Genomic DNA, 57671 nt, shown 5'->3' with positions numbered 1-57671 from the left:
GTCGCGATCTGCAGCGGGCTGACATTCAGGCCGTAGCCGTAGGACATGGTGGTCTTGGAGGGACCACTCCAGCGCGCCGGGCGCGGCAGCACGCCGGCCGATTCGCCCGGGAAGCCGCTGTGCGGGGCAACGCCATAACCGAAGCTGTGAATGTGGTCGTAGAAGACCTGGTCCGGCATCTTGGCGGCGATCTTGGCCGCCCCGATGTTCGAGCTGCGGGTGATCACGCCGGTGACGTTGAGCACGCCATTGTTCCGCGGCACGTCCTTGATCGTGTAGCGGCCCAGCGCCATGTAGCCCGGGTTGGTGTCCACCGTGGTGTCTTTGGTGACCACGCCGGACTGCAACGCCGAGGCGATGGTCAGCGGCTTCATGGTCGAACCCGGCTCGACCAGATCGGTCACCGCGCGGTTGCGGCGGGTGTCCGGCGCAGCGCCACCGACGGCATTGGGGTTGTAGGTCGGCAGGTTGACCATGGCCAGGATCTCGCCGGTGGCCACATCCATGATCACCATCGAGCCGCCCGCGGCCTTGTTCTCGATCAGCGCGTTGCGCAGCTCCTTGAAGGCCAGGAACTGGATGCGGCGGTCGATGCTGAGAGTGAGGTCCTTGCCCGGCTCGGCGGCGCGCAGCAGATCGCTCTCCACCGTATCGCCCTTGCGGTTGCGGATCACGCGCTTGGCGCCGGCCTTGCCGCGCAGCCATTCGTCGAAGGCCAGCTCCAGCCCTTCCTGGCCGCGGTCGTCGATGTTGGTGAAGCCGAGCACGTGCGCCATCGCCTCACCCTGCGGGTAGAAACGACGGAACTCGCGCTGCGAGGCCACGCCCGGGATCTTCATCGCGACCACTTTTTCCGCGTCGTCCGGATTGATCCGGCGGCGCAGGTACATGAATTCCTTATCGGCCTTCTGCGAGAGCTTGGAGGTCAGCTCATCCAGCGGCATGCCCAGCGCGGTTGCCAGCTCGGGGATACGGTCCGGCGAACGCAGCAGTTCCTGCGGGTTGACCCAGATCGAGGCGACCGGGGTGGACACCGCGACCGGCTCGCCATTGCGGTCGGTGATCATGCCGCGCGAGGTGTTGATCGGCAGTTCGCGCAGGTAACGGGCTTCGCCCTGGCGTTGGTAGAACTCGCTGTTGATGATCTGCACGTAGGCGGCACGGCCGACCAGCGAGACCGAGCACAGGCCGAGCGCCAGCCCCACCCACTTCAGGCGCTGGCGGAGGTTGAAGCTGTTGCGCGCACGGTTGCGGCCGGACTTGTTCATGGCCGGATCACCACGACATCGGCCGCTTCGGGAAACTTCATGCCCAGGCGCTCGCGGGCGACGCGGTCGACCCGGGTGGCCTCGGCCAGGGTGGCCTGCTCAAGCTGCAGGCGACCGAACTCGATGTTGATCTCATCGCGCGCACGCTCGACCCGGGACAGCTCCACGAAGGTCTGGCGGTGGCGATGGCGCATGAACACCACACCGATCGCCGAGGCGACGGTGCAGGCCAGCAGCACGATCAACAGCAGGCGGCTCATCCAGCCACCTCGCGCTTTTCGGCGACACGCAGTACGGCGCTGCGCGAGCGCGGATTGACTGCCAGCTCGTCGTCTTCGGCCTTGATGGCGCCACCGTGCAGGTCCAGCGTCGGCACGAACGCAGCCAGCTCCGGCAACCGGCGGTTGCTCGGCGGTGCCTTGGCGTAGCGGTTCATGAACTGCTTGACGATGCGGTCTTCCAGCGAATGGAAGCTGATCACCGCCAGCCGGCCACCGGGCTTGAGGCGTGCCAGTGCCGCGTCCAGGCCGGCCTCAAGGTCGGCCAGTTCGCGGTTGATATGGATGCGGATCGCCTGGAAGCTGCGCGTGGCCGGGTGGATCTTGTCCTTGCCACGCGGCATCACCGAGGCGATCAACTCCGCCAGCTCGGCGGTGCGGGTGAAGGGTTGCTTGTCGCGGCGGGCGACGATGGCCTTGGCGATGCGGCGACCCTGGCGCTCTTCGCCGTAGGTCCACAGCACGTCCATCAGCTCGCGCTCTTCAACACGGTTGAGCCACTGCGCCGCGCTTTCACCGCTGTCCGGATCCATGCGCATGTCCAGCGGGCCGTCCTTGCCGAAGCTGAAACCGCGCTCGGCGACATCCAGCTGGGGCGAGGACACGCCCAGGTCGAACAGCACGCCATCCAGGCCCTGCGCGGTGGCCTCCCAGTGCAGCAGATCAGCAAAGCTGCCACGGAAGATCGAGACGCGCGGGTCCGGCGCGAAATCACGCTCGGCTACCGCAATCGCCTCCGGATCCTTGTCCATGACCAGCAGCCGGCCTCCAGGACCGAGTTGCTCGAGCACGCCGCGGGCGTGACCGCCACGACCAAACGTGCCATCGAGATACACTCCGTTTTCGATCACCTTCAGGCCGTCCAGGACCTGCGTGTACAGGACCGGCAGGTGGCCTGCCGGCGGCTGCGACACCGGAAGGTGACCGGTCTGCGCTGCTCCGCGCATCCGGGCACCCCGGCTCACAACTTCAGGTCGAGCAACCCATCGCCGAGATCCTCGTCAGACAACGTCTGCTGGATCAACGCGCGATGAGCCTGCTCGCTCCACAATTCGAATTTGTCGCCCATACCGAGCAGCACCGCCTTCTTTTCAATGCCAACGGCACCACGGTGGCTGGCGGGAATACTGATGCGGCCGTTGCCGTCCAACTCCAGATGCGCGGCCGAACCGACCAGCTTCTGTTGCAGGAGGCGCACGACGCGCTGTGTGTTGGGCTTGGACATGACGTCATCACGGACGCGTTCCCATTCCTGTTCGGCGTACAACCAGAGGCAGCCGGACTCGAACGGGTTGTAGGTCAGGACCAGACGGTTGTTGCTCACACGCGCGACAAGGTCGCGATGCGCGGTCGGAACCGCCATGCGCCCTTTGTCGTCAACAGTGATGGCCGTCTCGCCTTGAAACACGACGTTTTCACCTTTCCTTCGCCCGGTGAAACATTGAACCACGAAAAACCACAAAAAACCCGGTTTCCCCTCTGATGCCCACCTTAGCAGTGCCGATTGGGTTGTCAACAACTTTGCGAAGGGGAAATCACTTTGAACATCAAGGGCTTGCAGCAATGTTTAGAGACTTGTTCAAGGCTTATCCACAAGTTGCTGTTTCGTCTCATTTTTTGAGATTTCGCCGAAGTTCAGGCCTGTGGAGACCGCGTGAAACATCCGCCCGTATTCATCCCTGACGGGGTCGCCATCGCCCCGGCGCTGCGCAGAACCGGCACACTGTGAGGCATGTGTCTGCTCGCGCTTGCCTGGAAAACCCACCCCCGCTGGCCGTTGGTGATGGCCGGTAACCGCGATGAGTTCCACGCGCGGCCGACCGCCGCCCTGCGCCTATGGCCCGCACCGGATGACGGAGTGGCCGCCGGCCGCGACCTGCGCTCGGGAGGGACCTGGGCCGGGATCGGCCCGGCGGGGCGGATGGCGGTGGTGACCAACGTCCGCGATCCGCAAGCCCGGCAGACCGGCCCCTCCCGCGGCGCACTGGTGGCCGACTATCTGCGTGATGCCGCGCCGGCCGCACTGTTCGCGGACGAGCTCGCGCGGCGGGCAGTCGAATTCGCCCCCTTCAATCTGTTACTGGCCGATCGCGACAGCTGCCAGTTCCTGGGCAACCACCCCCTGCACCGCCAGTCGCTGGCGCCGGGCATCCATGGCATGTCCAACGGGCCGCTGGATGCGCCGTGGCCGAAAACCGTGACATTGAACGCAGCGCTGCGCGCGTGGGTGGACCACGGCGACGATGATCTGGCCCCCCTGTGGAAGGCCCTGCGTGATGAAACCCGCGCTGAGGACAGCACCCTGCCGGATACCGGCATCGGCCTGGAGCGCGAGCGCTGGCTGTCGTCCCCCTTCATCCGCAGCCCCGAGTACGGCACCCGCGCCAGCACGATCATCGTGCTGGACGCCACCGGCCACGGCTTCATCACCGAGCGGCGGTTCGATGCAGAGGGTGTCTGTGTGGGTGAAACGACGCTGGCAACGCACGGCTAAGCCGGTAGGGACAGCGCCGTGATCAACAGGTACTCAACGCCCAGGACAATCAAGCCGAGTAACAGCCCCCTTTAGTAAAGGGGGCGCGCCGTCAGGCGCGGGGAATTGGAGGCTGGTAGCCCGGGGCCCAAGGTTTGCGCTGCAAACCTTGGGGCTTTTTTCGCGAGTCCGCGAAAAAAGCGGCGGAGCCGGCCGATAAGCCGGGTTTTGTCGTGGACAGTCATTCTTCTAGGCGCTGCGTCACCGCAGCGCTCAAGCAACCTACCCGGACCCGACGCGGGCCACGCCATTAGGTCCCTATTTGGTCTTGCTCCAGGTGGGGTTTGCCGTGCCGGTCTGTTACCAGACTCGCGGTGCGCTCTTACCGCACCATTTCACCCTTACCGGCTCCCCGAAGGGAACGTAGGCGGTATCTTTCTGTTGCACTTTCCGTCGGCTCGCGCCGCCCAGGCGTTACCTGGCACCTTGCCCTGTGGAGCCCGGACTTTCCTCGGCATCCGCAAGGGATGACGCGACTGTCTGGCCGACTCCGCCGCGCGCATTGTCCCACAAAACAAGGACGATCGCGGTTACCCGCCGTACAACGCCTTGCGCGGGGCACCGGTGATTTCCGCCGCCAGCTTGGCTGCGGTCGAGGGCGGCAGGTGCTCGCTCAGCTTGGCGTACAGGCGCCGGCCCTGAACCAGCTGAGCCTCCTCATCGTCGGCCGCGCCCTGCACCATCACCACGAACTCGCCCTTGCGCTGGTTGTCGTCCGCCTCGACCTGCTGCAGCAGCGAGGCCAGATCGCCATCCAGCACGGTCTCGAACAGCTTGGTCAGCTCACGCGCCAGCACCGCGGGCCGCTCGGGCCCGAACGCGGCGACCATGTCCGCCAGCGATTCGGTGATCCGGTGCGAGGATTCGTAGAACACCAGCGTGCGGGTTTCACCGGCCAGCGCATGCAGCCGCTCGCGGCGGCCGGACGCCTTGGCCGGCAGAAAGCCTTCGAACGTGAAGCGGTCGCTGGGCAGGCCGGCCACGCTGAGCGCGGCGATCGCCGCACAGGCGCCGGGAATCGGGCTGACCTTGATCCCGGCTTCGCGCGCGGCGCGGACCAGGCGGTAGCCCGGGTCGCTGACCAGCGGGGTGCCGGCATCACTGACCAGCGCCAGCGACTCGCCCGCCAGCAGGCGCGCCACGATCCGCTGCGACAACGCCTCTTCATTGTGGTCATGCAGGGCCACCAGCGGCTGCTGGATGCCGAAGTGGGCCAACAGCTGGCCGCTGCGGCGGGTGTCCTCGGCGCAGATCGCGGCCACCGAACGCAGCACGTCCTGCGCGCGCGGGGTCAGATCGGCGAGGTTGCCGATCGGGGTGGCAACGACATACAGCGTGGGGACAGCACTCATCAGCGGCTCTTCCGTGGTCAAGGGTAGAATCGTACCGTTCCCCGGCCACGGCCGCTGCCCCCATCGAATGGACCTGATCATGAACAAGCCCGTCGTACGGATCTCCGCCCTTTCGTTGTCGCTGATGCTGCTTGCCGGCTGCGCCACGACCAGCTTCACCAGTGCGCCGGATTCGCCGGCCCAGAGCCAGGCCCTGGCGCTGATCGAGCAGGGCAAGCCGCGCGATGCGGCGGTCCAGCTGGAAGCGCTGGCCAACACCCTGCGCGGCAGTGCCCGCAGCGCCGCCCTGGCCGATGCCGCCTTTGCCTGGCACGAAGCCGGCGATGCCACCCGCGCCCGCACCCTGCTGGCCCAGCTCACCGCGCGCCAGCTCAGCGGCGCCAGCCTCCAGCGCTACCAGCTGACCACCGCCGAACTCGCGCTGGCCGACAAGCAGCCGGCGCAGGCGCTGGCCGCGCTGAAAGAACCGGCCGACGCGGTCACCCCCTCGCTGCAAACCCGCTGGCACCTGGCCCGCGCCAACGCACTGCAGGCCACCGGCGACAACCTCGGTGCCGCGCTCGAGCGCGCCCGTGCGCACGCCGCACTGACCGGCAAAGCGCGCAGCGACAACCAGCAGGCCATCGCCGGCCTGCTCGGCACGCTGGACGATGCCACCCTGCGCGCGCGCGCGGCGGCGCTGCCGGCCAATGAACCGCTGTACAACTTCGCCGGCCGTGCGCTGATCGCCCGTGGCCTGCCGCTGCCGCGTCCGTTCGATCGCGAAGGCGCCTCGCAGTTCGATACCAGCAAGCGCCCGCCGGCGATGAGCGATGGCTACCGCCCGCCGGTGAAGATGGCGGTGCTGTTGCCGCTCAGCGGCCGCCTGGCCACCGCCGCGCAGCCGGTCCGCGATGGCCTGCTCAGCGGCTACTACGGCGAAACCCGCCGTCGCCCGGACATCCAGTTCATCGACACCGCCGGTACCGCCGCCGGTGCCTTGGCCGCCTACGACAAGGCCGTGACCGCCGGTGCCGATTTCATCGTCGGCCCGCTGGGGCGCGACGAAGTGGATGCCGTGTTCGGCCGCCGCGAGCTGCCCGTACCGGTGCTCGCCCTGAACCGCGGCAAGGACACCCCGCCGGCCGGCAGCGCCGGTTTCTCCCTGGCCCCGGAAGACGACGGCATCATCGCCGCCGAATACCTGCGCGGCCGCGAGCGCAGCAAGGTGCTGGTGATCCACAGCAACGACGACAACGGCCGCCGTGCCGCGGCCGCGTTCCGCGAGCGCTTCGCGCAGCGTGGCGGGCAGGTGGTGGCCACCATCGGCGTGAGCGACACCGTCGGCGACATCGGTGCGCAGGTGCGCGCGGCAGGCGCCATCGACGGCGTGCTGCTGGCGGTGAAGGCGCCGCAGGCGCGTGCACTGACCCCGCAGCTGGCGCTGGCCGGTGCCGGTGGCGCGAGCCGCGTCGGCACCTCGCAGCTGACCGTCGGTGCCGGCAAGCCGGAAGAAGACATGGCGCTGGACGGCATCGTCTACCCCAACGAAGCCTGGAACGTGCGCGGCGTGGCCGGCCTGCCGGCCGCCTCCACCGCCGGGCAGATCCTGCCCTCGGCGCGTGGCGCCTCCGGTCGCCTGTTCGCGTTCGGTTTCGATGCGTGGAAGATCAGCGCCTACCTGGACAAGGTCGCCACCGAAGGCGGCCTGGCCGGCGCCACCGGCACCCTGTTCCTGGACAGCAACGGCAACGTACTGCGGGTGCCGGCATGGTCGACCTTCAGCGGTGGCCGGCCGATGCCGATCGCCAGCAGCAACTGAGCCACGTGCCCACCGGGCGCGCGGTACGCGGTGCGGCGGTGGAAGCTGCCGCGCAGCACCATCTCCGTGAGGCCGGGATGCGCCCGGTCACCACCAACGCGCGGTATCGCCGCGGTGAGATCGACCTGGTCATGCGCGACGGTGATGTAGTCGTGTTCGTGGAAGTCCGCTACCGCGCGGACGCCCGCTTCGGCGGCGGCGCGGCCTCGGTGGACCTGCGCAAGCGACGCAAGCTGGTGATCGCCGCGCAGTTGTTTCTGCAGTCGCATCCCTGGCTGGCCGAGCAGCCGTGCCGCTTCGATGTCGTCGAAGCCGCCGGCGAGCCCCCGCAGCTGAACTGGCTGCGCGACGCGTTCCGGCTGGAAGACTGCTGATGCCCTCGATCTTTACCCACGCCGCCATTCCGCTGGCGCTGTGGTGCGCCGCCGATCGCGGCCGCATCTCCACGCCGTTGCTCACCGCCGGCGTGGTCGCGGCCATGCTGCCGGATGCGGACGTGCTCGCCTTCGCGTTGCACATTCCTTACGCCGACAGCTTCGGCCATCGGGGCGCCAGCCATTCGATCCTATTCGCCGCGCTGATGGCCGTGCTCGCCGCGCTGCTGCACCGGCGCCTGCGCGCCACGGCGGTGCAGGCGGCTGCGTTCGTCGGCCTGTGCGCACTGTCGCATCCATTGCTGGATGCATTCACCTCCGGCGGGCTTGGCGTCGCGCTGTGGTGGCCATGGAGCGGCGAACGCTTCTTCGCCCCTTGGCGCCCGATCCGCGTCTCGCCCTTCGCGCCGCAGTTCTTCAGCGCGCGCGGGATGGCGACCGTCCTTTCCGAACTGCGTTGGGTGTGGCTGCCACTGGCGCTGGCCGTGATCGGCTGGCGCGCGATCCAACGTGCCCCTGTTGATTCCCGGACCTGATGATGACTCCTGCCCTGCCCACAGCGTTCATTGCCACCCTGCATGCCCTGCTCGGTGAGGACGGCTGGCGAACGGATGACAGCGCACGCAACGCACATGCCCAGGACAACTCGTGGCGGCACACGCTGCCGGCCGGTGTCGCCTTCCCGCGCGATCGCGAGCAGGTCGTCGCGCTGGTCCGCGCCTGCCGCGAACACCGCATCGCCCTGGTCGCGCGCGGCGCAGGCACCGGCACCACCGGCGCTGCCGTGCCGATGGAAGGCAGCATCGTGCTCTCGTTCGCGCGGATGAACCGTATCCTCGCCATCCAGCCCGGCGACCGCTGCGCGGTGGTCGAACCCGGCGTGCTCAACGGCGACCTGCAGCAGGCGCTGATGCCGCACGGCCTGTTCTGGCCGCCGGACCCCTCCAGTGCGGAGATCTGCAGCATCGGCGGCAACCTGGCCTGCAATGCCGGTGGCCCGCGCGCGGTGAAGTACGGCACCAGCCGCGACAACGTGCTTGGCCTGGTGGCGGTGACCGGTGCCGGTGAACTGATCACCTGCGGCGGCCCGTACACCAAGGACGCCACCGGCTACGACCTGACCCATCTGCTGGTCGGCAGCGAAGGCACGCTGGCGCTGATCGTGGAAGCGACCTTGAAGCTGACCCCGCTGCCGGTGACGCAGGCGGGGCTGCGCGTGCTGTACCGCGATGCGGATGCCGCCGCGCAGGCGGTGTCGCGCCTGATGGCGCAACCGGTGGTGCCCACGCGCCTGGAATTCATGGATGCGCGCAGCCTCGAACTGCTGCGTCGCAATGGGGCTGACGTGCCAGAGGCCGGCGCGATGCTGCTGGTGGAGGCCGACGGCGACCACGACACCCTGCCCTACCTGCTGCAGGCCCTCGCGGCGGCCGCCGAAGGCGACGGTCTGATCGCGCTGGATGTGGCGATGGAAGGCAGCGCGCGCGAAACCCTGTGGGCCGCGCGCAAGGCGCTGTCACCGGCGCTGCGCAGCATCGCACCGGGCAAGATCAACGAAGACGTGGTGGTCCCGGTGTCGCGCATTCCCGCGCTGGTCGCCGGGGTGCAGGCACTATCGGCGGAGTTCGATCTGCCGATCGTCACCTTCGGCCATGCCGGCAACGGCAACCTGCACGTCAACATCCTCTACCACCCGGACGATGCCGGCGAGAACGCACGCGCGCATGCGGCGCTGCCGCGCGTGTTCGCGTTGACCCTGGCACTGGGCGGCACGCTCTCCGGCGAACACGGCATCGGCCTGGCCAAGCGCGATTTCATGGCACAGGCGTTCACCCCGGCCACGCTGGCGGCGATGCGCGCGATCAAGGGTGCGCTGGATCCGGAGGGGATTCTCAATCCGGGGAAGGTGCTGCCGCCGGTGTGATGGGCGTCAGCGACGTTAGGAGAAGTGCTGGTAGCCACCGTCGGTGGCGTCGGCATCAGCGCAGTGCACGCCCTGTCCTTCCACGATCCGGCCGATCCGGGTCAGCGGCAAGCCCAGGGACGCCGACAAGGCATGGATCGCATCACGCTGCGACGGCGCGACGGTGAAGCACAGCTCGTAGTCGTCGCCGCCACGCAGCGCGCAGTCGCGGGCACCCTCGCGCCCGAGCTGCTCGCGCAGGGCCGACGAGATCGGCAATGCATCGGCCTCCACCTCCGCGCGCACGCCGCTGCAGGCCGCGATATGGCCCAGATCAGCGAGCAGACCATCGGAGATATCCACGGCCGCATGTGCGTAGGCACGCAGGCGCAGGCCAAGCGTTACGCGCGGGATCGGACGCAGCAGGCGCTCACGCAGCGTTTCGTCATCGCTGAGCAGCGTGGCGACCGCCACCTTCAACCGGTTCTGCTGCCACAGGCGCAGGGCACCGGCGGCATCGCCCAGCGTGCCACTGACCCAGATGTCATCCCCCAACTGGGCACGATCGCGACGCAGCGCCTGGCCGGGCGCGACCTGCCCGATCGCGGTCACCGAGAGTGACAGCGGCCCGCGCGTGGTGTCGCCGCCAACCAGCACGATGTCGTGCTCGTCGGCCAATGCGAAGAAACCATCGGCGAAGGCTTCGATCCAGTCCGCGTCGGCGTCCGGCAAGGACAGCGCCAAGGTGCACCACGCCGGACGGGCGCCCATGGCGGCGAGATCGGAGAGGTTCACCGCGAGGGTTTTCCAGCCGATCTCGTAGGCCGGGGTTTCGACCGGGAAATGCACGCCGCTGTTGAGCGTATCGGTGGTGATCACCAACTGTTCGCCCGCACGCGGCTGCAGCAGCGCGGCGTCATCGCCGATGCCGAGCACGACATCGGCGCGCGCGGTGGTGCGCGCACGGATGCGGTCGATCAGAGCAAATTCGGCAAGGGACACGGGGCGGATCAGTGACCCGATTCGACCTTGCGCCACTCCACCGCGGCCCGGTCGAGCACGCCATTGACGTAGGTGTGGCCATGCTCGGAACCGAAACGCTTGGCCGACTCGATCGCTTCGTTGATCACGACGCGGTACGGCACGTCCAGGCGGAAGCGCATCTCATAGGCGGCCACGCGCAGCGCGGCGCGTTCGATCGCATCCACTTCCTCGATGCCACGATCCAGGTACGGGTCCAGCGCCGCATCCAGATCCTTGCGGTTGTCGAGCACGCCATGCACCAGCGCTTCGAAGTAGGCCAGATCCGCGATTTCGCGGGCCTGTTCATGGGCGAACTGGGCGATCACGCTCTGCGCGTTGCCACCGGAGATCTGCCACGCATAGATCGCCTGCAGGGCACGACGACGCGCGCGCGAACGCAGCACGGGGTCGACGCCATCACGGCGGACGGGCTTACCGGAGGGCTTGCCCTGGTTTGACTTGTTCATGGCAGCTGCTCCAGAAGATTGACCATTTCCAACGCCGTCAGTGCGGCTTCCTCACCCTTGTTGCCGTGGCTGCCACCCGCGCGGGCGTCGGCATCCTCGACACGTTCCACCGCCAGCACGCCATTGAGCACCGGCACGCCGAAATCCAGCTGCACGCGCATCAGGCCTTCGGCGCAGCGGTCGGCCACGTGTTCGTAATGGCGGGTATCGCCCCGGATCACGCAGCCCAGGGTGATGATCGCGGCATGCTGATGGGCGGCCGCCAGACGCGCGGCGACCAGCGGCAGTTCCCATGCGCCGGGCACGCGGATCACGTCGATGGCGGACTCGTCGATCCCGTTGCCGGCCAGGCTCTGCCGCGCACCGGCCACCAGCACGTCGGTGATGCGGGCGTTCCAGCGGCTGGCGAGGATGGCGAAACGGGCCTTTTCCGGAGTACGGAGGTCGCCTTCGTAATGGCTCATGTTCGGCGTGGGGTCCATTTAATAGGTGAATATTCTAGCGCATGGCTGCGTGTAGCCGGGCCGCCGCGCGTTACGGGACGGGCCGGGTGCAAAAGCCCCCTGAGTCAGGGGGCTGCCGCGAAGCGGCGCGACGTCAGCGCGCCTGCGATGACGTGTTCTCCACCGTCTCGACCACTTCCAGGCCATACCCGGCCAGGCCGATCTGGCGGCGGGGGGTGCCCAGCACGCGCAGCTTGCCCAGGCCCAGGTCGGACAGGATCTGCGCCCCGGCGCCGTTGCGGCGCCACTGGCTCACGTCCTTGTCCTTGCCCGGCACGACCGGCACCGGCTGCTGGCGCAGGCGGGCCAGCAGGCTGTTGGTGTCGCGCGGCGCCGACAGCACCACCATCACGCCGCGCTCGGCGGCGGCGATGGCGCGCAGGGCATCGGTGGAGGCCACGCCGAAATCATCGCGGCGCCAGTGCAGCAGATCAGCCAGCGGGTTTTCCACCTGCACGCGGACCAGGGTCGGCTCGGCATCCGGGGTGCCGCGGACCAGCGCGAAGTGCAGGTCGTGGGCGATCCGATCGCGGTAGGTGACCAGCGTGAAGGGGCCGAACTCGGTCTCGATCTCGCGCTCGTCGACGCGCTCGACCGTCTTCTCGGTGGCCAGACGGTACGCGATCAGGTCGGCGATGGAGCCCATCTTCAGGCCGTGCTCGCGGGCGAACACCTCCAACTCCGGGCGGCGCGCCATGCTGCCATCCGGGTTGAGGATCTCCACCAGCACGCCCGCCGGCTCCAGGCCCGCCAGCATGGCCAGATCGACGCCGGCCTCGGTATGCCCGGCGCGGGTCAGCACGCCGCCCGGCTGGGCGATCAGCGGGAAGATGTGGCCCGGCTGGTGCAGGTCGGCCGGCTTGGCATCGGGCTTCACTGCGGTGCGGATGGTGTGCGCACGGTCGTAGGCCGAGATGCCGGTGGTCACGCCTTCGGCGGCCTCGATGCTGACCGTGAAGTTGGTCTGGAACTGCGCGGTATTGGCCTGCACCATCGGGGCCAGGCCCAGGTCGGCCGCACGCTCGCGGGTCAGCGGCAGGCACACCAGGCCACGGCCATGGGTGACCATGAAGTTGATGTCCGAGGGCTTGACCAGCTCGGCGGCCATGATCAGGTCGCCTTCGTTCTCACGGTCTTCGTCATCGACGATGACGACCATGCGGCCGAGGCGGATGTCCTCGAGGATCTCGGGAATGGGGGCGAAATTCATGCGCGTGCTCCTGCACCCAACAAACGTTCGACGTAACGGGCGACCAGATCGATTTCAAGATTGACCGCGCTGCCCACGGCAGTAGCGGCGAAGGCGGTGTTGGCGACGGTGTGCGGGATGAGGGCGACCTCGAAGCCTTGTTCGTCCACTTCGTTGACGGTCAGACTGACCCCGTCCACGCAGATCGAGCCTTTCTTGGCGATGTAGCGCAGCAGCGCGGCCGGCGCGGCGAAGCGCCAGCGCTGGGCACGTGCATCGTCATGCACCGACAGCACCTGGCCCAGGCCATCGACATGGCCGCTGACCAGATGGCCACCCAGGCGATCGGTCGGGCGCATCGCGCGTTCGAGATTGATGACGGCGCCGTCGGCCAGCTGCCCCAGCGTGGTCAGGCCCAGCGTCTCGGTGGAGGCGTCGGCCTGGAAGCGGGTGGCGTCATACGCGATGACGGTGAGGCAGACCCCGTTGATGGCGATGCTCTCGCCCATCTGCACGTTCTCGAACGGCAGGGTGCCTACGTCAAAAGTAAAGCGGACATCGCCGCCAAGGGTCTCGCGCGCGGCCAGACGGCCGACGCCTTCGATGATTCCAGTAAACAAGTAACGTTCTCCGCGGAAAGTGAGCGAAAAACGCCGCAAGGCATATAGGTGCACGCCGAGCACCAAGGCCCGGCCGCACCGTCTTCTTTCATCCGGACTATACCGTCGGCTCCGGCATCGGACCGGATCTGCTGACCTTCCCGGGGACCGGGAAGCGCTCGCGGGCTCGTGCTTGCGCACCTACCGCCGGTGGGGAATCGCACCCCGCCCTGAAGACGTTTGTGTACCGGCGAACCGGCGCGGCTAGTGTAACAGGGCACCCTGACTGGGGGCTTTAAGTTAAATAAGTGTTAAGCTAGCCCGCTGAGTGCTGCGCCCGTGGATATGAGGGCACACACGTTGGTTACTGATCGGGCTGCGGCGTCCGCGCCGCGCCATGATCGAACGGGTCCCGCAAGGGGCCCGTTTTTTATGGGCGCAGCAACAGGCGCAGGTCCTCACCCACCTGGCGCCTGTCCACCACCCGCATCTGCCGCTGCTGGTCCATCGCGTGGATACCCAGACCGGACAGCAGCGGCAGCCCATGCTCGCCGAGCAGCGTGGGCGCCTGGTACAGCAGCAGTTCGTCGACCCAGCCACCGGCCAGCAACGCACCGGCCAAGGTGGCGCCGGCTTCGGTATGCACTTCGTTGATGCCGCGCTCAGCGAGCAGCGCCAGCACCGCGCCCAGATCCAGACGACCGTCATGGCTGGGCACGCTGGCGAACTCCGCATCGGCGGCATCCGGCGGGCTGACCGCGGCATCATGCACGTAGAGCGTCGGCGCCCCGCCCTCGCGCACCCGCGCACATTCCAGCGAGCGCAGACGTGCATCGAGCACCACCCGCAACGGCGGCACTACCTCGGTATCGGCCAGCCGCACGGTCAACATCGGGTCATCGGCCAACACGGTGGCCGCGCCGGTAAGAATCGCGCCCGCCCGCGCCCGCCAGTGCTGCACGTCCTCGCGGGCGGCCGCACCGGTGATCCATTTGGAGCTGCCATCGGCCATCGCGGTACGCCCGTCCAGACTGGCCGCGAGCTTCACCCGCACCCAGGGGCGCCCGCGTTCGATGCGTGACAGGAACCCGTGGTTGAGCTCGCGCGCCTGCGCAGCCATCAACCCTTCCGCGACCTCGATGCCGGCCTCGCGCAGCAGCACGAAACCGCCGCCGTCGACCTTCGGGAAGGGGTCGCGCATCGCCGCGACCACGCGTGTCACCCCTGCCTCGATCAAGGCCAGTGCGCACGGGGGCGTGCGACCGTGGTGCGCGCACGGCTCCAGGGTCACGTAGGCGGTGGCGCCGCGCGCCTGTTCGCCAGCCTGGCGCAGCGCGAATACTTCCGCGTGGGGGCCGCCGGTGCGCTGGTGCCAGCCCTCGCCGACCACCACCTCGTCGCGTGCGATGACGCAACCCACCATCGGATTGGGCCGCGCGGTGTACGCGGCGCGCTCGGCCAGGCGCAGCGCATGCGCCATGTGCTGGTGGTCGAGAGCGGTGAAGTCAGTCATGGCGGTGAGCGTCCGGCGGCAGGCAGCCGCGATGGTAGCTCAGCCGTGGTGGCCGCGATGCGGCGCAGGCTCAGCCTTTCTTTTTCTTGGTCAGCGCGATCACATCGCCGAGCAGCTGCAGCTGTTCGGTGCTGGAGGGCAACTCCCGTTCAAGCTTCTCGATTTCCTCGCGGAAATCGGCCACGTCTTCGAAGCTGCGGTACACCGAGGCAAACCGCACGTAGCCGACATGGTCGAGCTTGCGCAGCTCGTTCATCACGAACTCACCGACCTTGATCGAGGGGATTTCGCGTTCGCCGCAGATACGCGCCTGCTGCATCACCGCGCGCACCGCCAGCTCGATCTTGTCCTCGGGAACCGGGCGCTTCTGCAGCGCGCGGTCGAAACCACTGCGGACCTTGCGGGCATCGAACGCCTCCCGGCTGCCGTCGCTTTTCACGATCGCCGGCAGTTTCAGTTCGATGGTTTCCAGGGTGCTGAAGCGCTCGTTGCAGGCCTCGCACTCGCGGCGACGCCGGATCGTCGCGCCGTCTTCAGAGACGCGCGAGTCGATCACACGGGTATCGGCATGCTGGCAGAACGGACAGTACATGGAACGCCTTACATCGGGAAAACGTCATGCCGTGGTCACGGCAGCGTCGCAACGGTACCTGAGAGGGACCAGCTACAGCAAATAGCGGCCCGGAAAGGCCCGCCCGCCTACCTGGCGCGCCAACGCAGCGATAGCAGGTGCGCCGCGCAGGAGAGCAGGGGGAGGCCCGCCATCAGCAGCAGGGCGGCCGCTGGCGCGGACCCTTCGAACAGATGATGGTGGACGATCGACCGCACCAGACCCGCCCAGGCACTGCCGGTTGCCACGAGGGCGGCCAGCAGGCCAGCCCACCACACCGATGAGGCCGCAAGAAGTTCGCCCGAGCCGCCCTGCCACCAGCGCCGGGCAAGGCCCCACCAGATGATCAGCACCAGACTGGCGGCGACGAACCACGCGGCCGCCCACCCCGGCGCATCGCCTGGCCCACCGTATTGATGGAGCACGTCGCGCACGCACAGCCCAACCACGACAAACGCCGCCACGGCATGCGGGAGTCCAAACAACGCCATATGCAGCAGCAGACCCCACCGCTGCCTGCGCAGGGGTTTCATCCCGTCAGGCGCCTTGCGTGCACCGCAGCCGCACCAGCATGACAGCCGGCAACATCAGCGGCGGCCCTGCCAGCAGCAGAACCAGTGCCATCGGACTCGCGGCGGCCTGCCAGAATGCCATGCCGACCACCGCCAGGGCGGCAAGGACGCCAAGGCCCAATGCAACCCACGGCCAAGGCCCGGCATCGCGCAGGCCGGTGCGTCCCTGTCGGAGATAGCGGCTGCTCAACCACAGCCAGCCCGCCACCCCGCTCAGGCCCGCACTGCCCCAGCCACCGATCAACAGGCGCGAGGCCCGGTCCAGATAGGCCGGCTCGACGAACGCGACCCAGACGCCGATGGCGGCGAAGGTGCCGCCGCCGGCCATCCCCACGATGCCGCAGATCAGGGCCAGCACGGCGTAGATACGCCGTTGCCGGCCCTCGTCCATATCAGCCGTAGACCGGGTACTTGCGGCACTGCGCGCTGACCGCGTCGCGGACGCGGGCGATCACGGCCTCATCTGCCGGGGCGTCGAGCACGTCGGCGATCCAGTTGGCCAGCTCCACGCAGTCCTGCTCCACGTAACCGCGCGTGGTGACCGCCGGCGTACCCAGGCGCAGGCCCGAGGTCACGAACGGCGAACGCGGGTCGTTCGGCACGGAATTCTTGTTGACGGTGATGTGGGCCAGGCCGAGCGCGGCTTCAGCATCCTTGCCCGAGACATCCTTGCCGATCATGTCGACCAGCATCAGGTGGTTCTGGGTACCGCCAGAGACGATCTTGTAGCCGCGCGCGATCAGCGTATCCGCCATCGCCTGGGCGTTCTTGACCACCTGTTGCTGGTAGGCCTTGAAGCCCGGCTCCAGCGCCTCCTTGAAGGCCACGGCCTTGCCGGCGATGACGTGCATCAGCGGACCGCCCTGGATGCCCGGGAACACGATGGACTGCAGCTTCTTCTGCAGTTCTTCGCTTGCCCCCTTGGCGATGATGATGCCGCCACGCGGGCCGCGCAGGGTCTTGTGAGTGGTCGAGGTGACCACGTGGGCGTGCGGCAGCGGGCTCGGGTAGACCCCGGCGGCGACCAGACCGGCCACGTGCGCCATATCCACGAACAGGTAGGCACCGACCTTGTCGGCGATGGCGCGGAAGCGCGCCCAGTCCACCACCTGCGAGTAAGCCGAGAACCCGGCGACGACCATCTTCGGCTTGTGCTCCAGCGCCAGGCGCTCGACCTCGTCATAGTCGATCAGGCCGGCTTCGTCGACACCGTACTGGACGGCGTTGAACAGCTTGCCCGAGGCATTGACCTTGGCACCGTGGGTCAGGTGGCCGCCATGGGCCAGGCTCATGCCCAGGATGGTGTCGCCCGGCTGCAGCAGCGCGAAGTACACCGCCTGGTTGGCCTGCGAACCGCTGTGCGGCTGCACGTTGGCATAGTCGGCATCGAACAGCTGCTTGAGGCGATCGATGGCCAGCTGCTCGGCGATGTCCACGTATTCGCAGCCACCGTAGTAACGCTTGCCCGGATAGCCCTCGGCGTACTTGTTGGTCAGCTGGCTGCCCTGGGCTTCCATCACCGCCGGGCTGGTGTAGTTCTCGCTGGCAATCAGCTCGACATGGTCTTCCTGGCGCTGGGTTTCGGCGGCAATGGCCTTGGCCAGTTCGGGATCGTAGCTTTCGATGCGGACGTCGCGCGGGAACATCGGGTGGTACTCCAGGACAGGGAGGAAAGGCGTCGATTGTAGCCCGTTCCCAGGCTGGGGCTGCCCTGCTTCGGCGCCCTGGCTGCGCGCGGCCGGCCCGGTCAAAGGCGCCCTGCCCCCATTTTTTGAGACATACGCTGGATTCGGTGATGGCGGTCACGCACTTTTGACGGTTAACAGGATCAGCCCTGGTTTTTCCCGTCCTGGGGCCTATCACCGTAAGGAAACGCTCCAATGCGCTGCTCCGGCTTCTCGCCCCCCGCCCTCCGTCAGTGCTGCCTGCCACGGCGGGCAGGCCTGCTCGTCCTGGCCCTGGCCGCGCCCCTCGGCCAGGTCGCCTTGGCCGCCGACACTGCGCCACCGGCCGCCACCGCAAGCGCGACCGTACTGATCGCGCGGGTCACCGTGGAGGGCGTGGGTGATCACCCCGCCAGCGGCATCAGCCGCGCCGCCGTGGAGGCCGTCGCCAACCAGGCACTGCGTGAGATCAGCCCAACGCTGCCCGCCGCGCTGGATTTCGAGCAGATCCAGCAGATCAGCGCGCGGATCACCCAGACGTATCGCGAGGCAGGGTTTCTGGTCTCGGTGGCCTATGTGCCGCCGCAGGACATCGGCGAGCGCCAGATGCTCACCCTGAATGTCCTGGAAGGCCGGGTGGGCCGGGTGCTGGTGCAGGGCAGCCAGCGCTACCGCGACCACCAGCTCAGCGCCAGCAGCCTGGGGCTGATCGGCCGTCCCCTGCGCCGCGCCGAACTGGACCGCGCCCTGCTGTATGCGCGTGACCTGCCCGGGGTGTCGGTTACCTCGGTGCTGCAGCCCGGTCAGCAAGCCGGTGAAACGGACATCGTGCTGGTCGCCCAGGACAGCGCGCATCCGTATGAAATCACCGCCGGGCTGAACAACCATGGCACCGACAGCACGGGCAAGTACCGCGCCGAACTCGGTATCAGTGCCTTCAACGCGCTTGGCGCGGCCGATGTACTGGGCGCCAGTGTCGCCTACGGGCTGGATCCGGCCGACAGCTGGCAGGGGGCGTTATCGCTGAGCATTCCCTCCTCCGCCATCGACGGTCTGAGCCTGACGGCCGGCGTGAGCCGCAGCGAGATCGAGCTCAACAACGGCCCGTTCGCGGCGCTGGAAATCCATGGCCCCACCACGGTCGGGCAAGCCGGGCTGGACTGGAAATTCGTCAACCGTACCGATCTGCTGCTGCAGGTCTCCAGCCGCTGGATCCACCAGGAATCCCGTCTTGATGGCCTCGGCATGCAGCTCTCACGTCATACGTTCGACGTGCTTGAAGCCGGCCTGTCGATGCGGCATACGGACCGCCGGTTGCGCGGCATCAACCTGGTGCAGCTGAGCACGCGCAAGTCGATCAACGACGAGTCAGCGCCGTTCGATTGGCTGTATCCCAACCACGACAGCTACTACTGGGTGACGCGACTGTCGGCGGCTCGCCTGCAGGCCCTGCCCGGCAACCAGCGCCTCTACCTGCGTGGCACTGGCCAGTTCACCGACAACGCGCTCACACCGATGGAGCAGTTCAGCATCGGCGGCCCCAACAGCGTGCGCGCCTTCCCGCTCTCGGCCGCGCTGGGCGATCGTGGCGTGCAGGCCACCTTCGAGTACCAGGTCGATGCGCCCGGCTTCGCCACCCTGCCCTCACCGTTCCAAGGCCGCAACTGGGGAGACGTGTTGTCGCTCCAGCTGTTCTACGACTGGGGCAGGACCTCGCCCGTGGCGCAGAACCGCCGGCTCGGGCTGCAGCCCCTCACGCTTGAAGGCGCGGGGCTGGGCCTGCAGCTGCGGCTGCCGCAGGGCCTGCAGTTCAACCTGACCGCTGCCACCCCGACCGGCCGCACCCAACCTGCCGATCAAGACGATATGCGCGTCTGGGCCGGCATCAGCCTGACGTTCTGAGGACCACAGACCATGAATCGTATCTATCGCCTTGTCTTCAATCGTGCGTTGGGCCGCGTCCAGGTTGCTTCGGAGCTGGCCAGTGGCAGCGTGGCCGGTTCCGGTGCTGCCCTGTCCTCGCAGCGGCAGCCGGCACTGCGCCCACTCTGGCTGCCGCTGCTGCTGGCGCTATGGGCGCCGGCCGGGCTTGCCGCGACCCTGCCCACCGGCGGCATCTGGACCACAGGAGCTGGCAACATCACCCCCTCCGGTGTCGATGCGCTCACCGTCAACCAGACATCGACCAAGGCGCTGATTGACTGGAACAGCTTCGACATCAGCAGTACCGGTACCGTGAACTTCGTGGTGCCCGGTAGCAGCGCGGTCACCGTCAACAAGATCAATTCGGGCACGCCGAGCACCATCGCCGGCCTGCTCAACGGCAACGGCCAGGTGTTCCTGATCAATCCGGCCGGGATCATGTTCAGCTCAGGATCCAGCGCCAACGTCGGCGGCCTGGTGGCCAGCACGATGGCGCTGGACGGAGGCGTGGCCAATGACTTCTACGATTTCCAGGGCAGTGCCCAGACCGGTGCGCAGATCATCAACCTGGGCAACCTGACCGCGACCAACGGATCGATATCGCTGCTGGGCGCGGCGGTCACCAATGGCGGCAGCATCCAGGCCGCGCAGATCAACCTGATGGCGGGCAACCCGGTACGGCTGCAGCTCTACGAGCCCGGCACCGGCATCAGCGTCTACCTGGCCAGCATCAGCAATTCCCCCGCCACTGCGTTCGGCAACAGCGCCATCAACAACACCGGCACCCTGCAGGCCGGGGCGATCAACCTGCAGGCGGCGGTAGCGCCGGGCCTGCTGCCGTCCCTGATCAACCTGGGCGGCGTGGTCAACGCCAGCAGTGTCTTGGGCAACGATGGCAGCCTGGTGGTACAGGCCCACGGCGGGGGCATCGTGCAGACCGGCAACGTCAGTGCCGGTGTCACCACGCTGTACGCCGAAGGTGATGTCACCCAGAACTCCGGAACCCTGTCGGCCGGGACCCTGCAGTTTGCCGGCCCCCTGCGGAACGTGACGCTGGGGTCACCCAGCAACCGCATCGGTAACCTTGGCGGCACCGTGCAGGGCAATCTGGTGGTGGGCAACAGCATCGCGCTGGAGCAGGTCGCACCGCTCAACGTGGGCGGCACCAGCACGATCAACGCCGGCGACAATGCGATCACCCTGACCAACCCGAACAACTGGTTCGGGGGCGCGGTCAGCCTCACCTCGGGTGGCGATGCCCGCATCCACAATCGCGGTGCTCTCACACTGGGGCAGCTGGATGTAGGCAGCCTCGACGCGACCACCTCAGGCCCGGCGGTGTCCAGCGCACTCAGCTTCGGCGGCGGCAGCGTCCGTGGCGCGCTGTCGGCGACGTCGACTGGCGCCATCTTCCAGACGGGCGCGCTGCGTGTGGCAGGCGCGACAACGCTGCAGGCCAACGGCGACATCCGATTCGACACCCCCGGCAATGCCTTCGGCGGCACCGTGTCGCTGGGCGGAAACAACGCGTACATCAGCGACGCCGCGATGCTGCGCTTCGGCACGTTGAACGTCGGCGCCCTGTTTGCGAGGGCGCCGCAACTGCGGCTGTCCGGACCGGTCACCACGGCGGGCTACCAGTTCTACGGTGGCGATCTGCTGCTCGAGCGCGACACGCAGTTGACCAGTACCGTCGGCGCCGTCGACTTCGGCGGTCGCGTGGATGGCGCGTACGCACTCGGCGTCACCGGCCGCTGGTCGACATTCGCGGGCAACATCGGCGGCGCGACTGCGCTGTCGTCGTTCGATACACGTGGTGTCCGCGACCTGACGACGATCGGTGGCAACCTCACCACCGCGGGCGACATCGCATTCGGCGTGACCGGGGTGCGCAGCGGAAACTACACGGTGCGCAGCACGGGCGGCTCGATCGCCGTGACCGGTGTCCTCGACGCGGAAACCGACGCCCGCGGCCAGCTGACACTCGCCGCCCTCAACGGGGTCTTGCTGGGCGCCGATGCCGGTGCGTCCCGTCGTCTGCAGTCGCTGGCGCTCGAGGGCGCGACCGTGTCTGCCCGCGGCATCCGCGTGGCCAATACGCTGACCGTGGACAGCGGCAGCGCGTACACCCAGCAGGGCGCCTACGACATCGGAGGCAACGCCCGCTTCGTGGCGAATGGCAACATCACCCTGGCCAATGCGTCCAACCGCTTCGGCGGCGTGCTGTCGCTCGATGGCGGCGCTGCGATCGTCGATGCCGCCTCGGCGCTGACGCTTGAAGGGATCGACGTGGACAGCCTGCGCGCGACCAGCGTGGCCGGACTGACGCTGGCCGACGCGAGGGTCGCGGGTGATGCCACGCTGACCGGCAGCGCGCTTTCCCTGGGGACCTTCGACATCGACGGCGACCTGGGCGGGCATGCAGGCACCGGCGGCCTCGTGTTCGGTGCCGGCCGCGTCGGCGGCAGCCTCACCGCGGACAGCGGCGCGGCGATCGGCCAGGCCGGCGCACTCGTCGTCGCAGCGGTCGCATCCTTCGATGCCGTCGGCGCGATCGCAGTGGCACATGCCGGCAACCGCTTCGGTGGCGATGTGGGCGCGCGCGCCGGTGCAGGCGTGGTCCTGCGCAGCCAGGACACCCTGCGGGTCGTCGACCTCGCCAGCGGCGCTGGAAGCAATGTCGATCTCGCAGGCGGCACTCTGGAACTCGCCACCGCTGTCAACACGGGCATGGGGCGCTTGACCCTGCGCTCGGAGACCGGCGCATTGGCCCTGGGCCACACACTCGGCGGCGGTGCCGTGTCCCTGTATGGCGCGAACGGTCTGGTGCTCGGAGCCGATGTCTCCGCGGCGGGCGCGCTCGCGCTGTCGAGCGGCGTGGACATCGTGCAGACCGGTGGCCGCATCGATGCAGGCGGCACAACGACCCTCGATGCGGGTCGCGACATGGATCTGCGCGGCGCCGGCAACGACTTCAGTGGTCGGGTCCACATGCGCGGTCGCAACGTCGCGCTCCGCGACAGCAATACCCTGGTGCTCGGCCAGGTGGACGCGGCCAGCCTCGATGCGCAGGCGACGACGATCCACCTGGCGCCCGCCATGACCACCTCGGGTGACCAGACCTATCGGGGCAGCGTTGTGCTCGATGCCGACACCGCGCTGGACAGCGCGTCGGGCGACATTGCGTTCACCGGCACAGTCGACTCGACCGCCAGTGGCCGGCATACCCTGACCGCGCGCGCCGGCGACGGCGACATACGCTTCGGGGGCGCGGTCGGCGGCAGCCATGCGCTCGCCGGGCTGGATGCCGATGCAGCGCGGATCGTGATCGGCGGTGCGCTGACCATCGACGACGGCAACGGCGGTGGCACCCTGTCGCTTGCGAGCGACAGGGATGGCATCACCCAGTCGGCTGCGTTCCAGGTCACGGGCGACACGCGCCTGGCGACGAACGGCGGCGCGATCACCCTGACGCGAACCGACAACGATTTCGGAGGCGAGATCGACCTCGTCGGTGCCGGCGCGGTGGCGATCACGGATCGCAATGCGCTGGCGTTCGGCGGCGTGTCTGCGTCCTCGTTGGCCGCGACCAGCCACGGTGCGCTCAACCTCGGCGCCATGACGCTTGCCGGTGCGTTGGATGCGCGCTCGAATGGGGGCGCGATCACGCAGACGGGCGCGTTGATGGTCGGCGGCGCCAGCACGCTCGCTGCAGGCATCGGCGACATCACGCTGACCCACGCGGGCAACCAGTTGGCCGGCTCAGTCGCACTTGCCGGTCGTGACATCACGATCCGTGCTGCCAACACCCTGCCGCTGGGCACCGTCGATGCACGCAACCTGCGTGCAACGGCGGACACGATCGCCCTGCGCGGCGACGTCACCACCGACGAGGATCAGGAGTACGCCGGCGCGGTGCGGCTGGATCGTGATGTGGCGCTCGCCGCCGGTCGCAGCGTCGCGTTCGGTGGCACGGTCGACGGGACGCACGCGTTGGACATCAACGCCGGCGGGCAGGTGGGTATCGCAGGCGCGGTCGGGGGGGCTGGCGCGTTGAGTCATCTGAACATCGATGCCAACCTCACCGCGCTGGGCTCGAGCCTCCACGTTACCGGAAATCTATCGGTCGACGTGGATACCGGCGGCATTACCCAAGCCGATGCATTCCGGGTAGGCGGCGCGTCTTCGTTCAATGCCAATGGCGCGGATATCGCGTTGAAAGATGCCGGCAACCATTTCACTGGAGCAGTCGATCTGTCTGGCCGCGATATCGCTATCAACGCCGCCAACGCGCTGAGATTGGGCTCCGTCACGACGGGTGCACTGCGCGCCAGCAGCGATGGCGAGCTGCGCCTCACCGGCATGATCCGTGCCGACACAATCGACCTCGCAACAGCGGGTCGCTTCGTCAATGACGTTGGCTCTACCGCACTCGATGTCAGCGGCGGCAATGGCCAGTGGCGCATCTTCCTCGACAGCCCAATGCTGAACCACCAGTTCAATGGCCTCGACAGCGGCAATACCGCACTCTGGAACACCCCGGCATTCGCAACGCCAACGGCCAGCGGCAACCGCTACCTGTTCGCTTACCAGCCTCTTTTGACCGTCACCGGTGCAAACCTGAGCAAGATCTATGGCGATACCGTCGATCTGAGCCAGGCTTACATCGTGAGCGGGGCGATGCAGGGCGTAGCCGGCGCTTATGAAGCGGATCGGATCGGCGGCGTATTGGGTGGCGCTCCGTTGATCACCTCAGCCGGCTCCACTGCGATGGCCAATGTGTCCACCACACCCTATGCGCTGTGGGTCGGAAAGGGATCACTCGACAGCTCGCAGGCCGGCTATGCACTGCGCTTCATCGATGGCACCCTGCAGGTGGATCCACGGGCACTGACGATCACCGCCAACAACGGCGGCAAGACCTATGGCCAGTCCGGTGGCCTCGACGGCTTTGGCAGCCATGGTCTGGTCAACGGCGACACCGTGTCTTCAGTAGATCTGGTATCCACCGGCATGGTGGCGACGGCCAACGTCGGCAACTACCTGATCGCCGCCAGCAACGCGGATGGCACGGGGCTGTCGAACTACGACATCACCTATGTCGACGGGGTCCTGAGCATCGGCAAAGCCGGGCTGACCATCACCGCCGATAGTGGCAGCAAGACCTATGGCCAGAGCCTCGTCCTGGCCGGCTACAGCGTAGATGGCCTGCTCAATAGCGATGCCGTTTCTTCGGTCGCACTGGGCAGCAATGGCGCGTCGGCGACAGCCAACGTCGGCGGCTACGCCATCACCGTCAGCAACGCCGACGGCACCGGTCTGTCCAACTACGACATCACCTATGTCGACGGCGTCCTGAGCATCGGCAAGGCCGGATTGACCATCACCGCCAATGATGGCAGCAGGACGTATGGGCAAACCGGCGGCCTGGCCGGTTACAACGTCGATGGTCTGCTCCATGGTGATACGGTGGGCAAGGTCGATCTGGCGAGCTCCGGAGCCAGCGCTAGTGCCAACGTCGGCAACTACACCATCACCGCCAGCAACGCCGACGGCAACGGCTTGTCCAACTACGACATCACCTACGTCAACGGCGTGCTGTCCATCGGCAAGGCCGGATTGACCATCACCGCCAACGATGCCCGCAGCAACATCGGCCAGATCGCTGTACTGAATGGCCATACCGCCGAAGGGCTGCTCAACGGCGATGCCATCGACAGCGTTGTGTTGCGCATCGAGGGGGATGATGCCGGTGCGCGCCCCGGCCGCTATGCGATCCACGCCGGCGATGCGCAGGGTGCCCGCTTGGGCAACTACGACATCCGCTACCGCCCCGGTACGCTGGACATCGTCGGAGTGTGGCCAGAACAGGCACGGCAGGTGGCGCGCGAGGTCGCGGCCAATCTACCTGCGCTCGCGGTGATCCCATTGGCAGAGCCATCCACCCCGCCGCTGTACCGCCTGAGCGAAGCGGCCATCCGTCCCGTCGAGGATCGCTGCACGTCCCTGCGCGGAGGTTGCCTGCGCCAGCCGCCGGAATGATCGCCGGCGTGCGATAGCAAGAAGGCGCATCCACCGGATGCGCCTTCTTGTCATCCTGCTTACCGGTTGATCACGTAGTCCGCAATGATCCCGGTGGCGATGGCGACCAGCAGCAGGTTGCCGCGGTCGTCGCGGATCCAGTGATGGTCGCGCGGCGGGCGGCGCACCGAATAGCGGCTGTAATCGTTGACCACGTAGACCGGCCCGCCGTAGTACTCACGGTAGCGGTGGCCACGCGCCCAGCCGTAGGAGCCATACCCCGGCGCCGGGCGATAGACCACACGCGGCGGCGGCGGGCCTGGACGGTAGTAACCACGATTGTCGTAGCGATGGTCGTAACGGCGGTCGTGGCGGACCTCGCGACGGTCATGACGATCGTGCCGGTCATGGCGATCGTGGCGGTTGTCACGGCGGTCATCACGCCACTCCCGGCGGTCGTGACCGCGGCCACGATGGTCATCGGCGAAGGCCGGGGCCACGGTGCCCAAGGCCAGCAGCGAGGCAACGGCCCCGACCACAAATCGATTCATGCGCATGATTGGCCTCGCTTGGTGGATTGATGGCTCCATCATGCGCACGCCGTCTGAACGGTCTCCGGCTGGAAACGGTTTCCAATTCAAGGGCTTTGACCCCGCATTCAGGCGGCGGCAAGCCCCGGGGCTCGTGGCTCCCGGCGGCACTGATCGCTTCCGGCTATAATCGGGGCATCCTTTTCTTCCATCTGTTCCTGTTCCGTCCGGAACGGGCGCAGGGTTGCGCCTTCGGAGACCTCATGTCCTCGCAATACATCTACACCATGAACCGCGTCAGCAAGGTGGTCCCGCCCAAGCGGCAGATCATCAAGGACATCTCGCTGTCGTTCTTCCCGGGTGCCAAGATCGGCCTGCTGGGCCTGAACGGCTCCGGCAAGTCGACGGTGCTCAAGATCATGGCCGGCGTGGACACCGATTTCGAGGGCGAAGCCCGCCCGCAGGCCGGCATCAAGGTCGGCTACCTGGCCCAGGAACCGGAACTGGACCCGACCAAGACCGTGCGTGAATCGGTCGAGGAAGGCGTGGGCGAAGTGCTGCAGGCCCAGGCCCAGCTGGACGCCGTCTACCTGGCCTATGCCGAGGAAGGCGCGGACTTCGACAAGCTGGCCAAGGAGCAGGAGCGCCTAGAGGCGATCCTCGCCGCAGGCGATGCACATACCCTGGAAAACCAGCTGGACGTGGCCGCCGATGCGCTGCGCCTGCCGCCGTGGGAAGCCATCGTGGGCACCCTGTCCGGTGGTGAAAAGCGCCGTGTGGCGCTGTGCCGCCTGCTGTTGCAGAAGCCGGACATGCTGCTGCTCGATGAACCGACCAACCATCTGGACGCCGAGTCCGTGGAATGGCTGGAGCAGTTCCTGGCCCGCTACACCGGCACCGTCGTGGCCGTCACCCATGATCGCTACTTCCTGGACAACGCCGCCGAGTGGATCCTGGAACTGGATCGCGGCCGCGGCATTCCGTGGAAGGGCAACTACACCGACTGGCTGACCCAGAAGGACGACCGCCTGCGTCAGGAAGACAACCAGGAGAAGTCCCGCCAGAAGGCGATCCAGAAGGAACTGGAGTGGTCGCGCCAGAACGCCAAGGGCGGCCGCACCAAGGGCAAGGCCCGTCTGGCCCGCCTGGAAGAGCTGCAGTCGGTGGATTACCAGAAGCGCAACGAGACCAATGAAATCTTCATCCCGCCGGGCGAGCGCCTGGGCAATGCGGTGATGGAGTTCAAGAACGTCTCCAAGAAGTTCGGTGACCGCCTGCTGTTCGACAACCTCAACTTCCTGGTTCCGGGTGGCGCGATCGTCGGCATCATCGGCCCCAACGGTGCCGGTAAGTCGACCCTGTTCAAGATGATCACCGGCCAGGAAAAGCCGGATACCGGCGAGATCGTGGTCGGCCCGACCGTCAAGCTGTCCTACGTGGATCAGAGCCGCGACGCGCTGGAAGGCAACCACAACGTCTTCCAGGAAATCGCCGGCGGCCTGGACATCCTCAACATCAACGGTGTGGAGATCCAGTCGCGCGCTTACATCGGCCGCTTCAACTTCAAGGGCCAGGATCAGCAGAAGCTGGTCGGCTCGCTGTCCGGTGGTGAGCGTGGCCGCCTGCACATGGCCAAGACCCTGCTGCAGGGTGGCAACGTGCTGCTGCTCGATGAACCGTCCAACGATCTGGACATCGAAACCCTGCGTGCGCTGGAAGATGCGCTGCTGGAGTTCCCGGGCAACACCTTCGTGATTTCGCATGACCGCTGGTTCCTGGATCGCATCGCGACCCACATCCTGGCGTTCGAAGGCGATTCGCACGTGGAGTTCTTCCAGGGCAACTACCGCGAGTACGAAGAAGACAAGCGCCGCCGCATGGGCGACGACGCCGCGCCGAAGCGCCTGCGCTTCAAGGCGCTGAAATAAGAAAGGAAAAACGGCCGCGCACTGCGCGGCCGTTTGCATTCCGGTAGGTCACGACCGTTGGTCGTGACGCCTTATCGTCGCGAGATAACCACCATGTCCCTCCCCGAGCGCCTGTTCCAGCTGCAGCAGCACGGCACCTCCGTGCGCACCGAACTGCTGGCCGGCCTGACCACCTTCCTGACGATGTCCTACATCGTCTTCGTCAACCCGGACATCCTGGGCACCACCGGCATGGACCCGGGTGCGGTATTCGTCGCCACCTGCCTGGCCGCTGCACTGGGCTCGATGGTGATGGCGTTCGCCGCCAACTTCCCGGTCGGCATGGCCCCGGGCATGGGCTTGAATGCGTTTTTCGCCTTCACCGTGGTCGGCGCCGCCGGCCTGCCCTGGCAGCAGGCGTTGGCCGCCGTCCTCATATCCGGTCTGGTGTTCCTGGTGTTGTCGCTCACTGGCGTACGCGCGTGGTTGGTGGCGGGCATCCCACCCTCGCTGCGTGCGGCGATCGTGGCCGGCATCGGGCTGTTCCTGGCGATCATCGCGCTGCAGAAATCCGGCGTGATCATCGCCAACACCGACACGCTGGTCGCACTCGGTCCGCTCAATACGGCGCCGCCGCTGTTGGCACTGGCCGGCTTCCTGCTGATCGCGATCCTGGAGGCGCGCAAGGTGCGCGGTGCGATTCTGATCGGAATCCTGGCCGTCACCGGTGCCGCCTGGCTGCTGGGTGATGTGCAGTTCCACGGCCTGATCTCGCTGCCACCGAGTCTGGCCCCGACCTTCCTGCAGCTGGACCTGCCCGGCCTGCTGCACCACGACGGCGGTGCGCCGATCCCAGTGTTGCTGCAGGTAGTGCTGGTGTTCGTGCTGGTGGAAGTGTTCGATGCCACCGGCACGCTGTACGGCGTGGTCGGTCGTGCGGGGCTGCTGAAACTACCGGGCGCACAGAAGCGGTTCGGCCGCGCGCTGCTGGCCGACAGCACCGCGATCGTGGCCGGCTCGCTGCTCGGGACCAGCAGCACCACCGCCTTCGCCGAAAGCGCCTCGGGCGTGCAGGCCGGTGGCCGCACCGGGTTGACTGCGTTGGTGGTGGCCGCGCTGTTCCTGGCCGCCCTGTTGTTCTCGCCGTTGGCGGCGATGGTGCCCGGCTATGCCACCGCCCCTGCCCTGCTGTTCGTGGCCGGGCTGATGCTGCGTGAGCTGGTGGATGTGGACTGGGGCGACCTGACCGAATCGGTGCCGGCCGCGCTGTGCGCGTTGGCGATGCCGTTCACCTACTCCATCGCCAATGGCCTGGCCTTCGGCTTCATCGCGTACGCGGTGCTCAAGGCCGGCACCGGGCGCTGGCGCGAGGTGCACCCGGCGGTCTGGCTGGTGGCCGGGTTGTTCGTGCTGCGTTACGCGCTGGAATGAAGGTGTGCCTACCGACCCGCGGTCGGTAGGCGGCGGGTCAGGCCCAGGCCGGCCGCAATTGGCCGTCGGCGGCGAAGCGATAGCGACCTTCGTACCAGCCCAGCGCAAACAGGCTGAGCACCTGCTCGTAATAGCGCGGCGGCGCGGCACGCTGTTGTTCCGGCGTCGGTAGGGCCGCGGCCAGTGCCTTCGCACGATCCGTTTCACCCTGCGCCTGCAGGTACGGTACCAACGCCGCCTCGAAACCGTAGTTGCCGGTGCCCTCGCGCGCGCCGGTGAGCGTGTTGACCTTCTCGGGTATCGGCTGGCCGTCGCGCAACACTGTCAGCGGGCCGTGCAGCGCCTCCAGCACCGGGCGGAAGCTGGGATCGGTGACCGCGGTCATGCCCGCCCACAGGTAACAGCGGATCGCGTCATAACTGCCGAGCGGGCCCTTGTCGGGGTCGGCGATGAAGCTGCCGTCGCGCCATGCGGTCCAGTCCGGCGCGAAGCCGTGCGGTGCGGTGTCGCGCAACAGACGCATGCTGTTGCCGATCACGGTGGTCCACGGCCCGGTCGGGTCCAGTGCGGCGAACCGGCGCAGCAGCGGCAGTGGGACGTAGCTGGGATTGAAGCGCCAGGTATCTTCGGTCGCAAACCCGTTCGGCCCCGGCATCAGCATCGTGCCCAGGCCCGGCACATTCACCACTTCCTGGGCCAGGATCGCGGCCAGCATCGCCTCGGCGGTCTGCCGCAGTGCGGGCCGTTTCCACAACCGGGCCGCTTCGTGCAGGGTGTAGGCCAGCCACACGTCCGAGTCGCTGGCCGGGTTGTCGTCCAGCACCTTCCAGGCGCTGGCGGCGGCATCGCGCCCCCACAGCCAGGCCGGCAGGCGCTGGGCCATGCTGCCACCGGCGAGGTTGTCCTCGGTCCAGCGCAGGATGCGGTCGAACAGCGGCTGATCGTTGTCCACCAGCGCGAAGAACAGCGCATAGGACTGGCCTTCGGAGGTCGAGCGCTGGTCGACGTTGTTGTGGTCGACCATGCGGCCGTCCGGGGTCACGCTGGAGGCGCGCATCACCTGCCACGCCGTCCATGGGCCGGGGCCACGCGCTGGACCGTTGGCCGAACAGGCCAACAACGGGGTCACGGCCAGCGCCTGCAGCAGGCGGCGGCGCATCGGGTGGAACGATGGGGAATCAGTCACGGGACATCAGCCTCTTCGCAGCAGGAACCAGCCAAGCCTGCGGGACGCCCGCGGCCAGGTAAAGCCTGGCAGCGGGCCGGTCATCAGCGCATGACGGCGATCATTCACCCGAGGCGTACGGCGAGCGCAGCGGCTGCGGCTGCTTGCCCAGCCCGGCGCCGAGGCGGTCGAGCAGGAAGCGCAGGTACAGGCTGGTGCCGAACTGCCGGTAGTCACGCGCGTTGTTGAACTCCATCCGCCCGCCCAGGAACAGCTGCGAGGACAGCTGCCATTCGGCGGCGGCGCTGAGGTTGTAGGACACGCCGGTCTTGGTCTGGCCGGTGTAGACCGGATCGACGTACTCGGTGGTCAGGCCCAGCAGCGCGGCCATCGAGGCGGCATCGTAGGCAGCCTGCTGCATGGCCGGATCGGTCGGGAAGTACGGCGCAGCTTCTTCCTTGAAGTGCTGTACGCCGACGCTGGTATCCAGCTGCCACGCCACGCGGCCGCTGGCGGTGCGGCCGTTCCAGTGCACCGGGAAGCCGACATCCACATAACGCTGCGGGCTGAAGTAGCCGCCGTGGCCGTAGGTGAAGCCGCTGAGGTTGCGGTCGTACTGCATCGCGGTCAGGTTCAGGCCGGCGGTCAGCGATTGGTTGTCGGTTTCCAGCGCGTGTACGTACACGCCCACGCCGACTTCCTGGCGATCGTTGTCGGCCACGTTCTCGCCTTCCAGGCGGTGCCACGACGCACTGGCGTAGCCGCCCAACTGACCGTTGTCGACGGTCGCGGCGAGCTTGGCGCCGCTGGCGGTCACCCCGCCCCAGCGCAGCCCGTTGCGCCCGTCTTCCACCCCGGCGAAGGACAGCAGGCTGTCGGTCACGGCGCGGCGCGAGGCTTCGCCGGACCAGGTCAGCGCATCGCCGATCTGGCCGCGGTAGCCGATGCCACCGACGATCTGGGTGTCATCGAAGCCGAGCGGGGTGCTGCCGACATCGGCGCGGAAGCCACCGCGCTCGTAGCCGACCGAGACGCCGGCACCGCTGGCATCCTGCGAGCTCATGCGGCGCGCACCGGCGGCATTGGCCACCATCGCATAGAGCGTGTCCTGGAAGGCCTGCGGGGTCTGCGAACCGCCGCCGCCCTGGGACAGGGTCTTGAGCTGGGCCTGCTCGGCCGCGCTCAGCCCGCGCACCAGGCCGGCATTGCCCAACACCTGCGTGGCGATATCGCTGATCGGCGTATTGGCCAGATCGCGGCTGAGGATGTAGCTGGGCAGCGGATCGGCGAACAGCAGCGCGCGCGCGGCCGCCGCACGTTCGGCCTGCGTCAGCGAACCATCGGTCTGGTTGAACAGTTCCTGGTAACGGCCGTTGTCCAGTGCGCGGTCGTAGATCAGATTGCGGGTGGCGTTGCTCTCGCCACGGGTCAGCAGCGTCTGGTAGAGCGACGAGCCGACCAGATCATCGACCGGCGTGCGATCAGCCGCCAGTGCGCCGGCCAGAGCCGCCTGCGGGCCACCGCCGAAACGGCTGGCACTGGTGTACTCGGGATCCGGGCGACCGGCATCGAGCACGGTCGGGGTGATGGCCACCTTGAGCTTGCCGTCGCCGACCGCGAACTGCCCTTCCAGCGGCACCTGCAGGTCATCGAGCTGGCCCATGCCGGCTTCGCCGGCGCGGGTGCGATACGCCGCGCCCACGGCCAGGCTGCTGCTGTTCTCGGCCTTGAGCGCGCGCAGTTCGTCGAGCACGCCGTTGCCGGTGGTGGCCGGCGGCAGCGGGCCAAGCGCGGTGTTGCGCGAGGCGCGCGGCGCACTCGCCTGGCCGGGCACCTGGCGCGAGCCGGGCACCGGCAACGGCAGGCCGACACCGCCGCTGGCCGCGGCCGTGGCCATGACCGGCTCCGGCAGGCCATCGGCATCGATCACCGGGGTGACGCTTGCCGGGCCCAGACTCATGCCCATCGCCGGACCGGCGTCCATCGGCAGCGGTTCGGCAGCCAGACGGGCAGTCGCGGCCGGCAATGGCAGACCGCCGTCGCGCAGCGCTGCGGTACGGGTGCCACCGCCACGGTTGAGGCCAGCGAAGGGATTGAAGCTGCCACCGCCTGCCAGCATCGCGGTGCTGGCCTGCGGGTAGCCGTTGTCGAGCTGGCCACTGCCCTTCGCGGCAGCCGCCAGCGACGCGCGGAAGTAGCTTTCAGCACGGCGGTTCTTGCCGGCCGCGCGGTACACACGGCCGGCGGCCGCCAACACATCCGGCGATTCCGGCGCCTGCTTCAGCGCGCGCTCCAGATACTGTTCGGCCAGGTCCATGTCGCGCATCGCCGCAGCACTGCCGGCGGCGGCGACCATCGCATCCAGATCGCCCGGGGCCAGCTGCAACTGCTGCTGATACAGCGCCAGGGCCTGGCCGTTGTCGCCCGCAGCGGCATACAGGCGTGCCAGCGCAGCGATGTTGCGCGGATCCTGCGGGCGCTCGGCCAATGCCGGGGCCAGCACCGCGTACGCGCCTTCAAGATTGCCGAGTTCGCGCAGCGCATCGACCTGACGCAACACGTAGCCGCTGCGCAGATCGTTCAAACGGGTCTGCTGACTGGTCGACAGGGGCACATCAGCCAGCTGGCGCAGGATCGCGGCGACTTCGCCGTCGCGACCGGCGCGCAGCAGCACCGAGGCATATTCCAGACGGTTGTCGACGCCGGGCGAACCGCCTTCGATCAGGCGCTGCGCGAGCACGAGGGCGCGCTGCTGGCTGCCGATGTCGGCGTAGGCACCGGCCAACGCGGCCACGATGGACGGATTCTTGACCCGGTCGCCGAGTGCGGCTTCGGCGCGGGCCAGCAACAGCTGCGCTTCGCCACTGCGCTGGCGCTGCATGAGCGAGCGCGCCTGGGCGGCCTGCACCTGCACCCACGCGGTGTCATGCAGCGCAGTCATTTCAGAATCCCGCGAGGCGGTGGGAATGCGTTCGAGCAGCGCATAGGCCCGCGGCCAATCACTGCTTTCCTGGGCGAACAGGGCCTGCGCATACAGCGACGTTGCCGAGCTGTCGTCCAGCGCGCGCAGCCCTTCGATCACACCGTTGGCCTGATCCGGACGGCCCGCGCGCGTATACAGCCGCGCCAATTCCAGCCGCAGCCACGGATCGCGCGGCTGCACCAGCAGCGCGTCTTCCAATTCGATCTGCGCCATCTCGATGCTGCCCTCGGCCAGCGCCTGCTGCGCGCGCGCGCGGGCGAGGTTGGCACGCAGCACGGACTGGCCACCGGCGCTTTCCTGCTGGGCCGGGGTCAGCCGGTCGAACAACGCGGCCGCTTCATCGGCGCGGCCGAGACGGCCGAGCAGGCCGACCAGGCCCTGCAGCGCACCGGCGTTGCCGGCATCCAGTTCCAGTGCCTTGCGGTAGCTGCGCTCGGCCGCGGCCGGATCGCTGCCGCTCTGCAGGTCGGCCAGCGCGACATAGCCGGCGGGCTCCTTGGGCTGCAGCGCGATGACCTGCTGCACACGGGCGATGGCATCGCCGCTGGGCTGGCGACGCACCTCCTGCAAGGTGAGCCAGTAGCGCGCGGCATCGGCCGCGCTGCGCCACTTGCCGTTGATCGCAGCGGCCGGGCGCAGCAGTTCATTGGCCTCACCAAAGCGCTCCTGGCGCAGGCGCACCGAGCCCAGACCGCCGAGTGCCTCGGCATCGCGCGGCCGCACGCGCAGCACCTGCGCGAAACGCGCTTCGGCCTGGGCCAGGTTGTTGCTGTCCAACGCGCGGAAGCCCTCGCCGAGCAGGCGCTGGTTCGGGTCCTGCGGCGCGGGACGGTTGGCGATGGCCTGCTCACGCAGCTGCGCCTGCTTGGCCGCCACTTCACGATCATTCGGCACCACGTCCAGGAAGGCCTGGTACAGCCCGGCATCGGCGGTGGTGGCGTTGAGCCACAGCAGCGCCTGGCGCCAGGCCGCACGCGCGGGGCCGGCGGTGTCGGTGGCCTGGCTGAGCGCACGCAGCTGGGCGATGCCCTCGCGGCGGGTCGGCTCGCGGTAGGTCAGCACCTGGGCCAGTGCGAGCTTGGCCGGGTTGTTGTTGCCGGTGGCGATACGGCGCAAGCCATCGCGCGCGCGGGTCCAGCCTTCCGGCGTACCGGCCAGCACCTGGTAGTACTCCAGCGCCAGATCGTTGGGCGGGCCGCCCGCACCGAAAGCCTCGTCATAGGCGCGTACCGCCTCGACGTATCGACCGGCCGCCGCCGCACGGCGCGCGGTCTGCAGCTGGTTGCCACCGCCGCCGCCACCAAGCGCCATGCGCAGGCGCGTGGTCTGCGCCGAGGACGGGTGGCGTGCCTGCAGCTGCTGCAGCCGCTTCTGTGCCTCGGCACGGCGGCCCTGGTTGAGGTCGATCAGGCCCAGGCCGAGCAGTGCGTCGGCCTGGTTGGGATCGGTCGCCAGCAACTTGCGCCAGGCATCGGCCGCCAGATCTTCACGGCCCTGGTCCTGCCAGTAATTGCCCTGGCTGACCAGCTGCTGCGTCGAGGACGCGTTCTGCGCGAAGGCCGGCACGGTCAACACGCACAGGCCAACCAGGCAAAGGGGGGTCAGGGTCTTGCGGAACATGGCGAACTCCACGCGGGCAGCAGTCGCCCATCGGCAGAAAAACGGTAGCGGCGATCCATCCAGCCCTTGCCGAACAGCACCAGGGCACGATCGTAATAGTTGAGGGTGCCGGCCGGGATCCGCGCCAGCTGTGCCTTGGCCAGTGCAGGCTGGCCAAGCGCACTGAGATACGGCAGCAGTGCGGCGGCAAAGCCCGGCGAGGGTGCGCCGGTGCCGACCCCCAGACGCGTGTCGATCTTCTCGGCAAAGCCGGTCTGCGCGCGCAGCATCGACAGCGGGCCGGACAGGCCATCAAGCAAGCTGCGCCGCAGCGGATCGGCCGGGTCGGTCATCCCGGCCCAGAGATAGCAGCGGATGGCATCGTAGCTGCCGAGCGCGCCCTTGCCGGCGTCGACCACGAAGGCCTTGCCGTTCCAGGCAATCCAGTCCGGCGCGAACCCGACCGGGGCGCTGGCGCGGGTCATCGCCACGCTGCGCTCGGCCAGCCGCGCCCACGGGCCGCGTGCATCGACGGCGGCGAAGCGGCGCAGCACGAACAGCGGCAGGTAACTGGGGTTGAGCGTCCAGCGGTCGGCCTGCACGAAGCCGCGGTTGCCGGGCAGCAGCATCGGCCCGAATCCGGGCAGCTCGACGATTTCGGCCGTGCGCATCAGCGCGAGCGTCTGGCGCCCGGCCTCGACCAGGCCCGGGCGCTTCCACAGGCGGCCGGCTTCAAGCAGCGCATAAGCGATCCACAACTCGCCATCGGAGGCGGTGTTGGGGTCGAGCACGCGGAACTGGCCGTCGGCGGCCCGGCCCCACAGCCACGCCGGCAGATTGAGATCGGCGCGGCCGCGGCAGAGGTGGCGGCGGGTCCAGGCCAGAATGCGGTCGAACAGCACCGGATCGTTGTCGACCAGCGCGAAGAACAACCCGTAGGACTGCGATTCGGAGGTGCTGCGCAGGTCCGTGTTGAGGTGATCGACCACGCGCCCGTCGGGCTCGATGTGCCGATCCACGAACGTGCGCCACTCACGCCACGGCGTGCCACAGGCCTGCGCCCATGCGTTCAGCGGCAACGCGGCGGCAGCACCGGCTGCCGCGAGTGCCTGCAGAAAGCGGCGGCGCGCGAGCGCCGGCGCGGGGACGGACGTGTCGCGCATGCTCAGCCTGACAGCCCGATGCGGGACTTGGCGTTGCGCTTGAGCAGCCAGCGCGCGATCAGGGCCAACAGCAGGCAGGCCAGACCGACGAAGCCAGCCAACAGCAGCGGACTCTGCGAGAAGTACCAGCGCAGCCAGGTCAGCGGCGGCAGGTGGCCGACGTAATACGTCTGGTTGCCGGCCAGGCTGCGCACTTTGTCCTTCTGCAGCAGCACCACGCTGCCCTGGAAGTCACGCAGACGGTCCGGGTCGAACCACGCCTCGAACAGGCGGTTGACCTGCGCCGGATCATCGGCCATCACCGCGATCACGCTGCGCCCCTTGCGCAGGGGCGACTCGAAGCCCATCAGCACGACATCGCCAGCGTCCGGACGCACCGACACTTCGGCGGTGGTCGGCAGATCGGTGCGGCGCGCATCCGGCGACAGGAACGAGGGCATCCGCTCGAACACCCAGTCCGACAGCTGGAAACGGCGCGACTGCCCCGCCTCGCCGATCGGCAGGTGCGCGGCCCACTCGCCGAACAGCGGCTGGCTGCGACGCGACCCCAGCACCACCAGATCCTGGTCGGCGTGCTCGCCTACCTGGCCGGCAGCGATGATGCGGTTGCGCAGCGCCGGGTAACCGGTCGAGGCCCCCATGCGGCCGAGCAGGGTCAGCACATTGCCGACGTCATCGGCGTTGGGGTTGTTGGGCAGCACCAGCACGGTCTCGGAAAGATCGGCCAGACGCGTGAACGGATAACCGGCATTTCCGAATGCGGCCAGGTTGGGCATCGCCATGTAATGGTCGAAGCCGCTCAGATCGATGCTGGTGTCTCCGTCGATCGCCGCGGACACATCCGGGAAGGTGTTCTTGCATTCGGCCGCCTGCGGGCGATCAAAGAAGAAGTGGAAGCGCAGCTGGCTGTTGGACGAGAACGGGCCGGTCGGCAGCATCACCTTCTGCTGGATCGGCATCACGCCCGGTGCCTTCATCTTGTTCCACAGCATCTCCGACACTGAGCGCGGTGCGGGGCGGCCGTTCAAGGGCAGCGTGGTGACGAAAGCATCGTTGATGCTGATGTTCAGCGCCGACTTGTTCGCGCCTTCCGGCAGCGTGTAGCGGTAGCGCAGATCCAGCGGGATGCCATCACGGCGCCACGTGAACAGATCCGGCGGCAGCTGCAGGCCGATCCGGATCAGGTCCGGGTGGTAACCGACCACATTCAACTCGCTGGTCTGCTGGACCAGTTCGGAGACTCGCACCGGGCGATCGCTGGGCACCCACTTTGGCGCGTCGTACGGCTTGCGCGGCGCGATCTCCTTGAAATCGCCGATGCTGGCGGTCGGTCCGGACAACGGCGTGCCCAGGGTCAGCGCGGTGGCCGCGATGCGCAGCTCACCGTCATCGCGGCCGAGCACCAGCAACAACTTGCCGTTGGCATCGTTCGGATTGGCGATCACGGCCAGGGTCGGCCCGCTGATGTCGGGCAGCACCAGGCCGGCCGGCGGGTTGCGCGGGGTGGCCACGACCACCGCATTGCCTTCCAGCGGCACGGTATCGATCGAGGCCGGGAACAGCGCACCACGATAGCCGGCCAGCGCGCCGAACCACGAAGAGACGATACCGGCCGACTGCAGCAGCCCCTGCCCCGGCTGACCGGTGAACACGAACGGCAGTTCAAGCCGGTTGGTGTCACGGGCATCGAAGAACGGCACCGGCAGCAGCGACAGATCATTGGTCAGCTGCAGTGGCGCCCAGCCCAGTTCCAGATAGCTGCCGGCGTCGATGTTGGCCCACAGGCTGGTGTGGTCCGGATCCTCGCATTCGCGGGTGTAGTGGCCGATCAACTGCAGGTTGATGCGGTTGTAATCGATGATCATGCGCGGATCGATATCGATGTCGCGCTCGATCATCCGCCCGGCCTGCTCGACCGGCGTGGGCAACGTCGCCACGGTGACGTCGTTGACGGTGACCTTCAGGTGCGACAGATCCGGCAACAGCGCCGGTGAATAGCTGTATTTCAGATGCAGCGAGGCGCGATCGACCACCTGGTCGTTGCGCACCGAGAACGGCACGCCAGCGGTGCCCTGGATGCCGCGCAGGGTGATCTCGTAATCGATGCCGAGCTGCTTGAGCGTGGAGCGGCTCTGCCGCGAACCAGCCGCTGGCGCGGCAGGCGGCACGGGCACTGCCGGGGCGGCATCGGCGGGTGCAACGACGGGCGTGGCCGTTGCGGGAACCGCAGGATCCTGCGCGTAGACCGCGCCACACAGCAGGGTCAGGGTGAACGCCACCGCTGCGGCGGACGGACGCGGCACGCGCACCGGGCGGAACAGGGAACGGTCACGACGGGTCATGCGGAATCTCCGGTGCGCGGCGGGGTGGGGCCATCCTTGCGGCCTCCCGCAAGAACGAAACTGCCCAGGCGGTGGAAGCCGCGCATGCTGGCCTTGAGGACGTCGGTGGTGGAACGCAGGAACGTATCGCGGTCATGACGACCCCACAGCTTCACCCAGATGTCGGCACGGGCGAAGGTGGAGGTGACCAGCCAGCGTTCCTGCTCCAAGGTCAGCTCGCCGAACTGGATGCTGATGCCCTGGTCGTCGCGATCGTGCCGCACTTCGGCCGGCAGGCGCTCGCTGCGCTGGCGATGGGCCAGTTCAACCTCCACGTACGTACCCGGCTGCACGGGCTGGGACTGATCCAGCCGCAGCGCCATGCCACCGGTGGAGAAGTTCAGCGTGCGGCACGGCAATGCCTGGCCATCGGGCAGGTGCAGGACTGCCCGCATGTTCAGCGGCACGCGGTGCGAGCGTCGGATCTGACGCTGTTCGCTGGAGGTGGCGATGACCGCGCCCAGCATGATCATGTTGTAGACGGTCCAGCCCAGGTTCAACCAGATCGTGTTGACCTCGCCGCTGGTATCGGCCATCACCATCCGCACGATGCCGGCCACCACGCCCAGCAGGTTCAACAACAGCAGCAACAGGTACGGGCGGGCGATCTGCGCATCGAAGTAGCTGCGCTGGACCAGGCCCCCCTTGGCGGTGACGTTGAACTTGCCCAGCTTGGGATTGATCACCGCCATCAGGGTCGGGCGCAGGATGTACCAGGCCAGCGTGGTCTCGTACACCTCGTTCCACAGCAGATGGCGATGCTTGCCCTGCACGCGCAGGTTGGTCAGGTTGGCCATCACGATGTGCGGCAGCGCGTAGGCCAGGATCATCAGCGCCGAGGCGTGGATGACGTGGGCGCCGAAGAACAGGAAGGCCAGCGGCGCGGTCAGGAAGATGATCCGTGGCAGGCCATAGAAGAAGTGCAGCATCGCGTTGGTGTAGCAGATGCGCTGCATCAGGCTCAGCCCCTTGGCGAACATGGGGTTGTCCACCCGCAGGATCTGCGCCATGCCACGGGCCCAGCGGATGCGCTGGCCGACGTGTGCCGACAGGCTCTCGGTAGCCAGGCCGGCCGCCTGCGGCACCGGGATGTAGGCACTGCGGTATCCGGCACGGTGCAGACGGATCGCGGTGTGCGCATCCTCGGTGACGGTTTCGATGGCCACGCCACCCACTTCCTCCAGCGGGCCGCGCTTGATCACTGCGCAGGAGCCACAGAAGAAGGTCGCGTTCCACTGGTCGTTGCCATCCTGCAGCAAGCCGTAGAACAGCTCGCCTTCGTTGGGCACGCGCCCGAAGTTGCCCAGGTTGCGCTCGAACGGATCGGCCGAGAAGAAGTAGTGGGGCGTCTGCACCACGGCCATCTTCTCGTCGAACAGGAACCAGCCCATCGACATCTGCAGGAACGAGCGGGTCGGCATGTGGTCGCAATCGAAGATGGCCACGTATTCGCCCGTGGTCTTCTTCAGCGCCGCATTGATGTTGCCGGCCTTGGCGTGGCTGTTGTTGGTCCGGGTGATGTACTGCACCCCGACCTCCTCGCAGAATTCACGGAATTCCTCGCGGCGGCCGTCATCGAGCAGGTAGATGTTGAGCTTGTCCGCCGGCCAGTCCAGCACGGTGGCCGCCAGCACGGTGGTGCGTACCACCGACAGCGGCTCGTTGTAGGTCGGGATGAGCACATCCACGGTGGGCCACAGCGACTGGTCTTCGGGCAACGGCATCGGCTTGCGATGCAGCGGCCAGGCCACCTGGAAGTAGCCCAGCACCAGCACGATGAACGAGTACACCTCGGCGGCCACCAGGCCCAGGCCCAGAGTGAGATCGACGAAGCTGCTCATGCCCATCGTGTCGGTCAGGCGCCAGTACATGTAGCGCGTGGACATCACCAGCGACAGGCCCATCAACACCAGCGGGATCAACCGGCTCTCGCGATTGCGCAGGCACAGGGCGATCAGGAACACCACGGCCGAGAACAGGAACTGCTGACCGATCTCCATGGGCACGGTGATCACGAAGGCCAGCAGCATGGCGCCGCCGACCACCAGCGCAAGCAGCGCCAAGCGGGCCAGAACGGCATCCCCTCTCGGGGTGGAAGTTTTGCTCATGATGTTCCCCAACACGGCCGCACGCAGCGGCATCCCCTTGCATCAGCCGGCACTCCCGCCCCACCCCGAAGGGCGCGGCGAGCGATCACCGGCTACGTTTCACGCCCCGCGCAGCCGGCTCAGCGGGCTGTGCCCCGGCGTCGCGCTACGCGCACCGGCCAGTCGCTGGAACAGCTGTTCCAGCGGTGTTTTCTGTGCCGGTGCGGCACTGGCCGGCGTCTCCACCGGAGCAGCCTGGGCAGGCGCGATCACCGCTGCGGCATTGGGCACCGGCGGCAGGACCACGGCCGGAATCGGCGGCGGCACCTCGTCGCGCGGCTTGGCTACCGTGCTGACGCGGGACTGGCTATGAGAGAAATCCCGGTAAGCACGCGTGTCATCGCGGTCCCCCAGGCGGTTGAAGAGACCGGCCACGTCGTCGTGGCTCTCTGAATCGGCAGGTTGCTGAAGCTTGCTCATGGCACCATCGAAAGGGGGAGAGATTCAGAACACACGCGACAGCGTGTACGTGGCTACATCGGGATGGTCGCTCTGCAGATAGCGCACATCCAGCACCGACATCATCCCGGCGGCGCGGAACCACTGCCGGTACACACCTTCGAGAAACCCGGTCTCCCACCCGGCGCGGGTGCCGAGCACCGCCGACAACGGCGACGCCGCGTGATGGATGCGCACCTGTTCGGGCGCTTCCTCGAACACGACCTGTCCCCACTCCGTCGACGACCACACGGCGTTGGCCGCATGCTGCAGTTCGTCCAGCGTGGCGACCGCCGGCAGTGCGTGGTCACGGCCGAAGCGCTCACCGATACGCGCCATCAGCCGGGCCAGTTCGGCATCGGGCAACGCGCTGTCGAACTCTTCACAGAGCGCGAGCAGGAAGCCGCGCCACTGAGTAGAGCACGCATGGGCACGGTAGTAATCAAGCAATGCTGATGAATTCATCTGAAAAGCCTAGACGAACCACGATGCAGAGGCGGTATACGGGCAATTACCGGCATCGATGTCGGTCAAAAGTGTGAACTACGCCTCACAATATTGTGGCACATCTGGCTTTCCTGCATAGCAAGCGCGCTGCGTCGTTTCCTGACGCGCCGCGTCACCCGCGGCGGCCGGGCTGAACGGAAACGTGGGATACCCGACGCGCCGGGCGGCCGTGAGGGCAATCACAGGTCTGGGATGCCCCCGGCCGACCCTCCCGAAAAGTGTGACACCACGGCGGGGCGACCGCCGAGCCGCAGCACTCAGCCCTCGGCCGGCAACTCGAACACCTGGCGCAGATACGCCAGATACCCCGGGTCATCACACATGCTCTTGCCCGGCGAATCGCTCAGCTTGGCGACCGGCTGGCCGTTGCAGCGGACCATCTTGATGACGATGTTGAGCGGGGTCGGGCCCAGGTCGTTGGTCAGGTGCGTGCCGACCCCGAAGGCCACCTGGCAGCGGCCGCGGAAGTAATCGAACAGCTGCATCACCTTTTCGATGTTCAGCCCGTCGCTGAAGACCAGCACCTTGCTGCGTGGATCCACCCGGCGGCTTTCAAAGTGGGCCAGCATGCGGTCGCCCCAGGTGAAGGGATCCCCGGAATCGTGGCGGACGCCGTCGAACAGCTTGCAGAAGTACATATCGAAGTCGCGCAGGAAGGCCTCCAGCCCGACCACGTCCGACAACGCGATGCCCAGATCGCCGCGGTACTCGCGTGCCCAGGATTCCAGCGCGGCCACCTGCGAGTCACGCAGGCGCGGGCCGAGTGCCTGGAAGGCCTGCAGGTACTCATGGGCCATCGTGCCGTGCGGGGTCATGCCGTAGAGCCGGGCGAAATGCACGTTGCTGGTGCCCACGAACTGCGCACCGAGCGCGTCGCGCAGCATCGGCAGCATCCGCCCGTGCCACTCACGCGAGTAACGGCGGCGGCTGCCGTAATCGGCGATCCGGCACAGCTCGAAGCCGGGGGTATCGCGCAGCAGCGCGGTCTTGGCCTGCAGGCGGCGCTCGCCCTCGCTGAAATCCGAGTCGGTGGTGTTGCGGAACCAGACCTCGTTGATGATCGCCAGCAGCGGGACTTCGAACAGGATGGTGTGCAGCCAGGGCCCGGTGATGTCCAGATCGATCTCACCGGGCACGGTGGTCGAGGGGCGCAGCGCGATGTACTTGCGGTCCAGGTGGAACAGGCCGAGGAAATCGGCGAAATCCGGTTTGACGAAGCGCAGGCCGCGCACGTAGTCCAGCTCTTCGGCGCTGAAGCGCAGGCTGCACAGGTGGTCGATCTCGGCGTTGATCTGGTCGATGAACTGCGCCAGGTCGATGCCCGGGGTCCGGCACTTGAACCGGTACTGCACCTGCGCGCCGGGGTACTGATGCAGCACCGCCTGCATCATGGTGAACTTGTACAGGTCGGTGTCGAGCAGGGACTGGATGATCATGCTGGAGATTATGCGCCTGCCACCGTGCCCGACCAACGGCCAGTGCCCTCAGCGTGGAATGCGTTCACGGCACGTATCGCCCCGGTGCCGAAGTGGGTGCGCGGATGCTCACCGGCGGCGGAGCAGTCGCGGGACCTGCGCCAGCGCATGCGCCCAGATCGCGCCCCACACCGCGCAGCGCACCGGCCAGGCACGTTGCGGCGCCTCGAATTTCCGGAAGTACCGCCACAGCCCGCGGTGCTTGTGCCATTCCACGAAGAACGGCCGTGAGCGGCTGGAGACACCGCGCACATGGGTGACCTGCAGGTCGTTGGCGATCGCGATCACCGCGCCGGCCTCGCGTGCGCGCCGGCACAGGTCCAGGTCCTCGGCGTGCAGGCGGTAGCCCGCATCCCAGCCGCCGATCCGCTCGAACAGGGCGCGCGGCATCAGCAGCAATGCGCCGGACAGGGCCGGCACCACCTGCAGCGGCTGGCTGCGGTCGACCGGGATCGCCAGCTTGCCGCCCTGCCCGGGGTTGCGCAGCATCGCGGCGAAATCCGGATCACGGCGGCGCACCGCAGCGTCCGGCAGGCCCTCCTCGTCCACCTGCTCGACCCCCAGCAGACAGTCACCCAGCGGCAGCGCGCGTGCGCGCAGTTGGGCCAGGGTCTCCGGGCCGACCATCAGATCCGGGTTGATGAAGGCCAGCCAGGGTGCCTGGCTGTCGGCCACGCCCTGGTTGTTGGCGGCGGCAAAGCCGGGATTGTCCGGATTGGCGATGAAGCGCACCCGCGGATCGGCGCTGGCATGGCGCTGCACGATCTCCAGGGTGCCGTCGGTGGAATCGTTGTCGACCACGCGGATTTCGGCGATGTCGCGCGCCTCGCGCAGGCGCAGCAGGCAGGCGTCCAGCGTACTGGCGCTCTGGTAGCTGACGATGATGGCGGCGATGGCAGGGCTCAAACGGGCGACTCCGGGGCGGCAATGACAGGCGGCGCGAACAGATCGCCCTGCGCCTTGGGCATTATCGCCTGCCGGTGCTGCTGCTGCAGATCGTGGCGTGCCTGCTGCAGTGGATCAGCCATCAGAAAACCGGCCAGCCGCGGCGGCCAGGCCGGCCAGCGCGACGCCAACGCCTCCATGTCGCCCTCGCCGGTTACACCTTCGGCCACGCGGGCGACGAAGGCGGTCTCGCACAGGGCGTTGCGCCAGCCGAGCCCGGCCATGCGCAGGCTGAGGTCGATCAGCGCCGCATTCCACGACGCGTAGCTGTGCATGTCCAGCCCGCCGGCCTTGCGCCGGGCGTTGCCGCGCAACAACACGGCGTGCGTCACCGCCGAGGGCAGCTCGGGATGCAGCGGCGGCATCGCCGCGCAGGCCTGGGCCAGCGGGGCCAGATCCAGATCGTCCGGCAGCGGATTGATCTCGCCCAGACGCGGCCAGGCGGCCGTCTCACCGGCGTTGCACCACGGCGTGGTCGAGCCGATCGAGGCATCGCGGGCCAGGCAGGCTTCCAACTGCTGCAACCAACCCGGTGCCGGGATCGCATCCGGGGCGAGCACCACCACATCGGCGCCGGTACACGCTGCGAGCATTTCATCCAGATGGGCGACTTCGCCGATCGCGCGGGCGCGGCGGGTGTACTCGGCCTGCAGCGGCGTCTGTGCAAGCCAATGTTCGATCACGGCCTGGGCGCGCGGACCGGCCTGGCCATCGCCGGCCAGCCAGATCGCGGTGCCCGCTGCGGTGCCGGCATCGAGCGCGGCCAGGCAGCGGTCCAGCGCGGCATCGTCGACCCCGATCGGCAGCAGGATGACCGTGCTCATGCCGACCTCTGCGTGCTGCCGTCTTCGCCGTGTCGCTGTGTCATCGCAGGCTCCCTTGGGCGCGGCCAGCGTAACAAGATCGGCCCCTGCGATGACAGCAGGGGCCTGGCATCGCTCAGCGCTTGCCCTTGCGCTCGGGGAATGGCTCCATCGCACGGAAGCGGCTGCTGTATTCGTCGGTCAGGTTCCGCGACTCCTGCGCGTTGCGCACGATGGTCGGGGTCAGCAGCACGATCACTTCGGAGCGTTCTGACTTCAACGTCTTCCGGCCAAACAGCGCACCGATCACCGGCAGCTTGCTCAGGCCCGGTACGCCACTGGAGCCGTCTTCGCCGGAATCGGTGATCAGGCCGGCGAGCATGATGGTGTCACCGCTCTGCACCGCCGCTTCGGTGGAGATCTTGCGGGTATTGATCGGCGGGTTGCAGGTGGTGCGGGTCGGGTCGCAGCCGCTCGGGATCGCGCCGGCCGAGCTGACCTCCTGCACGATGTCCAGGAACACCACGCCATCGCGGGTGATGCGCGGGCGCACCTTGAGGATCACGCCGGTATCCAGGTACTGGACCTGGCTGTAAGTGTTGTCGCCGCCCACGCCGGTATTGACCGACACCGAGTTGATCGGAATCTGGGTGCCCACGTTGAGGGTGGCTTCGGCGTTGTTGCGCACGAACAGCGAGGGGGTCTGCAGCAGGCGCAGGTTGCTGACCTTGTCCAGCGCACTGACCACTGCGGCGGCGTTCTTGCCGAGGAAGGTCCAGCCGACCCCATCACTGCCAACCGAGCCGGAGATGCTGCCCCAGATCGAACGGCCAAGCGCGCTGGGCAGGTCGATGCCGCTCTCGGTCTTGCCGGTGGCCACAGCCTGCTCGAAGAACCAGTTCACGCCGTAGCTGAGGTCACCGGTCAGCGCGACCTCGGCCACCTGCGCTTCGATGTGGACCTGCATCGGCATCACGTCGAGCTTTTCGATCACTTCGCGGATCGAGCGCCAGGCCTGCGGGGTGGAGCGCACCAGCAAGGTGTTGGTTTCCTCCACCGCCGACACGCCGACCGTATCGCCCTGCACTTCCAGGCTGAAGCTGGCGTTGCCGGACTGACGCTGCGGCAGGTTCATCGTGCCATCGCCCAACCCGCCGCGGCTGCCGCCGTTGCTGCTGCCGGTGTTGGAGAAATTGCTGTTGCTGTTGCCATCGCGGCTGCCGAGGTCCATCGGCGACGCGCCCGGCGCCAGCGAACTGCTGCCACGGCCGCTGCGGCCGTTCTCGTTGGCGAAGGCCTCGGCCAGGCGCTCGGCCAGGTCCTTGGCCTTGACGTAACGCAGCTCGTAGGAGAACAGCCGCGCGCTGCCACCGGCGGTATCGATGCGGTCCAGCCATTGCTGGATCTGATCGAGATAGCGCGCCTGCGGGGTGATCACCAGTACCGCGTTGGCATTCTCCAGCGGCAGGAAGCGGAACATGCCGGCGCTGGGAGTCTTGCTTTCCTCGCCGAACACCTTCTCCAGATCGGCGGCCACCTGCTCGGCCTTGCCGGACTGGATCGGGAACACGCCCACGGACATGCCCGAGAGCCAGTCCACGTCGAAAATCTCCACCGTGCGCAGGTAGTTTTCCAGCTCGCTGCGGGTGCCACCGAGGGTGATCACGTTGCGGCCGTTGTCGACGTTGACGATCGCGTTCGGGCGCGCGTACGGCTCCAGCACTTTCTTCATCTCGGTGGCGGAGATGTACTGCAGCGGCACCACGCGCACTTCGAAGCCACGCGCATTGGCCGGCGAGGCGGTGCTGGGTGACACGGTGCCCGCCAGCGCCTGATCGGCGGCCACGATGTTGTAGCGGCCTGCGCTGTAGACCATGCGTGCGTTGTTCCAGCCCAGCACCATTTCCAGCAGGTTCAAGGCCTGCGCCGAGGACACCGGCTTGGGCGTGGCCAGGGTCACGGTGCCCTGCACGCCCGGCGCGATCACGTAGTTCTGGCCGAGGAAGTCGCCGAGGATCGCCTTGACCACGGCGTGCACCGATTCGCCTTCGAAGTTGAAGGTCGCATTGCCGGTGGAGGCATTGCCCAGCGATGGCTGCGGCGCGGCGGCGGCGCTGCGGTTGATCATCGTGCCGGTGCCGCGGCGGATCACCGCCTGCGGTGCACTGCTGGTTCCCAGTGGCTCGGCATCGACGCCTGCGTGGGATCCATCACCGGCGACCACCTGGTGGCTGTCGAGGACCGCATCGCGGCGCACCTCCGGCGCAGGCACGGTGGTGCAGCCCACCAGCAGGGCGACAAGGAAAGACACGGGGAAAAGGCGCAGGGTCATGCTGTCACTCTAAGGGTTGTGGCCGGAGCCGCCCGCGGGCGGTTGCTGCGACTGCTGCTGTTGCTGTTGCTGTTGTTGCTGCAATTGCTGGCGGCGCGCCTGGATGCGCTCGCGGATCGCCTTCATCTGGTCTTCGCTGGGGCCCTGCGCGTTCTGCGCGGGGGCCGCCGCATTCGAGGGCGTTCCTGCCTGCGGCGCAGGGGGTGCAGCCGGCGGTGGTGCGGGCACCGGGGCGGCTGCGCCATTGATCGGGCGGGCCCCGGTACCGGCCGGTGGAACCGTGGTGAGCTGTGGGCTGCCCAGTACCGTCGGCGGTTCGCCACCCTGGCCGTTGAACACCGGCAGTTCCAGCGTCTGGGTGCCACCCGGCCCGCTGACCGTGGCGCGGCGTGGTTCCAGCGCCAGCAGCTGCCAGCCGTTCACCGCCTCACCGTTCAAGCGCAACCGCAGCGACTGGCGCTGATCGGTGGTCAGGATTGCCATGGCGAAGTCAGGCGTGAGCAGTACGCCGGTCAACGAGACGCTGCTGGCGGTGCCCTGCTCGGTGCCGCCGAGCAGATACGGGCGCGGCTGCCGGTCTTCGGCGAACAGCGGCCGCGTACCGATCTGCGCATAGGTGCTGGCCGAGGTCATGCGCTCCGGCGCGGCCGGTGCCAGCTGCGGCAACGGCGCGGGGCCGATATCGCCATCCGTGGCCGGCGCGATACGGCTGCCCAGCCCGAACAGCGTGGCGATCCAGATCGCCAGTGCCCACAGCGCGATGCCCCCCAGCCACCAAGTGCGCAGGCCGGCTGCCTCAAGCTTCATGCTCAACCTCCTCCGCAGCGTCCGATACCGGCGCGGGTTCGGCCGCATCGCTGGGCAGGGCCGCACCTGGGTCAGCGTTCTGCCCAGCGTCCTGTCCCGCCGGCAGCGGAAGGGGTGCCGGCGCAGGCGCACCGGGCTCCAGTGCGGCGCCCGGGCGCAGGTAGCCGACCAGCTCGAACGACACATCCAGGCCGGTGCCGGTTTCACTCGGCGATTGCTGGAAGCGCTGCGCCAGCAGATTGAGGTTGTCCACGAACAGGCGCGGTGTCCCCGTCTCCAGCGTGTGCAGCACGGCGGCCATCTCCGGCACGCCGCACCGCAGGCGCACCTGCAGGGCCACGCGCGGGAAGGCCGGTTCGCGACTGGCATCAGGCAGTGGCGTGCGATTGCTGATCGTGCAGCTGCGATTGCCCGGGCTGGCGGAGGCCACCGCATCCTGCAGGCGGCTGGAAAGCGCGGCAGCGGCCGATTCGGCCGTGGCCTCGCGCAGGAAGCCGGGGCGGCCTTCGAGCGCCGCCTGCACCTCGCCCAGCTGGGTGGCGATCTGGCCGCGCTGGGCCAACTGCGCCTCCACGCGCTGCTGGCGCTCCTGCACGGCAGTGATGTCGGCGTTGATCGCCAGCAACGGGCGGGTCAACCACGGATGCACCAGCAGCAGGTAGGCCACGGCGATCACCGCCAACAGCAGCCCCAGTGCCAGCCAGCGATCACGGCGCGTCGGGTGTGCTGCCATCGGCAACCTCCTTGGCAGGCGGTGTCGCACCAGGCAGCGGCTGCAGCTCGGCAGTCAGCGTGAAACGGTCGCGGCCGCTGGTCGCCCCATCGGCCTGCAGCACGCCGGTCAGGTTGACCTTGCGCCATAGCGGCGAGTCCTGCAGCAGCGGCACCAGTTGCGAGGCTTCGCGGCTGAGCCCGATCAACTGCAGCGTGCTGCCTTCGATCGACATCTTTTCCAGATACGTGCCATCGGGCAGCAGGCGGGTAAGCTCATTCCAGATCTCCACCGTGCTCGCATGCTCGGCACGCCTGCCCTCCAGGAACGCGGCGCCTTCGACCAGACGCTGCAGTTGCTGCCGTTCGGCGGCAACCCGACGCGCATCACGCGCGGCGGCATCGACCTGCTCACGCAACTGGTCCGCCGCGGCCTGGCGATTGTCGATCAGCTGATGGCCGGCCAGCGCAAGCAGCACGATCGCGCCCACGGCCAGGAGCCCGTTCCAGCGCGCCATCGGGTCGCGATACGGCTGCCGCTGCGCGACCGGCAGCAGATTGACATCCAGCGGCTGGCCAGTGGCATCCACCGCATCGATGCCGGCCACGGCCTGCGCCCACGGCCCGGCCTGCTGCGCCCACTGCTCCAGCTGCACGCGCGGGATCACCACCAGCTCCACCTGCAACTGGCCATCCGGCAGCGCCCCCAGCTCGCGCACGTCGTAGCTGACCTGGCTGGCATCGAAGGGGGTCTGCCGATCAATTTCAAAACCGACCACATCGCGCAGCCGCTCCGCGGCCGCGGCGGGAAGCCGCAGCGGGCGCCGCAACACGCTGCCGGCAGGCAGCAACCAATGCCGCGGCAAGCTGCGCAGGCGCGCATCCAGCACGGTATCCAGGGTGGCCGGCGAGACCGGCCAAGGCAGCTCGGCGATCGCCTCGATCTGCTCGCCCGTCTGGCGTTGCAGGCGCAGCACCTCACCATCGCGCTGCAACAGCAGCCGCGAGCGCGACCAGCCCATCGCCCATTGCCACCGCACCGGCAGCCAGGCCAGCAAGGACTGCCGCCACCAGCGCAGGCTGCTGCCCACGCCAGGCGACAAGCGCCCGCGGGCCCGCACCAGACTGTCACGCCATGCCGTCATCTTGCTGCCATTCCCTGTTCCCAGCGAAGTACTGTGTATGCCGTTCCCGGCGTGCCTGCCGACCCCGTCCTCACCACGGCGCGCAGTACCGATATCCGGCCGCGTTCGTCCGTGGCGCGACTCTCGATACTATAGGTGCCGCTGCCACCTGCAAGCGGTGCGGCAGGCAATCCGGCCTCATCGGCCGTCGCCGCACGTTCCCGCTCGGCCAGCAGGCGTTCGGCATCCAGCCCCAGCGCGGTCAATACCGGGCCGGCTGCAAAACGCGGGTCGGGCCGCGCCTGGCGGCTGTACAGGGTCAGCATCGGCTCGACCCGCGCATACAGGTCCGCATCCATCCCCAGCACGCGCTGCAGCTCGCCCACGGTCTCGAAGCGCGCGTTGCGTGCGCCATAGGGCAGGCCGGCCGCGACGTAGTCCGGCGTCTCCGCGCCGCCACCGGGCTGTTTGAGGCTGTCGGCATCGCGCCAGTCGACGATGGCGCCGGCCAGCTGCTGGGCCCTCCCCGGCGCCTCTCCCATCGCACGCAGGAAAGCAGCGAGGAAGCTGGCATCGGCCAGATTCAGGTTCACCTTGCCGTTCTCATCGAGGATCGCCAGGTCGATCCGGCGGTCGTCGAAGGTCCAGCGGTAGCGGCGACCGTCAGCCACCCACGCCGGCTGACTGGCGCGGGGCTGCAGACGATGCAGGGCATATTCGAGCCCCGCGCGCGCGTACTCCTGGCCGATGGCGTCGTCGCCGATCACGCGCTGCTGCATGTGCTCCACGCGCGCGCTCAGCGCGAATGCGCCGATCACCGCCGTGAGCAGCGCGATCAACCACAGCACCAGCACCAGCGCGGCACCGCGCGCCGGCCTCATCGGCGATCCCCGCGCGGCGGCGGGAGCGCTGCGATCATCGGTGGCCACGCCGGCCCCTGCAGCGGTGCGATCTCGATCGACACCAGCAGCGGCAGCCGCCGGGTATCGTCCCAGCGGTCCAGCCACGGCGTGAGCTGGCCGGTGCGTGGATCGGTGCCGCGATAGCGGAAGCGCACCTCGCGCAATTGATCGGCCAGCATCTCCGGCGGGCGCGGCGGGTCTTCTTCGATCGCCTCGCCGTTCTGCAGCAGGGTCAGCCCGATCTCCAGCTGTTCCTGCCCACCCGCACGACGGACCTGCAGCTCATGCGCATACGGCCCGCCCCGGCCGAGGTAGCCGGGCAGATCGGAGACGAACAGCATCCGCTGCGGCTCGCCAATGAAGTACACCGGGTCACGGGTGGGATCCGGGGGCGAGGTCGCGATGACCAGCGCGGTGGACAGGCGACGCCGCAGAAAGCCTTCGACCGCGCGCATGCGCTCGTTCTGGGCGGCCATGCGCTCGCCGCGCTGGCTGATTGCCATGGCCGAGCGCACGGTGGCGAAGGCCAGCGCCAGGCCGCCGACCAGCAGCGCGGTCGCCAGCAGGATTTCGATAAGGGTGAAGCCGCGGGCGCGGCGCGCGCGCAGCGTCATCGCGGTGCGCCCGGTACCGGCGGCAACAAGCGCAGGCTGCGCCATTGCAACTGCTCGCCGTTGCCTTCGCCCCAGCGCACCTGCAGGGTGATCTGCGCCAGGGTCGGGCCGCCGACATCGGTGGTCACCGGCGCGGTGGTCGTGCGCGGCTCCGCGTACGGTTCCACCTGCAATCGCCAGCGGTACCTGCCCTGCTCCCACTCGCCCTGCGTGCTGCCTTCCTGAAGCGGCGTCTCCACGCCCGTGCTGGCCAGCAGCGACTGCGCATACAGCGTGGCCCGGCTGCGCACGTCGGCCTGACCGACCTGACGGGCCGCACCGGACAGGCTGCCCAGCAGCAGGGTCAACGCCAACGCCAGCAGCGCAAAGGCGATGATCACCTCCAGCAGTGAATAGCCGCGCTGACGCTTCATCCGCGCTCCCGGCGCGGGCCGGCACGGACTTCGCCGGTGATCCAGCCGACGTGGATCTCCCACACCGCGCCGCGCGTGCTGAGGTCGATGCTGCCGCCACTGGCCGCGCCGTCGGCCAAGAAGGCGATGCTGCCCTGCCCCGGCGCGGTGCTGAGCTGGCTCGCCCCGCGGAAGCGGACGTCCAGCGCGGCGGGAATCTGGCCGTGACGACCATTGGCCGCCTGCCACGTCCGCGCACGTGGGTCGATCACGAAGCGCTGCGTCTGGCCGGTAGCGATGGCCTGCGTGCGGGTGTAGCGCAGCTGTGTGGCGATCTCCTTGCCGGCATTGCGCAGCCGCAGGCCATCGATGCCACCGTTCATCGCGGTGGCGGTGACCACGCCCATGATCGCGATCAGGGCGACCACCAGCAGCATCTCCAGCAGCGACAGACCGCGCGCATGAGTGCCCGCAGGCACGCGATGCGGCGGTCTTCTCAGCACGGGCCACGGCGCTCCCAATGCCGATTACTCGTACCGGATGTCCGCGTCGTAACTGCTGCCACCCACCTTGCCGTCCTTGCCCAGGCTGATCAGGTCGTATGGCTGGCCCTCGCCCGGCACGCGGTACTCCAGTGCATGACCCCATGGGTCATTGAGGTCGGCCGGCTTGGCGTACGGGCCGAGCCAACCCGCGCTGCCGCCGGGCTGGGTGACCAGATCATCCAGTTTGGCCGGCAGCTTGCCGGTATCGAGCTGGTAGTTGTCGATCTTGCCGGCCATGGTCTGCACCTGCGCCTTGGCGATGTTGGCCTTGCCACGATCGGCACCGCCGAGCACGCGGCTGCCGACCAGGGTCAGCACCGCCCCGATCAACACGATCACGATGATGATTTCCAACAGGCTCATGCCGGACTGGTGGCGCGCGGAAGAAAAGCGGGTCAGGCGACGGCGTTGCATATGGCAGGCTCCTTGCATCGAATCGTTGGGGTATTCACCAGCGGCCGGTCAGCCGATGGCATTGGTCAGGTCGTACAACGGCACCAGCACGGCCACGATCACCAGGCCGACCACCGAGGCCAGCACCAGGGTGATCACCGGCACCAGCGCCGACAGCAGCCGGTCGATCGCGCGCGCGCTTTCCTGTTCGAACGTATCGGCGGTCTTGAGCAGCATCGTATCCAGCGCGCCGGATTCCTCGCCGACCTGGATCATCTGCAGCGCCAGGCGCGGGAAACGCTTGCCACGCGACAGCGACGCCGACAGGCCGTTGCCGTTCTTGACCTCGTCACTGGCGGCATCGACATCGGCGGCCAGCGCGCGGTTGCTCAGCACGTTGCGCGCGATGCCCAGGCCGGACAGCAGCGGCACGCCGTTGCGCAGCAACGTGCCCAGGGTACGGGCCAGGCGCGCGGTTTCCAGCTTGGCCAGCAGCGGGCCGATGCCGTTGCGTTGCAGCAGCCAGCCGTCCATGGCCAGGCGCGTGGCCGGTTGCCGCAGCCGCCGCTCCACCACCAGCGCGATCACCGCAGGCACCACGATCATGATGATCCAGCCTTCGCGCACGACCAGGCCGGCAGTGAGCACCCACTGGGTGAACCACGGCAACGCGACATCCAGGCTTTCGTACATCAGCGCGAACTGGGGCACCACGTAGCCCAGCAGGAACAGCAGCGCACCGCCGACCACCGCCAGCAGGATCGCCGGGTAGATCAGCGCATTGATGACGCGGCCTTTCAGTTCAGCACTGCGCTCGAGGTAATCCGCCAGCCGCTGCAGGGTGTCATGCAGGCTGCCACCGGCCTCACCGGCGCGCACCATGTTGATGTACAGCCGCGAGAACAGCCCGTGCTGGCGTTCCAGCGCGGTGGAGAGCGGCGCACCGCCGCGCACGATGTCGCGGATGTCGGTGACCACCCGGCGCGTGCGCTCGTCCTCGGGCAGTTCCAGCAGGATGCTGAGCGCGCGGTCCAGCGGCTGCCCCGCGCCGAGCAGCGTGGCCAGTTGCTGGGTGAACTGCACCAGCCCACCGCCGTCGAACGGTTTGCGGCGCAGCAGCGCCGCCCAGGACGACGCCCCCGCGACACCCTCGCTGGCCAGGCGCGCCTCCATCGGCATGTGGCCCTGGTCCTGCAGGCGCGCGGCAACCTCGGCTTCGCTGGCCGCTTCCATCTGGCCATCGAACAGTTCGCCATGCGCGTTGAGCGCCTTGTAGCGGTACTGGGCCATGCTCAGCCGCTCACCGGGTGCCGGCCGCAGGCGCGCATCAGGATTCCTCCGTCACGCGCAGGACTTCTTCCAGCGTGGTGTGGCCCTGCAGGGCTTTGGACAGGCCATCCTCATACATGGTGCGCATGCCGGCCGCGCGCGCGATCTGTTCGATCTCGCCCATCCCGGCGCGACGCATCACCGCGCTGCGCAGCGCATCGTTCATCACCAGGAACTCGACGATGGTGGTGCGGCCGAGATACCCGGTGGGCGCTATCGCCGAGGGCTGTGCGCGGTAGAGGAAAATCTCCCCCTCCGGCTGCAGCCGGCGCAGGCCGAACTTGTCGATCTCTTCCGGCGAGGCACGGTAGCGCTGCGCATGCTGCGGCTCCAGCCGGCGCACCAGGCGCTGGGCGAGGATGCCGTTGATGGTGGAGGTCAGCAGATAATCTTCCACGCCCATGTCCAGCAGGCGGGTGATGCCACCGGCGGCGTTGTTGGTGTGCAGCGTGGAGAGCACCAGGTGGCCGGTGAGCGCGGACTGGATCGCGATGCGCGCGGTTTCCAGATCGCGCATTTCGCCGATCATGATGATGTCCGGATCCTGGCGCACGATGCTGCGCAGCGCATTGGCGAAATCCAGCCCGATCTGCGGTTTGGCCTGGATCTGGTTGATGCCTTCGATCTGGTACTCGACCGGGTCTTCGACAGTGATGATCTTCACGTCGGCGGTGTTGAGCTGGCTCAGCGCGGTGTATAGCGTGGTGGTCTTGCCCGAGCCGGTGGGGCCGGTCACCAGCAGGATGCCGTGCGGCTGCTCGAGCACCTTGCGGAACTGCGGCAGGAACGCCTCGGTGAAACCCAGCCGATGGAAATCGAACACCACCGTGTCGCGGTCGAGCAGACGCATCACTACGCTTTCGCCATGCGCGGTGGGCACCGTGCTCACGCGCAGGTCCAGCTCCTTGCCCTGCACGCGCAGCATGATGCGGCCGTCCTGCGGCAGGCGGCGTTCGGCGATGTTGAGCCGCGCCATGATCTTGATGCGGCTGATCACCGCGGCGGTAAGATTGACCGGCGGGCTTTCCCCTTCGATCAGCACGCCATCCACGCGGTAACGCACTTTCAGGCGATTCTCGAACGGTTCGATATGGATATCCGAGGCGCGCAGTTCCACCGCCCGCTGGATGACGAGGTTGACCAGCCGGATCACCGGCGCTTCGGAGGCCAGATCGCGCAGGTGTTCGATGTCGTCGACCGCAGCGCCCTCCCCGTCGGCGGTCTCGATGATCGCGCCCATCGCGCTGCGGCCCTGGCCGAACCAGCGCTCGATCAGATCGTCGATCTCCGAGCGCAGGCCCACGTGCCGCCGCACCGGCAGGCCCATCGCCAACTGCACCGCATCGGCCGCATACGGGTCCTGTGGATCGGACAGCCACAGATCGAGCACGCCGTCCTGGAGTACCAGCGGACAGACATGGAATTGTTTGAGGAAACGCAGCGTCAGCGGCAAGCCATCGAGCAGCGTTTCGGGCGGCGCCTCCGGCACGGCCTTGGCATCGAGCAAAGGCAGGCCGAGCACCTCGGCACAGGTCTGTGCATGGTCGCGTTCGGAGACCAGCCCCAGCCGCACCAGCAGACCGAGCAGGCTGCCGCCGGACTCACGGTGCAGCGGACGCGCGCGGGCCAGGTCGCTGTCCTTGAGCCGACCTTTCTCCAGCAATACCCCGACGATGCGAGATTCTGCGGTGGCTTCTGCAGTGGGATCCTGGGCAACCGCGTTCAAGAACATTCTCCTGGCAACCGCTGCGACTTTAGCAGTTCACCGCGATCGTACGCGGGATTGCACGCGGTCCAGATGTAAAAACGGGAGCCCGTCACATGACGGACTCCCGTTGGGCTTTTACCTGTCTTACTGGTTGGCGAGGATGCTCACACCGCTGAACGCGGACTCACCGACCACCTTGATGTAATACGTGCCGGCCACCGGTGCAGTGAAGCGCACCGTTTCACTATTGCCCGGACGCGTGGACTTGGCATCGAACGCCGTCGCGGTCGGCTCCTTGCCTTGGCTCACATACACCGACACATTGCCGCTGCCACCGTAGGTGAGCAGGCTCAACACCTTGCCGGCCTGCGCCTCGAAGCTGTACAGCACTTCGCTGCCACCGGCGCCGCTCAGGCCGCCCACGGCCACTTTGTTGGTCAGCGGCGTGGCCACCGGGCCGCAGTTCTCGGTGCACTCTTCTTCCAGCGCCTTGTCCAGGGCGGCCTTGGCATCGACGATGCCGGTGCCGATCGGGGTGGCGGTGGGGATGGTGACCGGGAAGGCCCGTGCGGTCTGCTTGAGCAGGGCTTCCAGCGCTGCCGGGGTGAGTGGATCCTTGCCGGCCGCCGCGACCGCGCCCTGCACCAGCGCTGCCACCGCCGCGACATGCGGGGAGGCCATCGAGGTGCCGGCCATGCCCATGTAGCTGTAGGCGCCGGAGGTCGGCGTGGTCAGGCCGTTGTAACCGGACTGCCACACGTAGCCGCCCGGATTGCCGTCCACGCTGCCACCGCCGCCCGGGCCGGACAGGTCCACCACGGTGCCGAAGTTGGAGTAGTAGGCGATCCCACCGGTGATGCGGGTGGCGCCGACCGCCACCACGTTGGCGCAGCTGGCCGGCCGGAAATTGGACGCGTTGGAAGCCGAGTTGCCGGCGGCGACCACCACGGTGGTGCCGCGCGACACGGCACCATTGATCGCATCCTGGTACAGCGCATCACACGCGCCGCCGCCGCCCAGGCTCATGTTGATGACTTCGGCCGGATTGGCGTTGGCCGGGATGCCGGCCACCGTGCCACCGGAGGCCCAGGTGATCGCATCGGCGATGTCGGACAGGTAGCCACCGCACTTGCCCAGGACGCGGACCGGCAGCACGCGCGCCTTGTACGCAACGCCAGCCATGCCCACACCGTTGTTGGTGGACTCGGCGATCGTGCCTGCGACGTGGGTGCCGTGCCAGGAGCTGTCATCGGCCAGCGAGCCGGCATAGCACTCGTTGTCGTTCTCGACCCAATCGCCGTAATCCAGCGCACCCGGCACGCGCTCGTCGGTCGGACGGCGCGAGGTTTCCGCATCGCTGATGAAGTCGTAACCGGCCAGCAGATTGCCGGAGAAGTCCGGATGCTGCGGCAGGATGCCGGTATCGAGCACCGCCACCACCACGCCTTCGCCCTGGGCGATGTCCCACGCCGCCGGCGCATTGATGCCGCCGGTGGCGCTGTTCAGATGCCACTGGTACTGCGCGTAGTACGGATCGTTCGGCACGAGCTGCGGGGTCGCGTCGCGCGGGCGCACATCGGTGCGCTGCAGCTTCACGTCCACTTCGGCGTACTGCACCGAGGGATCGGCCTTGATCTCGGCCAGCACCTTCTGCAGTTCGGCCGGGCTCAAGCGGCCCTGCAGGCGGATCAGATCGGCCCCGACACCGAGCTTGCGCACGATCTGCGGGTTCACGGCACTGGCACGG

Annotated in this window: 47 protein-coding genes, 1 other RNA gene and 1 riboswitch (2 of these 49 running past the window's edge); of the genes, 9 read left to right on the top strand and 39 right to left on the bottom strand. The window is 68.0% G+C overall.

The features are described from left to right. The 4 genes in view from AC06E9_RS09845 to mraZ are tightly spaced (at most 14 nt apart) and all read right to left on the bottom strand, a layout consistent with a single transcriptional unit that may run on beyond the window. Window positions 1–1268: the 5' portion of a peptidoglycan D,D-transpeptidase FtsI family protein gene (locus tag AC06E9_RS09845; protein ID WP_121042695.1), read on the bottom strand. Its footprint begins 577 nt before the window's first position; the window shows 1268 of its 1845 coding nt (coding positions 1–1268); the start codon lies at window positions 1266–1268; its stop codon lies off the left edge, out of view. Further along, the gene (gene ftsL, locus AC06E9_RS09840; protein WP_019182492.1) at window positions 1265–1528 is read right to left on the bottom strand and encodes a cell division protein FtsL; all 264 of its coding nucleotides are present in this window, start codon (window positions 1526–1528) and stop codon (window positions 1265–1267) included. The genes AC06E9_RS09845 and ftsL overlap by 4 nt, the downstream gene beginning before the upstream one ends. Further along, window positions 1525–2493, bottom strand: coding sequence for a 16S rRNA (cytosine(1402)-N(4))-methyltransferase RsmH (rsmH, locus tag AC06E9_RS09835; protein ID WP_121042694.1), 969 nt, complete (start codon window positions 2491–2493; stop codon window positions 1525–1527). Before rsmH ends, ftsL begins: the two co-directional genes overlap by 4 nt. 14 nt (window positions 2494–2507) lie before the next feature. Next, a complete protein-coding gene (gene mraZ, locus AC06E9_RS09830) occupies window positions 2508–2954 on the bottom strand; it encodes a division/cell wall cluster transcriptional repressor MraZ (RefSeq protein ID WP_019182494.1) in 447 nt (148 codons plus the stop codon). Between the two features lie 324 nt (window positions 2955–3278). Here mraZ and AC06E9_RS09825 point away from each other — a divergent pair, with 324 nt between their 5' ends. Then, entirely contained in the window at window positions 3279–4040 is a 762-nt protein-coding gene (locus AC06E9_RS09825; RefSeq protein WP_121042692.1) for an NRDE family protein, read from the top strand. Window positions 4041–4220: 180 nt separating this feature from the next. On the opposite strand, the gene rnpB is transcribed toward AC06E9_RS09825, so the two are convergent. Both rnpB and rsmI read right to left on the bottom strand, forming a co-directional pair. Beyond that, window positions 4221–4571, bottom strand: an RNA gene (rnpB, locus tag AC06E9_RS09820) — RNase P RNA component class A. Window positions 4572–4609: 38 nt separating this feature from the next. Then, window positions 4610–5431: a 16S rRNA (cytidine(1402)-2'-O)-methyltransferase gene (rsmI, locus tag AC06E9_RS09815; RefSeq protein ID WP_121042690.1), complete on the bottom strand. Its 822-nt coding sequence runs from the start codon at window positions 5429–5431 to the stop codon at window positions 4610–4612. Window positions 5432–5510: 79 nt separating this feature from the next. On the opposite strand from rsmI, the gene AC06E9_RS09810 reads away from it, so the two are divergent. From AC06E9_RS09810 to AC06E9_RS09795, 4 genes are read left to right on the top strand one after another with little or no spacing between them, the layout of a single operon-like run. Next, window positions 5511–7232, top strand: a complete 1722-nt coding sequence (locus AC06E9_RS09810) for a penicillin-binding protein activator (RefSeq protein WP_478055982.1) — start codon at window positions 5511–5513, stop codon at window positions 7230–7232. Next, on the top strand, window positions 7181–7606 hold the full coding sequence (locus AC06E9_RS09805) for a YraN family protein (protein ID WP_478055981.1): 426 nt from the start codon (window positions 7181–7183) through the stop codon (window positions 7604–7606). Before AC06E9_RS09810 ends, AC06E9_RS09805 begins: the two co-directional genes overlap by 52 nt. Continuing rightward, window positions 7606–8142, top strand: a complete 537-nt coding sequence (locus tag AC06E9_RS09800; RefSeq protein WP_152152386.1) for a metal-dependent hydrolase — start codon at window positions 7606–7608, stop codon at window positions 8140–8142. Before AC06E9_RS09805 ends, AC06E9_RS09800 begins: the two co-directional genes overlap by 1 nt. Before the next feature lie 2 nt (window positions 8143–8144). After that, complete coding sequence (locus tag AC06E9_RS09795; protein ID WP_478055980.1) at window positions 8145–9530, top strand: FAD-binding oxidoreductase; 1386 nt, start codon at window positions 8145–8147, stop codon at window positions 9528–9530. A 15-nt stretch (window positions 9531–9545) separates the two neighbouring features. Here AC06E9_RS09795 and thiL read toward each other — a convergent pair whose 3' ends face one another. From thiL to glyA, 10 genes are all read right to left on the bottom strand, one after another. Then, complete coding sequence (thiL, locus tag AC06E9_RS09790; protein WP_461770641.1) at window positions 9546–10511, bottom strand: thiamine-phosphate kinase; 966 nt, start codon at window positions 10509–10511, stop codon at window positions 9546–9548. A gap of 8 nt (window positions 10512–10519) precedes the next feature. Beyond that, a complete protein-coding gene (gene nusB, locus AC06E9_RS09785; protein WP_123728334.1) occupies window positions 10520–10999 on the bottom strand; it encodes a transcription antitermination factor NusB in 480 nt (159 codons plus the stop codon). Further along, window positions 10996–11463, bottom strand: coding sequence for a 6,7-dimethyl-8-ribityllumazine synthase (ribH, locus tag AC06E9_RS09780; protein ID WP_121042680.1), 468 nt, complete (start codon window positions 11461–11463; stop codon window positions 10996–10998). Before ribH ends, nusB begins: the two co-directional genes overlap by 4 nt. 133 nt (window positions 11464–11596) lie before the next feature. Continuing rightward, complete coding sequence (ribB, locus tag AC06E9_RS09775; protein ID WP_121042678.1) at window positions 11597–12712, bottom strand: 3,4-dihydroxy-2-butanone-4-phosphate synthase; 1116 nt, start codon at window positions 12710–12712, stop codon at window positions 11597–11599. Beyond that, window positions 12709–13311 carry a riboflavin synthase gene (locus AC06E9_RS09770; protein WP_478055979.1) on the bottom strand — a complete coding sequence of 201 codons (603 nt, stop codon included), beginning with the start codon at window positions 13309–13311 and terminating at the stop codon, window positions 12709–12711. The genes ribB and AC06E9_RS09770 overlap by 4 nt, the downstream gene beginning before the upstream one ends. 76 nt (window positions 13312–13387) lie before the next feature. Continuing rightward, window positions 13388–13532, bottom strand: a riboswitch (FMN riboswitch). Window positions 13533–13720: 188 nt separating this feature from the next. Then, the gene (gene ribD / locus AC06E9_RS09765) at window positions 13721–14803 is read right to left on the bottom strand and encodes a bifunctional diaminohydroxyphosphoribosylaminopyrimidine deaminase/5-amino-6-(5-phosphoribosylamino)uracil reductase RibD (protein ID WP_152152392.1); all 1083 of its coding nucleotides are present in this window, start codon (window positions 14801–14803) and stop codon (window positions 13721–13723) included. Between the two features lie 70 nt (window positions 14804–14873). Next, window positions 14874–15395: a transcriptional regulator NrdR gene (gene nrdR / locus AC06E9_RS09760; protein ID WP_019182518.1), complete on the bottom strand. Its 522-nt coding sequence runs from the start codon at window positions 15393–15395 to the stop codon at window positions 14874–14876. A 107-nt stretch (window positions 15396–15502) separates the two neighbouring features. Continuing rightward, window positions 15503–15946 carry a hypothetical protein gene (locus AC06E9_RS09755; RefSeq protein WP_478055978.1) on the bottom strand — a complete coding sequence of 148 codons (444 nt, stop codon included), beginning with the start codon at window positions 15944–15946 and terminating at the stop codon, window positions 15503–15505. Window positions 15947–15950: 4 nt separating this feature from the next. After that, entirely contained in the window at window positions 15951–16343 is a 393-nt protein-coding gene (locus AC06E9_RS09750) for a hypothetical protein (protein ID WP_183073804.1), read from the bottom strand. 34 nt (window positions 16344–16377) lie between these two features. Beyond that, on the bottom strand, window positions 16378–17631 hold the full coding sequence (glyA, locus tag AC06E9_RS09745) for a serine hydroxymethyltransferase (RefSeq protein ID WP_121042670.1): 1254 nt from the start codon (window positions 17629–17631) through the stop codon (window positions 16378–16380). A gap of 234 nt (window positions 17632–17865) precedes the next feature. Here glyA and AC06E9_RS09740 point away from each other — a divergent pair, with 234 nt between their 5' ends. Together AC06E9_RS09740 and AC06E9_RS09735 are read left to right on the top strand one after the other, a co-directional pair. Further along, on the top strand, window positions 17866–19551 hold the full coding sequence (locus tag AC06E9_RS09740; protein WP_152152398.1) for a ShlB/FhaC/HecB family hemolysin secretion/activation protein: 1686 nt from the start codon (window positions 17866–17868) through the stop codon (window positions 19549–19551). Between the two features lie 12 nt (window positions 19552–19563). Next, window positions 19564–25614 (top strand): MBG domain-containing protein, encoded by a 6051-nt coding sequence (locus AC06E9_RS09735; protein ID WP_478055977.1) that lies wholly within the window; start codon window positions 19564–19566, stop codon window positions 25612–25614. A 59-nt stretch (window positions 25615–25673) separates the two neighbouring features. On the opposite strand, the gene AC06E9_RS09730 is transcribed toward AC06E9_RS09735, so the two are convergent. Then, window positions 25674–26150, bottom strand: coding sequence for an RcnB family protein (locus AC06E9_RS09730; protein ID WP_152152402.1), 477 nt, complete (start codon window positions 26148–26150; stop codon window positions 25674–25676). Window positions 26151–26386: 236 nt separating this feature from the next. Between AC06E9_RS09730 and ettA the strand changes: the two genes are divergently transcribed. After that, window positions 26387–28051 (top strand): energy-dependent translational throttle protein EttA, encoded by a 1665-nt coding sequence (gene ettA / locus AC06E9_RS09725; protein WP_121042662.1) that lies wholly within the window; start codon window positions 26387–26389, stop codon window positions 28049–28051. A 93-nt stretch (window positions 28052–28144) separates the two neighbouring features. Continuing rightward, complete coding sequence (locus tag AC06E9_RS09720; protein WP_478055976.1) at window positions 28145–29461, top strand: NCS2 family permease; 1317 nt, start codon at window positions 28145–28147, stop codon at window positions 29459–29461. Window positions 29462–29498: 37 nt separating this feature from the next. On the opposite strand, the gene bcsZ (AC06E9_RS09715) is transcribed toward AC06E9_RS09720, so the two are convergent. From bcsZ (AC06E9_RS09715) to AC06E9_RS09610, 22 genes are all read right to left on the bottom strand, one after another. Continuing rightward, window positions 29499–30620: a cellulose synthase complex periplasmic endoglucanase BcsZ gene (bcsZ, locus tag AC06E9_RS09715; protein ID WP_478056048.1), complete on the bottom strand. Its 1122-nt coding sequence runs from the start codon at window positions 30618–30620 to the stop codon at window positions 29499–29501. Window positions 30621–30747: 127 nt separating this feature from the next. After that, window positions 30748–35229 (bottom strand): cellulose biosynthesis protein BcsC, encoded by a 4482-nt coding sequence (locus AC06E9_RS09710; protein ID WP_478055975.1) that lies wholly within the window; start codon window positions 35227–35229, stop codon window positions 30748–30750. Further along, window positions 35211–36371 (bottom strand): cellulose synthase complex periplasmic endoglucanase BcsZ, encoded by a 1161-nt coding sequence (gene bcsZ / locus AC06E9_RS09705; protein WP_461770648.1) that lies wholly within the window; start codon window positions 36369–36371, stop codon window positions 35211–35213. Before bcsZ (AC06E9_RS09705) ends, AC06E9_RS09710 begins: the two co-directional genes overlap by 19 nt. Window positions 36372–36373: 2 nt before the next feature. After that, window positions 36374–38713: a cellulose biosynthesis cyclic di-GMP-binding regulatory protein BcsB gene (gene bcsB / locus AC06E9_RS09700; RefSeq protein WP_183073802.1), complete on the bottom strand. Its 2340-nt coding sequence runs from the start codon at window positions 38711–38713 to the stop codon at window positions 36374–36376. Continuing rightward, the gene (bcsA, locus tag AC06E9_RS09695; protein ID WP_152152410.1) at window positions 38710–40860 is read right to left on the bottom strand and encodes a UDP-forming cellulose synthase catalytic subunit; all 2151 of its coding nucleotides are present in this window, start codon (window positions 40858–40860) and stop codon (window positions 38710–38712) included. The genes bcsB and bcsA overlap by 4 nt, the downstream gene beginning before the upstream one ends. 99 nt (window positions 40861–40959) lie before the next feature. Next, window positions 40960–41319 carry a hypothetical protein gene (locus tag AC06E9_RS09690; RefSeq protein ID WP_478050275.1) on the bottom strand — a complete coding sequence of 120 codons (360 nt, stop codon included), beginning with the start codon at window positions 41317–41319 and terminating at the stop codon, window positions 40960–40962. Between the two features lie 24 nt (window positions 41320–41343). After that, the gene (gene bcsD / locus AC06E9_RS09685) at window positions 41344–41802 is read right to left on the bottom strand and encodes a cellulose biosynthesis protein BcsD (protein ID WP_226956620.1); all 459 of its coding nucleotides are present in this window, start codon (window positions 41800–41802) and stop codon (window positions 41344–41346) included. Window positions 41803–42101: 299 nt separating this feature from the next. Continuing rightward, window positions 42102–43280 (bottom strand): nicotinate phosphoribosyltransferase, encoded by a 1179-nt coding sequence (pncB, locus tag AC06E9_RS09680; protein WP_121042648.1) that lies wholly within the window; start codon window positions 43278–43280, stop codon window positions 42102–42104. Window positions 43281–43388: 108 nt separating this feature from the next. After that, window positions 43389–44225, bottom strand: coding sequence for a glycosyltransferase family 2 protein (locus tag AC06E9_RS09675; protein WP_478055974.1), 837 nt, complete (start codon window positions 44223–44225; stop codon window positions 43389–43391). Then, window positions 44222–45088, bottom strand: coding sequence for a glycosyltransferase family 2 protein (locus AC06E9_RS09670; RefSeq protein WP_478055973.1), 867 nt, complete (start codon window positions 45086–45088; stop codon window positions 44222–44224). Before AC06E9_RS09670 ends, AC06E9_RS09675 begins: the two co-directional genes overlap by 4 nt. Window positions 45089–45203: 115 nt before the next feature. Beyond that, the gene (gene gspD / locus AC06E9_RS09665; RefSeq protein WP_121042642.1) at window positions 45204–47399 is read right to left on the bottom strand and encodes a type II secretion system secretin GspD; all 2196 of its coding nucleotides are present in this window, start codon (window positions 47397–47399) and stop codon (window positions 45204–45206) included. A 9-nt stretch (window positions 47400–47408) separates the two neighbouring features. Continuing rightward, window positions 47409–48206: a hypothetical protein gene (locus AC06E9_RS09660; protein ID WP_478055972.1), complete on the bottom strand. Its 798-nt coding sequence runs from the start codon at window positions 48204–48206 to the stop codon at window positions 47409–47411. Beyond that, window positions 48196–48939, bottom strand: coding sequence for a type II secretion system protein GspM (gene gspM, locus AC06E9_RS09655; protein WP_428999829.1), 744 nt, complete (start codon window positions 48937–48939; stop codon window positions 48196–48198). The genes AC06E9_RS09660 and gspM overlap by 11 nt, the downstream gene beginning before the upstream one ends. Next, window positions 48914–50062 carry a PilN domain-containing protein gene (locus tag AC06E9_RS09650; RefSeq protein ID WP_478055971.1) on the bottom strand — a complete coding sequence of 383 codons (1149 nt, stop codon included), beginning with the start codon at window positions 50060–50062 and terminating at the stop codon, window positions 48914–48916. The genes gspM and AC06E9_RS09650 overlap by 26 nt, the downstream gene beginning before the upstream one ends. Continuing rightward, on the bottom strand, window positions 50059–50922 hold the full coding sequence (locus AC06E9_RS09645) for a type II secretion system minor pseudopilin (RefSeq protein ID WP_478055970.1): 864 nt from the start codon (window positions 50920–50922) through the stop codon (window positions 50059–50061). The genes AC06E9_RS09650 and AC06E9_RS09645 overlap by 4 nt, the downstream gene beginning before the upstream one ends. Beyond that, window positions 50919–51557, bottom strand: a complete 639-nt coding sequence (locus tag AC06E9_RS09640; protein WP_121042857.1) for a type II secretion system protein J — start codon at window positions 51555–51557, stop codon at window positions 50919–50921. The genes AC06E9_RS09645 and AC06E9_RS09640 overlap by 4 nt, the downstream gene beginning before the upstream one ends. Beyond that, the gene (gene xpsI, locus AC06E9_RS09635) at window positions 51554–51970 is read right to left on the bottom strand and encodes a type II secretion system protein XpsI (RefSeq protein ID WP_121042631.1); all 417 of its coding nucleotides are present in this window, start codon (window positions 51968–51970) and stop codon (window positions 51554–51556) included. Before xpsI ends, AC06E9_RS09640 begins: the two co-directional genes overlap by 4 nt. Next, window positions 51967–52386 (bottom strand): type II secretion system protein XpsH, encoded by a 420-nt coding sequence (gene xpsH, locus AC06E9_RS09630; RefSeq protein ID WP_478056047.1) that lies wholly within the window; start codon window positions 52384–52386, stop codon window positions 51967–51969. Before xpsH ends, xpsI begins: the two co-directional genes overlap by 4 nt. 90 nt (window positions 52387–52476) lie before the next feature. Then, window positions 52477–52908, bottom strand: a complete 432-nt coding sequence (gspG, locus tag AC06E9_RS09625) for a type II secretion system major pseudopilin GspG (protein WP_121042627.1) — start codon at window positions 52906–52908, stop codon at window positions 52477–52479. Window positions 52909–52956: 48 nt separating this feature from the next. Continuing rightward, window positions 52957–54177, bottom strand: a complete 1221-nt coding sequence (xpsF, locus tag AC06E9_RS09620; protein ID WP_152152423.1) for a type II secretion system protein XpsF — start codon at window positions 54175–54177, stop codon at window positions 52957–52959. 37 nt (window positions 54178–54214) lie between these two features. Then, window positions 54215–55942 (bottom strand): type II secretion system ATPase GspE, encoded by a 1728-nt coding sequence (gene gspE / locus AC06E9_RS09615; RefSeq protein ID WP_478055969.1) that lies wholly within the window; start codon window positions 55940–55942, stop codon window positions 54215–54217. A gap of 126 nt (window positions 55943–56068) precedes the next feature. Continuing rightward, window positions 56069–57671 carry the 3' portion of a S8 family peptidase gene (locus AC06E9_RS09610; protein ID WP_478055968.1) on the bottom strand. The gene runs 251 nt beyond the window's last position, so only the last 1603 of its 1854 coding nucleotides appear in the window; its start codon lies off the right edge, out of view; its stop codon occupies window positions 56069–56071.

It is taken from the genome of Stenotrophomonas sp. Steno-Z10-BAI (assembly GCF_056393115.1).
This window is presented reverse-complemented; position numbering and strand designations above follow the sequence as displayed.

What these genes read in the sequence shown, in the direction of transcription:
- ftsL (WP_019182492.1), bottom strand. Translation starts at nt 1,528, where the DNA reads ATGAGCCGCCTGCTGTTGATCGTGCTGCTGGCCTGCACCGTCGCCTCG.
- rsmH (WP_121042694.1), bottom strand. Translation starts at nt 2,493, where the DNA reads ATGCGCGGAGCAGCGCAGACCGGTCACCTTCCGGTGTCGCAGCCGCCG.
- AC06E9_RS09825 (WP_121042692.1), top strand. Translation starts at nt 3,279, where the DNA reads ATGTGTCTGCTCGCGCTTGCCTGGAAAACCCACCCCCGCTGGCCGTTG.
- rsmI (WP_121042690.1), bottom strand. Translation starts at nt 5,431, where the DNA reads ATGAGTGCTGTCCCCACGCTGTATGTCGTTGCCACCCCGATCGGCAAC.
- AC06E9_RS09810 (WP_478055982.1), top strand. Translation starts at nt 5,511, where the DNA reads ATGAACAAGCCCGTCGTACGGATCTCCGCCCTTTCGTTGTCGCTGATG.
- AC06E9_RS09805 (WP_478055981.1), top strand. Translation starts at nt 7,181, where the DNA reads ATGGTCGACCTTCAGCGGTGGCCGGCCGATGCCGATCGCCAGCAGCAA.
- AC06E9_RS09800 (WP_152152386.1), top strand. Translation starts at nt 7,606, where the DNA reads ATGCCCTCGATCTTTACCCACGCCGCCATTCCGCTGGCGCTGTGGTGC.
- AC06E9_RS09795 (WP_478055980.1), top strand. Translation starts at nt 8,145, where the DNA reads ATGACTCCTGCCCTGCCCACAGCGTTCATTGCCACCCTGCATGCCCTG.
- nusB (WP_123728334.1), bottom strand. Translation starts at nt 10,999, where the DNA reads ATGAACAAGTCAAACCAGGGCAAGCCCTCCGGTAAGCCCGTCCGCCGT.
- ribH (WP_121042680.1), bottom strand. Translation starts at nt 11,463, where the DNA reads ATGAGCCATTACGAAGGCGACCTCCGTACTCCGGAAAAGGCCCGTTTC.
- ribB (WP_121042678.1), bottom strand. Translation starts at nt 12,712, where the DNA reads ATGAATTTCGCCCCCATTCCCGAGATCCTCGAGGACATCCGCCTCGGC.
- ribD (WP_152152392.1), bottom strand. Translation starts at nt 14,803, where the DNA reads ATGACTGACTTCACCGCTCTCGACCACCAGCACATGGCGCATGCGCTG.
- nrdR (WP_019182518.1), bottom strand. Translation starts at nt 15,395, where the DNA reads ATGTACTGTCCGTTCTGCCAGCATGCCGATACCCGTGTGATCGACTCG.
- AC06E9_RS09755 (WP_478055978.1), bottom strand. Translation starts at nt 15,946, where the DNA reads ATGAAACCCCTGCGCAGGCAGCGGTGGGGTCTGCTGCTGCATATGGCG.
- glyA (WP_121042670.1), bottom strand. Translation starts at nt 17,631, where the DNA reads ATGTTCCCGCGCGACGTCCGCATCGAAAGCTACGATCCCGAACTGGCC.
- AC06E9_RS09740 (WP_152152398.1), top strand. Translation starts at nt 17,866, where the DNA reads ATGCGCTGCTCCGGCTTCTCGCCCCCCGCCCTCCGTCAGTGCTGCCTG.
- AC06E9_RS09735 (WP_478055977.1), top strand. Translation starts at nt 19,564, where the DNA reads ATGAATCGTATCTATCGCCTTGTCTTCAATCGTGCGTTGGGCCGCGTC.
- AC06E9_RS09730 (WP_152152402.1), bottom strand. Translation starts at nt 26,150, where the DNA reads ATGCGCATGAATCGATTTGTGGTCGGGGCCGTTGCCTCGCTGCTGGCC.
- ettA (WP_121042662.1), top strand. Translation starts at nt 26,387, where the DNA reads ATGTCCTCGCAATACATCTACACCATGAACCGCGTCAGCAAGGTGGTC.
- AC06E9_RS09720 (WP_478055976.1), top strand. Translation starts at nt 28,145, where the DNA reads ATGTCCCTCCCCGAGCGCCTGTTCCAGCTGCAGCAGCACGGCACCTCC.
- bcsZ (WP_478056048.1), bottom strand. Translation starts at nt 30,620, where the DNA reads ATGCGCCGCCGCCTGCTGCAGGCGCTGGCCGTGACCCCGTTGTTGGCC.
- AC06E9_RS09710 (WP_478055975.1), bottom strand. Translation starts at nt 35,229, where the DNA reads ATGTTCCGCAAGACCCTGACCCCCCTTTGCCTGGTTGGCCTGTGCGTG.
- bcsZ (WP_461770648.1), bottom strand. Translation starts at nt 36,371, where the DNA reads ATGCGCGACACGTCCGTCCCCGCGCCGGCGCTCGCGCGCCGCCGCTTT.
- bcsB (WP_183073802.1), bottom strand. Translation starts at nt 38,713, where the DNA reads ATGACCCGTCGTGACCGTTCCCTGTTCCGCCCGGTGCGCGTGCCGCGT.
- bcsA (WP_152152410.1), bottom strand. Translation starts at nt 40,860, where the DNA reads ATGAGCAAAACTTCCACCCCGAGAGGGGATGCCGTTCTGGCCCGCTTG.
- AC06E9_RS09690 (WP_478050275.1), bottom strand. Translation starts at nt 41,319, where the DNA reads ATGAGCAAGCTTCAGCAACCTGCCGATTCAGAGAGCCACGACGACGTG.
- bcsD (WP_226956620.1), bottom strand. Translation starts at nt 41,802, where the DNA reads ATGAATTCATCAGCATTGCTTGATTACTACCGTGCCCATGCGTGCTCT.
- pncB (WP_121042648.1), bottom strand. Translation starts at nt 43,280, where the DNA reads ATGATCATCCAGTCCCTGCTCGACACCGACCTGTACAAGTTCACCATG.
- AC06E9_RS09670 (WP_478055973.1), bottom strand. Translation starts at nt 45,088, where the DNA reads ATGAGCACGGTCATCCTGCTGCCGATCGGGGTCGACGATGCCGCGCTG.
- gspD (WP_121042642.1), bottom strand. Translation starts at nt 47,399, where the DNA reads ATGACCCTGCGCCTTTTCCCCGTGTCTTTCCTTGTCGCCCTGCTGGTG.
- AC06E9_RS09660 (WP_478055972.1), bottom strand. Translation starts at nt 48,206, where the DNA reads ATGAAGCTTGAGGCAGCCGGCCTGCGCACTTGGTGGCTGGGGGGCATC.
- gspM (WP_428999829.1), bottom strand. Translation starts at nt 48,939, where the DNA reads ATGGCAGCACACCCGACGCGCCGTGATCGCTGGCTGGCACTGGGGCTG.
- AC06E9_RS09650 (WP_478055971.1), bottom strand. Translation starts at nt 50,062, where the DNA reads ATGACGGCATGGCGTGACAGTCTGGTGCGGGCCCGCGGGCGCTTGTCG.
- AC06E9_RS09645 (WP_478055970.1), bottom strand. Translation starts at nt 50,922, where the DNA reads ATGAGGCCGGCGCGCGGTGCCGCGCTGGTGCTGGTGCTGTGGTTGATC.
- AC06E9_RS09640 (WP_121042857.1), bottom strand. Translation starts at nt 51,557, where the DNA reads ATGACGCTGCGCGCGCGCCGCGCCCGCGGCTTCACCCTTATCGAAATC.
- xpsI (WP_121042631.1), bottom strand. Translation starts at nt 51,970, where the DNA reads ATGAAGCGTCAGCGCGGCTATTCACTGCTGGAGGTGATCATCGCCTTT.
- xpsH (WP_478056047.1), bottom strand. Translation starts at nt 52,386, where the DNA reads ATGCTGCTGGTGGTCGCCCTGATCGCGATCATGGGCGTGGTCACCGCC.
- gspG (WP_121042627.1), bottom strand. Translation starts at nt 52,908, where the DNA reads ATGCAACGCCGTCGCCTGACCCGCTTTTCTTCCGCGCGCCACCAGTCC.
- xpsF (WP_152152423.1), bottom strand. Translation starts at nt 54,177, where the DNA reads ATGGCCCAGTACCGCTACAAGGCGCTCAACGCGCATGGCGAACTGTTC.